The sequence below is a fragment of the Pseudomonas sp. GW823-FHT02F05 genome (assembly GCF_058797315.1).
This window is the reverse complement of sequence record NZ_JBXAJM010000006.1, coordinates 55,274-112,496: the sequence shown is the minus strand read 5'-3', so window position 1 is coordinate 112,496 and position 57,223 is coordinate 55,274. Positions and strand designations below refer to the sequence as shown.

Sequence of the window (57,223 nt, the reverse complement as noted above, 5' to 3'; positions counted from 1 at the left end):
CGGCCCTGACTGTCGTAGTCGAGGAAAATCCGCCCCTCATTGCGATCACCCAGCAGATGCAAGCGCATCCGCGAGTTATTCAGCGGGTCGGGCTCGAACAGGCGATACAGGCCGTCGATGCTCTCGATCAATACCGCGCCGTCGCCACTGCGCCTGACTGCAAGGCCTTGGCCCGGATCGAACGCTCCGCCGGACAACGGGATGTAACCGATCTCCAGGCGGCGTCCTTGCTCGTCGATGTAGATTAGGTTTTCGTCCGCTTCTATCTCGATCGACACCTCATACGCGACGCTCCAGCCAGCGCCAAATAGGCCGTCCCGGCGTGTGTCGAGGCTGCTGTAAAAGCGCTGCCAATCTATCGGGAGCAATCCCTGCAATGTGAAGTCCAGTTCCTCATCCCCGCCCAGGATCTTGGCGCCCGTCGCGCTGTGCACTGGATTGGGCGAGCCATTCATGGCGCTCTTGAGCGCGGAGGTGACCTTGCTGGTTGCGTAAGAGACGGCGCCCCCCACCAGCAAACCACCGACCAGACACGGCAGCTTGGTCCAGAAACACTTCACATTGCCCCGTAACGCCATCACCACGGCAATGGCAAGCCCCACCCCCGGCGTTTTCCCGCTACGAATCTCCTGTACCACAATGGTCTCGCCACCAATGCGCACGTCCGGCGAAATCAAGCCCTTGGCCGTGCCAATCTTGGCGTCACAGGTACTGCGATCCCCGCTGCGTGCCGCAGGCTGCCCATTGATGAACACTGAGCTGGAACCCTCGGCAATGAATTGCAGGGGCATGGGCGGGTGCTTGTTGCACGCCACGGTATCCAGCGGGCAAGGCTCGGTGCCGGGGGTAGGCGAGGCGACGGTCGGGCGCCACATCTGCGAGAAAAACTCCCCGGCCATATCCAGGAAGCTTGGTGCCGGCGGCTCGCTGGGCGCGACCGGTACAGCGGTCATCTTACCGGCTGCGCGGGCGGCCTTTTTGCCATTGATAAACACATTGTGCGAGCCGCTGGTGATGAACGCATCGATTACTGGCGGGAACACCCAGTTGGCGGCGGACTCGCACCAACTGGATATTTTCAAGTCAGCCCCCGTGAGCCCAGCGGTGATGCCGACGACCGCGCCCACCACCAACACCAGGGCCACACCGCCGGTGGCGATGGTCGCACCGGTCGCGAGGAACACTGCCCCGGCAACGGCCAGGCAGCCCACGGTAGTGATCGCCGCATAGGCGGCCACTTCCAGCACACCGCCGAGAATGTCGGCCATCACCGAGGTGTGCAGCAGTGCGTCGCCTTCGCGGGCGGCCCAAAGGTCCTCACTCATTGCTCAGGCTCGACTCAAGGCGTGGCAAGGAAGTTGAGTGTGCTTTTCAGCGTTGCCCAGTGCGCCGCCTCGGCCGGGCCCAGGGGCTGGGCCTTGACGTAACTGAGGGCGATCAAGCGACGTGTGCCCGGTATCTGCATGGCCAGCTGATATTGGTAAATGTTGTCGCTGCCTTTGCTGAAGTGGTTCTGCACTTCAAACGCGTCGATGTCCTGCGCTGGACCGACCTTGACCGCTTGCGCCGGGGAATAGCGAAGGTCCTGGACCTGCTGTTCGAGTTTTTTCAACTGGCCTTCGAAATTGCTTTGCAGGCTCTCGCCATCGGCCAAGGGGCTGCGGCTCACCACCAGGGTAGTGCTCAGCTTGGCGAACTTGAGGATATTGATCGAGGTGTCCTGTACCTCGGCATCGGGCAGGGTGAATTGGGCTTCGTTGATCAGGTAGTTCATGGTGGCGAAATCTCGTTATTGACCAGCACCGGGCTTACCGGGGAATTTTGACTCGACGGCGGACTTGATCGTGCTTTGCACGCCTTGGGCACCGGGCGATGTGCCCTTGTCACTGCCCAGGTTGATGTCCAATTTGCCCTTTGTCTGGATCTTGCTGCTGCCGCTGGAAAACAGGTTGAACGAGCCGCAGGTCAGGTTGATGTCCCCGCCTGCCTTGAGCTCGATCACGCTGTCGCCGCACACCAGGCGAAGACTCTCGCCGGCCTCGATGGTGTAGTGCGTGGCGGCGCTGTCGGACTTGGCACCGCCCACGATCACCGTGTCGTTGTTGCGCACAACCCGCAGGCGATTGCTGCCGATGGTCACCGTCTCGTTATGCCCAATGCTCTTATTCCGGTCATGCCCCACCGAGTGGCTTTCATCCACCTCCACCACGATGTCCTGGTTACGCTCGGCATGGATATACAACTGCTCCAACCCCTTCTTGTCCTCCATGCGGATTTCATTGAAGTTGGCCGGCGTTCCGCCCTTGCTGGAGCGGCTTTTCATGCCGCTTTGGGTGGCGTTCTCCGGCAAGTCGTAGGGCACCGTCTGCTCAGCGTTGTACACCCGCCCGGTGATGATCGGTCGGTCGGGGTCGCCTTCGAGGAAGCTGACGATCACCTCTTGGCCGATGCGTGGAATCTGCATCGAGCCCCAGTTCTTGCCGGCCCAGGATTGCGACACACGAATCCAGCACGAGCTGTTCTCGTTGGATTGGTCGTGGCGGTCCCAGTAGAAATGCACCTTCACGCGGCCGTACTGGTCGGTCCAGATTTCCTCGCCCTTGGGGCCTACCACCAGCGCGGTCTGCGGGCCTTTGACGATAGGACGGTGGGTGTTGGCCAGCGGGCGGAAACTCTGTTGGGCGTCGATGCAGGTCAGGCTGCTTTCGAACTGCGCGGAGCCTGAACCGCCACCGCTTTCCAGGCTTTCTTGCACGACGAAGTAACGGCAACCGACGATCAGGTACTCGCGGTTCTGGTCCTGGCGGCTGAAGCCGGTGAGGCTGAACAGATGGCCCGAGCCCAGGCCGCGCGCATTGCCGCTGAACTCGATCTGTTCATGCAGGGTTTGCAGGGCCTCGATGCGGGTGCGCGCATAGTGTTCGCCGTCGGCGCTTTGCACGTAGGTGCCGGGGTAGTCGTACAGTGGGTAGTCGCCGGCGGTGTGCGGGCGCGGCATGGCCGAGCGCACGTCGATGCTCGCGCTGGGGCGCTGGAAGTCGTAGTCGTTGAGCTCCAGCGAGCCCGGCTGCACCTCCTGCGCCAAGTGCCAATTGTGCATATGGTCGCGTTCGCGCTGCTGCTCGTCCTTGGGGTAGTAGGGGATCGACGCGTAGCCGGGCACGCTGGTGTGGGCGCCATAGGCGTCGGCCAGCACCAGCACATGGCGGTCCTGTTCATGGCGGAAGAAGTAGTAGATGCCTTCCTGTTCCATCAGCCGGCTGACGAAATCGAAGCTGGTCTCGCGGTACTGCACGCAGTACTCCCACTCGCGATACGGCCGGCTCAGGGCGTCTTCGAAGTCGGAAAAACCCAGGTCGCGGAACACCTGCTTGATGATCTGCGGGATGCTCAGGTTCTGGAAAATCCGGCAGTCGGAGGTACGGCTGAGCAACCACAGCCATGGGCGCAGGGTAGCCTGATAACTGGCGAACTGGCCCTGGTCGATGTTCTGGCTGTAACGGGCGACGATGCCGTGAAAGTACCGCTCGCCACCGTCCGCCAGTTGCAGGCCGACGCTCATCGGTTTGCCCAGCAACTGGTTCAGGTCGATGTTGGCGTCCAGGGACGTCAGTTGCAGCTCATAGTTGAACAGCCGGCCCAGCTCTTCACCGCCGCCCATTTCGTTGAGCAGCAGCACATCCGGCCCCAGGGGGCTGGTGATCTTGGCCAGGCGTGAGGCTTGGTTGAATAGCATCGGTAGTCCCGTAAATACCGTCATCACTGACCGTATTCCAACAATAGTTATTCGGTGTCGCTGAAGTCGTAGTGCAATTCATTATCCCGACTGCTGATCCGCACCCCCGCCAGTGCCTTGCCTTCCAACATGCGCGTGAGGAATTCGCGGCTCATGTCCGGCAGCAGGCTGTTGGTGAGGATGGTATCGATCATGCGCCCGCCACTTTCGGTTTCGGTGCAGCGCGAGACGATCAGGTCGACCACTGCGTCGTCATACTCGAACGCGACTTTATGGGTGTTCTCCACACGCTTCTTGATGCGGTTCAGTTGCAGGCGTGTGATCGCCTTGAGCATCTCGTCGCTCAGCGGGTAGTACGGGATGGTCACCAGGCGACCGAGCAAGGCCGGTGGGAAAATCTCCAGCAACGGCTGGCGCAGGGCCTTGGCGATTTCCTCGGGCTCGGGGGTGTTCGCCGGGTCCTTGCAGACGTGGGAAATCAGTTCGGTACCGGCATTGGTGGTCAGCAGGATCAGGGTGTTCTTGAAGTCGATCACCCGGCCTTCGCCGTCTTCCATCACGCCCTTGTCGAACACCTGGAAGAAAATCTCGTGCACGTCCGGGTGAGCTTTCTCCACCTCATCGAGCAGCACCACGCTGTAGGGTTTGCGCCGTACCGCTTCGGTCAGCACACCGCCTTCGCCGTAGCCGATATAGCCCGGTGGCGCGCCCTTGAGTGTGGACACGGTGTGGGCTTCCTGGAACTCGCTCATGTTGATGGTGATGACGTTCTGCTCGCCGCCGTACATGGCTTCGGCCAGGGCCAGGGCAGTTTCGGTCTTGCCCACACCCGAGGTACCGGCCAGCATGAACACGCCAATCGGCTTGCTCGGGTTGTCGAGACCGGCGCGGGAGGTCTGGATGCGCTTGGCGATCATTTGCAGGGCATGGTCCTGGCCGATGATGCGTTTCTTCAGGTGCTGGTCGAGGTTGAGCACGGTTTCCAGTTCGTTGCGGGCCATGCGGCCCACCGGGATGCCGGTCCAGTCGGCGACCACCGAGGCCACGGCCTGGTAATCCACGGTCGGCAGGATCAACGGGGTCTCGCCTTGCAGGGCGGTGAGGCGCTGTTGCAGATCGACCAGTTTTGCACGCAGTTCATCGTTGCCGCTGTCCACAACCCCGGCCTTCTCGCGCAGGGTTGCGCGGGTGGCGAGCAGCTCATCCACCAGGGTTTTCTCTTCGGCCCAACGGCTTTCCAGCGTGGTCAGACGCTCACGTTCGGCGGTCAGCAGCGCTTCGCTATGGGTTTGACGCGCTCCAATGGCAATGCCGATCGCATGCTCACGGGCGATGATTTGCAGCTCGGTTTCCAGGGCTTCGATACGGCGACGGCTGTCGTCCACTTCCGCGGGGACCGCGTGCAGGCTGATGGCGACGCGGGCGCAGGCGGTGTCCAGCAGGCTCACGGACTTGTCCGGCAACTGGCGCGCCGGAATGTAGCGGTGGGAGAGCTTCACCGAGGCTTCCAGAGCTTCGTCGAGGATCTGCACCTGGTGGTGTTTTTCCATTGTGGAAGCCACGCCGCGCATCATCAGCAGGGCCTTGTCTTCCGACGGCTCGGCAACCTGTACCACCTGGAAACGGCGGGTCAGGGCCGGGTCTTTCTCTATGTGCTTTTTGTACTCGGCCCAGGTGGTGGCAGCCACGGTACGCAAGGTGCCACGGGCCAGGGCAGGCTTGAGCAGGTTGGCCGCGTCACCGGTGCCGGCGGCGCCACCGGCACCTACCAGGGTATGGGCTTCGTCGATAAACAGGATGATCGGCTTGGGTGAAGCCTGCACGTCTTCGATGACCTGGCGCAGGCGCTGTTCGAACTCGCCTTTCATGCTGGCGCCGGCTTGCAACAGGCCCACGTCGAGGCTGCGCAGTTCCACGTCCTTGAGCGCAGGCGGTACGTCACCGGCGACGATACGCAGGGCGAAACCTTCGACCACGGCGGTCTTGCCCACCCCGGCCTCACCAGTGAGGATCGGGTTGTTCTGGCGCCGACGCATGAGGATATCCACCAGTTGGCGAATCTCCTCGTCACGGCCCACGATTGGGTCGAGCTTGCCGCTGCGGGCCTGTTCGGTCAGGTCCACAGTGAAGCGCTTGAGCGCTTCCTGCTTGCCCATCGCGCTGGGCGCCATGGCACCGCTGGCCTCGCCAGGGACGCCGGCATTGAAGCCATCGCTGGCGCTCAAGGCATTTTCCGGCGAGTCACCGACGTATTCATCAAAGCGCTCGCTCAGGGCCTCGGCCTTGATCTTGTCGAACTCGCCGGACAAACCCAGCAGCGCATGGCGCAGGCTCGGTGTCTTCAAGATGCCCAGCACCAGATAACCGGTGCGCACCTGGCTTTCGCCGAACATCAGGCTGCCATACACCCAGCCGCGTTCTACGGCTTCTTCCACGTGGGACGACAGGTCGGTGATCGACGTCGAGCCACGCGGCAGGCGATCCAGGGCTTCGGTGAGGTCACGGGCCAGGCGCGCCGGCTCCACGTTGAACTGGCGGATGATGCGGTGCAGGTCCGAGTCCTGCAGTTGCAGCAACTGGTGAAACCAGTGGGCCAGTTCCACATACGGATTGCCCCGCAACTTGCAGAACACGGTGGCGGCTTCGATGGCTTTGTAGGCCACGCTGTTGAGTTTGCCGAACAGTGCGGCGCGACTGATTTCACCCATGCTCTGGATTCCTTGAGGTGGTGGCGTGGTCGGCGTAATGCCGGGCCAGGATTAGGTCGTTGGCGTCATGCGCAGGTTGGCCGAGCCAGGTGTTGAAGCCCAGGCGGAACTGGCCGTTGAGTTGCAGCGCCGGAACTTCGGGTTGTTGCAAAACCAGGTTCAAGTCCCAGTCCATTTCATGGCCCAGGTACTCGGCCACCCACGCCACCAGCTCGTTGAACGGCTGTTGGCCGGGCAGCATGCCCATGTAGTCATCCAGCGTGAGCGGGCCCAGGCGGATGCGGAATTTGTGCTGGCGGTCCCACACGTGGCTACCCAGGCAGAAGTCCACGCCCAACTGGTTGGCGCTGACCCCCACGCGGCTGCGTTCGGGCAGTTCCAGCCATTGGCCGACGTATTCCTCGATCTCTACCGGCAGGCCGAAGTACTCGCTGAGGATCGCTTTCAAGCCATCCGGGTAACGGGTTTGCGCCGACAGATGGCCGCTGTAATGCAGCTTCGCGGTATCGGGGATCAGCCCTTGATTGAGCAGGCTCGGCATCCCGCGGCCACTCAGGGCGGCGAGGCGGGCGGACCAGTAGTCATCGTCCGGGCGGTCATGGCTGACCGTTGGCCGCGCCTCGGCCCAGGCCCGATAGAACAGGGTCAGCAAGCGATGGTGGAACACATCCAGGAACTGCTTGCTGGTGCTGTCGGCGTTGTTGCGTTGGCGCTCGCGCACGTACTCGGTGATGTGCAGCGGCAGCGGCCCGTTGGGGCCGCCGAGGCCGAAAAAGAACTGCTCCAACCGCGCCGGCTTGCCGTCGCCACCGGGGTCGACCGAGGCGAGGGTGGCGGGTGCGAAGGTGCAATCGGCCTGCTGCCCCAGGCGCAGCGGGTCATCGGCCAGGCGTAGGGAATGGCCCAGGCGTGGCAGCTCGGGCGTTTCGCACTCGATGCGCCGCAATGCCTGGAAGAAGTCATATTCCCAGGGCTCCTGGTGCATCGCGTCCAGGGTTCTCACAGGGTCGGACGCCGTCCGGGCTTGGCTTTCCATCGCATGATCTCGCCGCGTTCGGTGGTACGGATTACCGTCTCGGTAAAGCTGTTGATCGACACGTAGCGTGCCAGGAAGCGCTCCAGCACTGCACCGAGCAGGAACACGCCGGTGCCGCGAAACGCGTTTTCATCGAACTCCAAGGTGATTTCCAGGCCGCGGCCAAACACAATCGGGCCAGGCATCGGCAGGCGTCGAGTCACCGCCTTGCTGCTGACTTCGCGCAGGCCTTCGATCTGCAATTGCAGGGCGGCGTCATTGCTGTCGCCGTACAGGCGCAGCAGTTCGCGCAAGGCGCCGGCGCCCTGGCCCTCTTCGCTCAAGGACAGGTAGTTGAGCGACAACTGGCTGATCAGGCGCCAGGCCTTGGCGTCATGCGCATGGCTGGCACGCGGGCGGCTTGGCCCGGCGACGCACCGCACGGCCAGTACCGGTGCACTGTCGGCCAGGGTGAAGTCGGTCTTGCCGTTGCCCACGCTCATGAACAGCGGCAGGTCCCGGTTGGTGCACAGTGCCGTCACGCCCAACTGGCGCAGGTCATGGCGATACGGCGCCTGGCGGCTGTCCACCAGGCTGACGAAGGTTTCACTGCCCACATAAGTGGAGCGCGGGCCATTGCGGCGCTGATCGCTGGACAGCACACGCGGCTCGCGGCGCACGCTGTAATACGCTTGGTCGCGGCCATAGCGCGACGGATCGCGCACCGCATAGAACGGCAAGAACGGCTGCTCCGGTCCGGTGCCATGGCCAGTAATGCCGCTCAAGGAGTGAATCTCGAAATCCATCGGCCGCGTACGGTCGGCGATCACGTGGTGTTCATTGACCCGGTCGGACAAATGGATGCGGTCCACGCGCTTGGGGAACAGGTTGATGGCGGGCGTGCAGAACGGCAAGAACTGCGCCGCGCCGACACTGCCTTCCAGGCTCGGTTCGTGGCGGTCGAACAGCACGATCAGTTCCAGCTCCTGGCCGTCACACCGTTTGACCGCACGGCTCAACTCGGCGAACTCAACGAACAGGAAGCGATGGGGCAGGGCGAAGTACTCCTGCAACAGGCGATAGCCCTGGAACGCCCGCGCTACCACCGGCATGGCCGCATCGGCATCATCGAACCCCCGCGAGCGCAACGCGCCCTGGGGCAGGCGCTCGACCCAATCGCCACCGGGCTCGCGCGCAAACACCGCGCAGGCGTTGCCCAGTAGTTGTTCGTAAAGGCGAAACGGTTGTTCATCAGCGCCGCTCAGGTACAGCGGCAAGGTATCCAGGTCGAGGCTGTTGAACGGCAGCTCGGCACCGGTGCGCAGGGTCAGGCGCAGGCCGGCCTTGGCTTTCGGTTCGCTGGCGGCCAGGCGCCCGAGCACGGCGGCGGGGTTGCCGAAATATTCGGCGTTGCTGACCTGCAACGGCCACAGTGTCACCGGGTGCGCGGTGCGGTACTCGCAGCAGGTCTGGGTTTCACGGCCCAGGGCGGCACGCAGCACCGTGTCACGGGGTAGCGGGAAACCGCCGGCCAGGGAGCCTTCATCGGGGTCGGTCTGCAGTTGCACTACGGTCATCGACGGCGTCGGTGCCAGGTAGTGCGGGTAGGCGATTTCCAGCAAGTTGTGGGTGAAGGTTGGGTACTCGGCGTCGAGCTTGAGCTGCACGCGGGCCGTGAGATAGGCGAAGCCTTCAAGCAAACGTTCGACGTACGGGTCGGCGCAGTCCATACCGGACAGGGTCAGCCGACTGGCGATCTTCGGGTATTCCTTGGCGAACTCGGCGGCGCTTTCGCGCACGTGGTGCAGTTCCTGGTTGTACAGCTCCAGCAGGCGCGGGTTCATGGGCGTCTCCGCTGGTCGGCATTCAGCACGCGCACATGGCCGGACTCCAGGTCCACGTCGGTCTGCAACAGCAAACGCAACGGCACCGGCTGTGCCCACAGGTCGCCTTCAATCTCGAAACTCAGGGCGTTGTGATTCATCTCGCCATGGCCCATGCGCGCCTTGACTCGCAATGTGTGGCGCAAAATACGCGGCTCGAAAGTGGCGATGGCCTGGTAAATCAGGGCTTCCAGGGCTTTGATATCGACGCTCGAAGCGCTGTTGCCCGCCAGTGCCGGCAGGCCGTAATTGACCACCGAAGTGCCGGCCGGGGTGTGCAGCGTGGCATCGGTATCGAGTAACGAGGTGGTGTTAAGCAACCACGCCAGGTCACGCAGCACCGAGGCCTTCAATTGGGTCAGGGACAGCACGCGTTTGTCGGCGCTTTCCTTGGGGTTGGTCGGGTCGTCGTCGGTCAACCGGTCCAGCAGGGACGGTTGCAGACGGTCGCGGGAAGCGATTTCAGTTACCACCAAAGCAGCTCCACGGACGGGTTGCGAGAGGGACACAATGGCCGTGGCACCGGGCCACGGCCACAAGGGCTATCAGCGTTTGGTGTTGGAACGGATGTTCCAGCCAAACTTGATGGCGCCGCCGTCTTTGGTGCCGTCGGCTTTCTGCGGCTGGTAGTCGACCATCACTTGGGCAAAGTTCAGGGTGACGTTTTCGGTCAGGCGATCATCGCTGCCCGAACCGCCGGTGCTCAAGGAGGTGACCAGCACTTCTTCCAGGTTGATCACCATGTACTCGACCTGGCTCTCGCCACCGGCCTTGCGCACGGTCAGCTTGACCTTGTCGATGTGCTTGCCGCTGGCGCAGTGCATCATCAGGTTGGGCGAAGCCTTGTCGACGTACTTGGTCAGCGACAGGTCCTGGATATTCACCTTGCCCGCGCCACCGCCACCGCCGACGTGCATGTTGCCGGACTGGGACATGCCCCAGCTCCAGTTCAACACATCGATTTCGTCCTTGTGGGCCTTGTCCATGGACTCGCCCTTGATGTCGCCGATCTTGATGAAAATATCAACAGCCATGTTTTCTCCCTGTGTGGCCCATGCCACTTGATTGGGTGATCGTTCCCACGCTCTGCGTGGTAACGCATCCTGTGACGCTACGCGTCACCGGGACGCAGAGCGTCCCGGGCGGCATTCCCACGCGGAGCGTGGGAACGAGCTAGCTCAATCGTTACTTATGCGCTTTTTGCCGAAGGCAGTTTCGATACCAGGCGCAACGACACCGTCAGCCCTTCAAGCTGATAGTGCGGGCGCAGGTAGAACTTGGAGTTGTAATACCCCGGGTTGCCTTCGACTTCTTCCACGATCACTTCGGCCGCCGCCAACGGGTGCTGGGCCTTGGTGGTTTCGGTGGAGTGCGCCGGGTCGCCGTCGACGTAGTTGAGGATCCAGTCCTGCAACCAGCGCTGCATTTCGTCCTTCTCTTTGAAGGAACCGACCTTGTCGCGCACGATGCACTTCAAGTAGTGGGCGAAACGGCAGGTGGCGAACAGGTACGGCAGGCGTGCGGCCAGGTTGGCGTTGGCGGTAGCGTCCGGGTCGTCGTATTCGGCAGGTTTCTGCAGCGACTGGGCGCCGATGAACGCGGCGAAGTCGGTGTTTTTCTTGTGCAGCAGCGGCATGAAACCGTTCTTCGCCAGTTCCGCTTCACGGCGGTCACTGATGGCGATTTCGGTCGGGCACTTCATGTCCACGCCACCGTCATCGGTAGGGAACGTGTGGGCCGGCAGGTTTTCCACTTCACCACCAGACTCGATGCCGCGGATGCGCGAGCACCAGCCGTAGTGCTTGAACGAACGGTTGATGTTCACTGCCATGGCGTAGGCGGCGTTGGCCCAGGTGTACTTGGAGCTGTCGGCGCCGTCGGTGTTTTCTTCGAAAGCGAAGGCTTCCACCGGGTCGGTCTTGGCGCCGTACGGCAGGCGTGCCAGGAAGCGCGGCATGGTCAGGCCGATGTAGCGCGAGTCTTCCGATTCACGCAGCGAGCGCCAGCCGGCGTATTCCGGGGTGGTGAAGATCTTGGTCAGGTCGCGTGGGTTCGACAGTTCCTGCCACGAACCCATGCCCATCACGGTCGGCGAGGCCGCAGCGATGAAAGGCGAGTGCATGGCGGCGCAGACTTTCGACAGCTCGCCCAGCAGTTCCACGTCGGGCGGCGACTGGTCGAAGTAGTAGTCACCCACCAGGCAGCCGTAAGGTTCGCCACCGAACTGGCCGTATTCTTCTTCGTACATCTTCTTGAAGATCGGGCTCTGGTCCCACGCAGTGCCCTTGAATTTCTTCAGGGTCTTGTGCAGGTCTGGCTTGGAGATGTTGAGCACGCGAATCTTCAGTTGCTCATCGCTCTCGGTGTTATTGACCAGGTAATGCAGGCCACGCCAGGCGCTTTCCAGTTGTTGGAAATCCTGGTGGTGGATGATTTGGTTGACCTGGGCGGTGAGCTTGGCGTCGATGGCGGCGATGATCGATTCGATCGACTTGATCGCGTCGTTGGACACCAGGTCGGTTTGCGCCAGGGCCTGTTCAGCCAGGGTGCGCACCGCGGTTTCAACGGCTTCGCGGGCACGCTCGGTCTTGGGCTTGAATTCTTGCAGCAGCAGGTTCGCGAACTCGCTGGCTTCTTCGGTGGTACCCAGGATCTGGCTGCCTTCGCGGGCGGTATTGTCCGTCATGATTACTGCTCCCCTGCAGGCTTGGGCGCGCTGGCAAGTGCCTGAAGCAATGCCGGGTCCTTGATCGCCTTCATGATGATTTCTTCAGCGCCAGTCTTGCCGTCCATGTAGGTCAGCAGGTTGGCCAATTGGGTGCGGGCTTCGAGCAGCTGGTTCAGGGAGTCGACCTTGCGGGCCACGGCGGCCGGGCTGAAGTCGTCCATGCTTTCGAAGGTGATGTCCAGGCTCAGGTTGCCTTCGCCTGTCAGCTCATTGGGTACGTGGAACGCGACGCGTGGCTGCATGGCCTTGAGGCGTGAGTCGAAGTTGTCGACGTCCACCTCAAGGAACTTGCGGTCGGCCACGGGTGCCAGCGGCTCGGCAGGCTTGCCGGCGAGGTCGGCCATCACGCCCATCACGAAGGGCAGCTGGACCTTTTTCTCGGCGCCGTAAAGCTCGACGTCGTACTCGATCTGCACTCGAGGCGCACGGTTGCGCGCGATGAATTTCTGAGAACTTTGCTTCGCCACGTTGCTGCTCCTGGTCGCTTGAGCGACGGTGTTGTTACTGCACGGTCCGGCGGCTTACTCGCTGTCGGGGCCGCGCAGGTTTTCAAATTGGGACATGCCATCGGGAATCAGATTGCGAACGATGGCCGCAAAGTCGGCATGTACCAGATTCTTGGCTCGGTTCAACAGCACCGGCAGCGGGCTTGAAGGCTCGTGGCGGGTGTAGTACGCAAGGATTTTGTCGAGGCTGCGCAGCACATCGTCGCGGGTGGCGATGTCGCCCGTCGGGCGAGGGGCTGCGGGCGCGGCGGCGTCGACCGAGGGGGCATTGTCTTCACTGACGGCCTCGGGATCGCTGCTGCTGTCGGTGCCTGGCACCGCTTGATTGAGAAGTTGCAGGGCCTGTTTGAGCGGCTGCTTCAAGGCGCTGAGGTCCACGCCCTGGGCGGAACCGACTTGGTCATTGACCTGTTGCTCAATGGCCTCGCACGCCGTGCGCGCCGCGCTCAAGGCGTCGCGGGTGGCTTGCAGTTGTTCGGGGTCGCTGTCCAGGAACGCGGCGTTGAGTTGCTGGTTGCCCAACTGCTCATCGGCAAAACTCTGCAGGCCGCTGGCGTTGAGCGCGGCGCGCAGGCTCACGGGCCCGAAGGTGCGCGAGCGTGTCAGGATGCTTTCGCGCAGCAGCCGAATATTGGTTTCGCAGGTCAGGCCGGTAAGGGCGTTGATGCGCACGGTGGGGTCGTTGTCATCGTCGGCATCCAGGCGCGGGTGCAGATCGGCCCAGTATTGGCGCAGCAAGGCGTTGATCAGCGTGAGGACTTCGGCCAGCCCGGCCACACCCTGGAGGGCGAGGGTGCTTTGCAGCAGAAAGTGGGTGATGCGCAGGTCTTTGCTGCGCTGCAACAGGTCGAGGCTTTGCTGCTGGATGCTGCGCCACTCGGGCGGCTCAGCGGGCAGGATCGAGTCGCCCATGCTGCGTTCGGGTTGGCCCTTGGCATCACGTTCCAATTGCAGAAATTGCGCGTCATATTCCATGTCCTCGCCACAAGGCGACGTCGCGGAAACGGCGGTGAGCAGCAACGGCACATCCACTGAATTCGATCTCCTTATCGGCCCGCTGGATGGCGGGCAATTCATGCACTAGTTGCGTAATGAACTTTGCATGTTTTCTTGGTCATACACTCAGCGCGCCACTACTGTGCCATCACTGATGTTCAAGAAGTTGTGCATTTTTGGTGTAGTACTTATGGCTTGTCAAGGTAAGCTATTCGCCCTCTGTGACAGATGTGCGGTGTTTAACAACCTGCGCGACTGGCGAGTCGAAAGGCGCGCCCAGAGCGGATTTTTGTCATGGAAGCCAGTTAAGATCAGCGATCATGCTGGTAAAAGCAGATTTTGGCGGTCGTTTGTACGACAGGACGGGACTCTCCAGGGCGGTGCTGCCTCCTGGGTAGACTGCGCGCGATGTATCAGCAAGGAGGCAAGATGTCGCTGTGTTTGACTATCACTAGTTATCACAAGATCACCCCTGGGCAATGCCCCGAAAAGTCCATGGGTCAGGGCGTGATGGCTATTGGCCGCAGTTCTGACAATGACTGGGTATTGCCCGACCCTGAGCGTCTCGTCTCTTCGCAACATTGCGTTATTCAATACAAAGATGGCCGTTATTACTTGACCGATAACAGCACCAATGGTGTGGAGTTGGTCAAGGCGGGTATTCGTATGCGTCGGGGTAACAGCGAGCCGTTGCAAGACGGTGAGTTGATCCGCATCGGCGATTACGAAATCCAGGCGCGTATCGACTTCAACGTGCAGGCCATCGACAGCCAGCCATTTGCCGGTGACTCACCCAACAGCTTTGAAGCGCTGATGGGCGCCGTGGCGAGCCAACCTGCGCCCACACCGATGATCGCGCCGCAGTTCCAGGGTGCCTCGGCCATGGAAACCTTGCCAGACCTGTTCGACTTCCTCAGCCCCACCGCCGTGCCGCCGCCCACCGTGGCGGACCATGTGCCGTCCGTGCAACACGATTTTCGCCCCCCGGCTCCAGTGGCCGTACCGGCGCCCGAAAAGCCATTGGTGCAAGGCTCGGTGATTCCCGAAGACTGGGACCTGTTCAGCGACGCGCCCGCCCCCGTCGTCAATGCTGCGCCCGCCCCAGCACCGATCATCCCGCCGCCGCCCGTGGTCGAGCCTGTTGCGCTCCCCGTGGCCAATGCCGAGCCACCACCGGACCTCCTGCAAGCCTTCCTGCGCGGTGCGGGCCTGGACCAGTTGCGCCTGGACAAAGCCGACGCCTGCGCGCAGATGGAAAGCATCGGCCGCAGCTACCGGCTGATGGTCGAGGGCCTGATCGACGTATTGCGCGCCCGTGCCAGCCTCAAGGGCGAGTTCCGCATGCAGCAGACAATGATCCGCCCCGCCGAAAACAACCCATTGAAATTCGCCCCGAATGCCGATGAAGCGTTACTGCTGTTGCTGCGTCATGGCAACCAGGCGTTCATGGCGCCGGACCTTGCCGTACGTGACAGTTTCGACGACCTGCGCGCCCACCAGTTGGCCGTGATGGCTGGCGTGGAAGCGGCGATCAAGCACTTGCTCACGCGCTTTGAACCGGCGCAGTTGGAGGAGCGCATGGGCAAGCCCGGCGGCCTCTCCAGTCTCTTCAATGGTTCGCGCCAGGCCCAGTACTGGCAGCAGTTCACCGAGCTCTACAGCAACATTTCCCGCGAGGCCCAGGACGATTTCCAGGACTTGTTCGGTCGTGAATTCAGCCGGGCCTACGAAGAACACAGTGCACGACAGCGACGCTGAAAACGCCTCGCACCAATGGATAAAACGGATAGCTAAATACGTCATTGAGGACGCAGGATGATTCCCAGGTTTTTACTCGCAGCCGCCACCGTGCTGCTGCTGACGGCGTGTGCCAACGACACTGCCAAACCCCAGGCGGCTGCCGAGGCCGAAGCTGACACGGCCGCCGTTGAGCTGCATTTTCACGCGATTGCCGGGCTTAACCCCGGTGCCAACGGCCAGGCCGCGCCGGTGCGGGTGCGCATTTTCGAATTGAAAAACGCCGCGACCTTTTCACGCTCCGATTACTTCGCCCTGGCTGACCGTGCGCAATCCACCCTCGGCCTCGACCTGCTGGACCAGGACGAAGTGATGGTGCAGCCCGGCCAACAACTGAGCCTGCAGCGCGATCTCGACCCGTCCACGCGCCAGATCGGCTTGCTGGTGGGCTACCGCGAGTTGGACCGTGCGCAATGGCGCACGGTCATCAACGTGCCGCCGCGCCAATACAGCGAATACCAGATCAGCCTCGACGTGCATGCCGTGCGCGCCGACGTCGTGGTTTCCCCATCCAGCCCAGCCCAATAACAAGCAATCGGAGCCCCCATGTCCTGGAACAATCGCGTGGTCTGGTCGGAAGGCATGTTCATCGGAACGCAGCACTTCCAGCAGCATGACCGTTACCTGGAAAACCTGATCGATGCCCGCAGCCGCCCGTTGTCGGCGGGTGCCTGGGGGTTCTCCGAGCTGCTGATCGACCAGGGCCTGCTGGCCCAGGGCAAGCTGGCGATCGTGTCGGCCCGCGGCCTGTTGCCCGATGGCACGCCGTTCAATATTCCCCAGGACGACCTGGCGCCGAGCCCGTTGAATATCGACGACAACCTGCGCGACGGCCTGGTTTACCTGGCCCTGCCGCTCAAGCGTGCCGGCGCCCGTGACACGGTGGACGAGGGCGAGGCCCTGGAAGCCGCGCGCTACGTGAGCCAGGTGCGTGAAGTGCGCGACGACAACGCCCCGTTCGAAAACCGTGTACCGGTGGCCGTGGGGTCGCGGGCGTTGCGCCTGCTGACGGCGCAGGACGGCATCAGCGACTACGCGGCCGTCGGCCTGGTACGCATCAAGGAAAAGCGTGCCGACCGTGCGTTGGTGCTCGATGACACTTACATCCCGCCCGTGCTGGACGTGGCCGCGAGCAAACCGCTGACGGCCTTTCGCAGTGAACTGCTGGGCCTGTTGCACCAGCGTGGCGAAGCCCTGGCCGGCCGCGTGGTGGCCTCGGGTGCCGGTGGTGCCTCGGAGATCGCCGACTTCATGCTGCTGCAACTGGTCAACCGCGCCCAGCCGCTGATCCAGCACTTCAGCCAGTTGAGCCCGTTGCACCCGGAGCGCTTCTTCAGCGAACTGGTCAGCCTGGCTGGTGAGTTTTCCACCTTTTCAACCTCCAGCCGTCGCCCCCAGGAATACCCGCAGTACCAGCACGACGACCTGGCCCTGAGCTTCATGCCGGTGATGGCGGCCCTGCGTGAGGCGCTGTCGATGCTGATCGACAGCAAGGCCACGCCGATCCCGATTGTGGAGAAAGCCTACGGCATCCATGTGGCGATGCTGGCCGACAAGACCCTGCTCGACAACGCCAGTTTCATCCTTGTGGTACGCGCCGATGTGCCCGGCGAAACCCTGCGTGCGCGTTTCGGCCAGCAGAGCAAGGTCGGCTCGGTGGAGCACATTCGCGACATGGTCAACCTGCAACTGCCGGGCATCGGCCTGCTGCCGTTGCCGGTGGCGCCGCGCCAATTGCCTTACCACGCCGGCAGCACCTACTACGAGCTGGACCGTGGCAGCGAGCACTGGCAGCAGCTGAATAATTCCGGCGGTTTCGCCTTCCATATCGCCGGGCAGTTCCCGGGCTTGAACCTGGCCTTCTGGGCGATCCGAGGATAATTGGCGATGCATCCCAATGATGATGACCGCACCCAGTTCATGCCGCGCCCGGGTGGCCGAGAACCTGCACCCGCGCGTGCCGAACCTGCGCCGCTGTCGATGCCGGCTGCGCCGATCCTCACCGGCAAGAGCCAGGGCCTCAACCCGCTGGAAAGTGCCGCCGGCCCGTTGCTGGCGTTGTTGACGCGGTTGCGCAACACCATCGCCCATCCCGCGCCGGCCAGCCTGCGCGCGCAGTTGCTGGCGTACCTGCGCCAGTTCGAAGAACGCGCCGAAGCCGCCGGTGTGGCACGCAATGAAGTGCTGTTGGCCCGTTACGCGCTGTGCACTGCCTTGGATGAAGCGGTGCTGAGCACGCCGTGGGGCAGCACCAGTGACTGGGGTAAGCAGAGCCTGCTGATCACCGTGCACAACGAAGCCTGGGGGGGCGAAAAGGTTTTCCAGTTGCTTGACCACTGTCTGCAAAGCCCACGGGAACGCCTGTACCTGCTGGAGCTGTTGTACCTGTGCATGTGCCTGGGTTTTGAAGGGCGTTACCGGGTGATGACCGACGGGCGCAGCCAGTTGGAAGCCTTGCGCGAACGCACCGCCGCAGCGATACGCAGCGCCCGTGGCGAGCACGAGCGTGAGCTGTCGCCGCACTGGCGCGGTGTGACCGTGGCCCGTGATCGCCTGGCGCAATTCATGCCGCCATGGATTGCCGTGGCGATTGGCTTGGCGCTGCTGTTGGCGTTGCTGTTCGGCCTGCGCCTGAAGCTGGCCTCGGACGCCGAGCCGGTGTTCAAGAATATTCATGCCCTGGGCGAGATCCCGGTGCAGGCCATCGACCGTCCGGTGGCGCAGCCCAAAGTGATTGAGCGCCCGCGCCTGGCCGGGTTCCTGGCCGATGACATCAAGGCCGGCCGCGTGGCGGTGGAAGACAAGGTTGACCGCTCTGTGGTGACCATTCGTGGCGATGAGCTGTTCGCCTCGGCCAGCTCCAGCATCGTCGATGACTACCAGCCGCTGATGCTGCGCATCGCTGACGCCATTCGCAAGGTCAAGGGCCAGGTGCGTGTCACCGGGCACAGCGACAACCGCCCGATTGCCACGTTGCGCTTCCCGTCCAACTGGGCGTTGTCCGAAGCCCGGGCCAAGTCGGTGCTGGAGATTCTCGCGGCCAAGACCGGCCAGGCCGAACGCTTCAGCGCCGAAGGCCGCAGCGACACCGAGCCATTGGCCACCAACAGTACTGCCGAAGGCCGTGCCCGCAATCGTCGGGTTGAAATCACCGTATTGGCGGAGGGCGTCGAGTGAAGGCGTTTTTCAGTTTCATGATTCGCTGGGTGATCCCCGTGCTGGGCCTGATTGCCCTGAGCCTGATCATCTGGTTTGTTGGCCCGCTGCTGGACGTGCTGGTGCCCGAAGGGCGCCGTTGGGCGCTGATCGTGCTGGTGTTTGCGCTGTGGGTGGCCTACCGCGTGTTCCGCATCATCCAGGCCCGTCGCCAGGCCGCCGAAGTGATGCGCAGCCTGGCCGCAGAAACCCCGGTCGACCCCAACAGCGTTGCGACCGCCGAAGAGCTGTCCACGCTGCGCCAGCGCATGGACGAAGCCCTGGCACTGCTGAAAAAGGCCAAGCTGGGCGGCGATGAGCGCCGCAACCTCTACGAGTTGCCGTGGTACGTGATCATCGGCCCGCCGGGCTCGGGCAAGACGACCGCGCTGGTCAATTCCGGGCTGCATTTCCCGCTGGCGGCGCAATTGGGCGCCGGTGCGGTGCGGGGCGTGGGTGGTACGCGCAACTGCGACTGGTGGTTTACCGACCAGGCCGTATTGCTCGACACCGCTGGCCGCTATACCACCCAGGACAGCAACTCCACGGTGGACAAAGCCGCCTGGCTGGGCTTTCTCGACTTGCTGAAAAAGCAGCGTTCCCGCCGGCCGATCGACGGGGCGTTTATCGCCATCAGCCTCTCGGATCTGCTGCTGGGCACCGACGCCGAGCGCGCAGCCCATGCCGCCGCGATTCGCCTGCGCATCCAGGAGCTGTATACGCAGCTGGGCGTGCGTTTCCCCATCTACCTGATGCTCACCAAGCTCGACCTGGTGCCGGGCTTCATGGAGTTCTTCGACAACCTGAGCAAGGAAGAGCGCGCCCAGGTGTGGGGCATGACCTTTGCCCTGGACGACGGCAAAAACAGCGACAGCCCGCTGGCGCACCTGCAAAGCGAGTTCGCGGGCTTGGAGCAGCGTCTCAACGAACGCCTGGTCGAGCGCTTGCAGCAGGAACGCGACCCGGCACGACGCGACCTGATCTACGGCTTCCCGCAGCAGTTCGGCGCGCTGAAAGATTGCCTGCAAAGCTTCCTCGAAGGCGTGTTCAAACCCAACGCTTTTGAAGAGCGCGTGTTGCTGCGTGGCGTGTACTTCACCAGCGGCACCCAGGAAGGCAGCCCGATTGACCGCCTGATCGGTGCCATGGCCCAGAGTATGAACCTGGACCGCCAGCACCTGGCGCGCCAGAGCGGCACCGGGCGCAGTTACTTCATCGAAAAACTCTTCACCGCCGTGGCCTTTGCCGAGCGTGGTTTGGTGGGTGTGAACCCGAAGGTCGAACGGCGTCGCAAGTGGATTGCGCGTGGAGTGCTGGCGGCCACCGTCGCGCTGGTGGTGGTGGTCAGCAGCCTGTGGTGGGTGAGCTATCGCGCCAACCAGGCGTATATCGCCCAGGTCGATCAGAAGGTCGCGCCACTGGGCCAGACCGTACAGAACCTGAGCCCGGCACAACGGGAAGTGCTCGCCGTGCTGCCGTTGCTCAACGCGGTGAAGAACCTGGCGGGGGATTCACCGAGCTGGTCCGAAGGGCTGGGGCTGTACCAAGGCGATATGCTCGAAGCCGAGTCCGCCAGCGTGTACCGCAAACTCTTGATCGCCGTGTTCGCGCCACGCCTGGTGACGCGTATCGAAGAGCAACTGCACGGCGGCGGCAACTCGGACTTTCTCTATGAGGGCCTCAAGGCTTACCTGATGCTCGCCGACACCGAGCATTACGACCCGGACTTCATCAAGGCCTGGATCGCCTTGGACTGGGACCGCAACCTGCCCCGCGACCTGCCGGCCGACCAGCGTCAGGCCCTGGCCGGGCACTTGCAAGCGCTGTTCGAACGCCATCCGCCGAGCGCGCGCCTGGACCCACGCCTGATCGACGACCTGCGTCGCCAATTGCAGCAATTGCCGGTAGCCCAGCGCGTGTACGACCGCGTCAAGCGCCAGAAACTGCCCGAAGGTATCCCGGACTTTCGTCTCAATGAGGCCGCCGGTCGCGATGCCGCACTGGTGTTCAGCCGCAAGAGCGGCAAGCCGTTGGGCGAGCCGTTGAGCGGTTTCTTTACTGCCAAGGGCTATCGCCAGGCGTTTTTGCTCAGCAGCCTGAACCAGACCGGCACCCTGGCCGAAGAGCAATGGGTGCTGGGCCATGAACAGGCCGACCAGCAGAACGTGGTGAGCCTGGCCGCCGACGTGCGCCGTTTGTACTTCCAGGATTACCAGCGCCAGTGGGACGCGTTGCTCGCCGACATCGACTTTGTGCCGATCACCAGCGTGGCACAGGCCGCCGATGTGCTGCGGGTGATTTCCGGGCCCACCTCGCCGCTGAAAAAGCTGTTGGTGGCGGTCGCCAGGGAAACCGACCTGCAAGCCGAAGAACGCCAACTGGCCGCCAAAGGCGTGCCGGTGGAAGGCGGCGTGGACAAGCTCAAGGAGCGCCTCGGCAGTTTGCTGGGCGAGGCACAACCGACGGCGAATGCCCCGGCACCGGCGGATGATCCGGTGACCGCGCACTTTGCAGAACTCAACAGCATCGTCAGCAAAAACGAAGGCGAACCGGCGGCCATCGACGGCCTGCTGTCGGACATGAATGCGCTGTATGTGCAGGTCAGCGCCATGGTCGGTGCCAGCGGCGATGCCTTGCTCGGCGAGGCCAAGAACCAGGCGGCGGCTGCCGCCACGCGGGTCAGCCTGAACGCCGAGCGCCAGCCGCCGCTGGTGCAGGGCATGGTCAAGTCGGTGGTCAATTCCACCACCAACAGCATGATGGGCGGGGTGCGTAACCAGCTGAACGCGGCCTGGGTCAGTGAAGTGGTCAACGTATATCGCCAGTCGTTGGCCGGGCGTTACCCGATGTCGCCGGGCAGTGCGCGGGACGCCACCCTGGATGACTTCGGCCAGTTTTTCGGGGTGGGCGGGGTGATGGACAACTACTTCCGCAAATACCTGCAGCCCTATGTGGACACGTCGGCACAGACCTGGCGCTGGCAACCGGGGGCGGCGCAGAAGCTGGGGATTGCGCCTGGCGTGCTGCAAACCTTCCAGCGTGCGGCGACGATTCGGGACGCGTTCTTCCGCTCCGGTGGCACCCAACCCATCGTGCGTTTCGAACTCAAGCCGGTGTCGATGGACCCTACCATCACCCAGTTCCTGCTTGACCTGGACGGCCAGCAATTGAGCTACGACCACGGCCCGAGCCGCCCGGTAGCGATGCAATGGCCGAACCCCGGCAGCATTGGCGTGGTGCGTATATCTATCATGCCGCCGTCGGCCAGTGGTCGCTCCGGTATCACCCTGGACGGCCCGTGGGCCTGGTTCCGTCTGCTGGAGCAATCAGACCTCACGGCAGGCAACTCGCCGGACCGTTTCAACCTGCGCCTGCGGGTCGATGGCGCGAGCATCGCCTACGAGTTGCGCGCCAACAGTGCGTTCAACCCGTTCAAGAGCCGCGTGCTCAGCGGCTTCAGCCTGCCGGAGCGGCTATGACGGCCCTGGGTTTCTACGGCAAGTTGGCCAGCCGCGGGGACTTCGTCAGCCGCGCCTTGCCCCAGAGCTTTATAGGCCCGTGGGACAGCTGGCTGGCAGCGGGTTTGCTCGCCAGCCAGAACAGCCTCGGCGCTGACTGGCTGAATGCGTACCTGGTCAGCCCGTTGTGGCGCTTTGTGCTGGCGCCGGGCGTGTGCGGGCCGGATGCGGCGGCGGGCGTGGTGATGCCGAGCATTGACCGGGTCGGGCGGTATTTTCCGCTGGCGGTGGTGACCTTGCTGGATCACGACACCAACCCGGCGTCGCTGGTGGGCGGTTCTGACGCCTGGTTCGAGCAGGCTGAAACCTTGTTGCTCAGCACCCTCGACAGCGGCGCGACCTTCGAAAGCTTCAACGCCGGGCTCGACGAGTTGGGCGTGCCGGCCAGCGAGCCGCGGGCGGTGGACAGCCGTTTCGCCGGCCTGCAAAGGGTGGCAGCCACCGTGCCGCACCAGCGTATGACCGCACTGGCCGAACAGGCGTGCGAGGGCGCAAGCCTGTGGTGGGGGCGAGGTTCGCAGCGTATCTCCCCCGGTTTATTACGGTGCCAGGGCCTGCCTGCCGCCAGCGATTTTGCGCAGTTTTTGCTCGGACAAGAAGGTGTGGTGTAGATGGGCGTGACGTACGAATCCGCGAGCAAAAGCCATGTGGGCATGGTTCGCCAAGTCAACGAAGATGCCTTTCTGGACCTGCCGGAAAACCGCTTGTGGGTGGTGGCCGATGGTATGGGCGGGCACGCGGCGGGGGACTATGTCAGCAGCCTGATCGTCGATAGCCTGCGCCATGTGCCGCTGGGCCGCTCCCTGGACGAATACTCGGCGGCGCTGCGCAATGACCTGCTGCGCATCAACGCGGCCGTGCGCGAAGAAACCGCCAACCGTGGCGTGACCATGATGGGCAGCACCGTGGTGGTGTTCGCCGCGCGCGGCTTGCGCGGGGTGTGCCTGTGGGCCGGCGACAGTCGCCTGTATCGCTTGCGCGACGGCGTGCTGGAAAGCATTTCCCGCGACCACAGCTACGTGCAAGACCTGCAAGACAGCGGCCTGCTCAGCGAAGCCGACGCCCGCACCCACCCGCGCTCCAATATCGTCACCCGCGCCATTGGCGTTGAGGCCCAGTTGAACGTCGCCTCGGTGGACCTGTTAATCGCTCCCGGCGACAGCTATTTGCTGTGCAGTGATGGCCTCAACAAGACCGTCGAAGACCATGAAATCCGCGACGTGCTCAGCCATGACGCGCCGGATGAAATCGTGCGCAGCCTGGTGCACTTGGGGCTCAATCGCGGCGCACCAGACAACATCACCACCCTCGTCGTGAAGGTCTCGTCATGAACATCGTCATCCCGGGTTATGACATCGAAGGCGAGATTGGCGAAGGCGCCATGGCCAGCGTGTACCTGGCGACCCAGCGCTCGCTGGAGCGCAAGGTGGCGTTGAAGGTGATGGCGGCAGCGCTGGCGGCCGACCCGAGTTTCTGCGAACGCTTCCTGCGCGAGGGCAAGACGCTGGCGCGTTTGTCACACCCGCACACGGTGACCATCCATGACATCGGCAACGTCGGTGAGCTGTATTACATGGCCATGGAATACCTGCCCAATGGCACGCTCAAGGAGCGCATTGCTGCTGGGCTGACCCCGGAGCAGGGCGTGACGCTCATCCGCCAGATTGCCTCGGCCCTGGGCTATGCCCATGCCCAAGGGCTGGTGCACCGTGACGTCAAGCCGGCGAACATTCTGTTTCGCGCCGATGGCACGGCAGTGCTGTCGGACTTCGGGATTGCCAAGTCGCTGGACGATCGCACCCAATTCACCCAGGCCGGGTTTGCCGTGGGCACGCCGAGCTACATGAGCCCCGAGCAGGCGCGGGGCCAGGAGATCGATGGCCGCGCCGACCTCTACGCGTTGGGCGTGGTGCTGTATGAAATCCTCGTCGGCAAGCTGCCTTACAACGGCACAGATGCGCTCTCCACCGCGCTGGCGCACTTGACCGAACCCTTGCCGGAATTGCCGGTGCACCATGGGCGCTATCAGGGCGTGCTGCGCAAGTTGTTGGCCAAGGACCCGGCGGAACGTTATCCGGATGCGGCAGCGTTGTTGTTGGCGCTGGATCAACTGCCGGCTGATGAATCGGATGCCACGCTGGTGCGGCCGCTGCCGATTCCATTGAGCTTTGAGCTGGCGGGCATGACCCCTGTCACCATCGACATTCCGACGGATAAACCGCAGCCGCAGCCAATAGTGCGTCAACCGGTGGTGACGCCGACGCAGCACAATGCCCCGTCCGAGCAGCGCCGTGGGCCGGTATTGGCTTTAGCCGCCGTGGCAGTCGCCGTCGCGTTGGCCATTGGTGGCGCCAGCTACTGGTGGTTGAGCGGCGGCGATGAACCGGCCAAGCCGCCAGCCGCCGTGGTGCCCAAGGTGACGTCGCCCGTGGCTGTCGCTGAAGTGGATGGCGGTCAGCGCCCGTTGCTGATGGCAGGCAAGAAAACCTTGTTCCAGCGTGTACTCAGCAAACCCGGCGCCCAGCTTTCAGCGGACGCCGGGAGTACGCCGGGTAAAGCGCTGCCGGCGTTTTCCGTGCTCTACGTGTACCAGCGCAAAGAGGTCGATGGCAGCCAGTGGGTACGCGTCGGCGCGGCCACTGATGGTCGCAGCGACGGTTGGCTGCCAGCCTCCCAGGTCAGCGACTGGAAACAAAGCCTGGTGCTCAAGTTCACCGAGCGCTCCGGCCGGGCTCCCGTGATGTTCCTGCGCCAGCCCGGTGAGGTGGAAAAACTGCTGGCCGACCCTGCCGCAGCGAAAAGCGCCTTGGCCAAGGCGCAGAACTACCGTGAAGACAACCAGCAAGTCCTGGCCCTGGAACCCACCGCCAGCGCGGTGCCGCAGAACCAGTTCTACCTGTTGCCGATCTTCGATTCAAAGGAGAGCTTCGACGACAACGGCCAGCCGGTGCAGTTGCTCAACGTGGCCTCCATCGACCCAGGCAGCCGCGCCGCTGCCAGACCCGCCAGCCCGACGCTCAGCGCCAATGCCGACGCATTCCGCACGGCGGTGGTGCTGGTGGTGGACACCACCGTGTCGATGCAGCCCTACATCGACCAGATTCGCGACGTGGTGCATGAGCTACAAACCCGCATTGCCGAGCGCGGCGAGTTGGACAGCGTCAGCTTCGGCATGGTCGGCTTTCGCAGCAGCATCCAGAAAACCCCGGGCCTTGAGTATGTCGCCAAGACCCTGATCAGCCTCGACCAAGGTCGCGACCCGCAGCGCTTTCTGGATATGGCGCGCCAGGTCAAAGCGTCGACGGTGTCCAGCCACTCGTTCAACGAAGATGCGTTTGCCGGGGTGATGCAGGCAGTGGACGGCATGGATTGGTCCGGCTACGGCGGGCGCATCATCCTGCTGGTTTCCGATGCCGGCGCGCTGCGCAAGAACGACCCGTTCGCCGCCACCCAGATGAACGAAGCCGAAGTGCGCCAGGCGGCCCTGGGTAAGCAGATCAAGATCTATGCGCTGCACCTGCGCACTGATGCCGGCAAGAAAACCCATGCCGGCGCCGAGAGCCAGTATCGCGTTCTCACCGCCGACGCCAACCCGCAGATCGGCGACCTGTATACGCCAGTGCCAGGGGGCGATGTGCGCAAGCTGGGTGAGCGCGTCGATGAGATCGGCACGGTGTTCGCCAACCTGGTGCATCAGGTGCGCAGCAACACGCCGCAGCCCGTGCCGTTGCTCAGTGCCGCGCCGAGCCTGGCGGACAAGTCCGCCGCCGTCGGTTATGCCATGCACATGGACTTTCTCGGGCGCAAGACCGCGAGCCAGGCACCGCAGTTGGTCAGCGCCTGGACGGCGGACCGCGACCTGACCAACCCGGCGCTGCCAGCGTTCCAGGTGTGCGTGATGTTGACCAAGCTGCAACTCAACGACCTGCAACAATCGTTGAAGTTGATCGTGGATGCGGCGCGCAAGACCCAAAGCTCGCCCAAGGATTTCTTCCAGGAAATCGCCAGCGCCTCGGCCTATATGAGCCGCGACCCGCAGGCCCTGCGCAAGGGCGGCAACCTGGCTGACGGCGGCCTGCTCGGTGAATACCTGGAGGGCCTGCCGTACCGCAGCAAGTCGCTGAACATGACCCAGGACCTGTGGTTGTCATTGAGCGTGGCCGAGCAGGAAGACTTTATCGACGAGCTGGATTCGAAAATCCGTCTGTATGAAACCTTCCATAACGACGTGGCCAACTGGGTCCGTTTCGGCGATGCCGAACCGGGCGATGCGTTGTACCGCGTGCCGCTGTCGACGCTGCCGTAATGTTGAACCTGAGCGCGGTGCACAAGAGCCGGGGCGTCGGTAGCCAGCGCTACAGCCTGGTGATCCCTGCGTTGCAGCTGGGCGCGGGTGAGCAACTGGCAATTGTCGGCCCCAGTGGTTGCGGCAAGAGCACCTTGCTCGACCTGCTGGCGCTGGTGTTGGCGCCGGATCAGGTGGGGCAGTTTGCATTCAACCAACACGACATCGGCGCGCTGTGGCGTGCCGACCGGCAATCGGCGCTGGCCGCGTTGCGCAGCCAGCACTTGGGCTATGTGCCGCAGACCGGGGGGTTGCTGGGGTTTCTGGATGTGCGCGGCAATATCGCGCTGTCGCGCCAACTGCTGGGCTTGCAGGACGACGGCCGCGTGGCGCGCCTGGCTGAGCAGTTGCAGATCAGCGATCAGTTGGCCAAGCGCCCGGCGGCGTTGTCGGTGGGCCAACGCCAGCGGGTCAGCTGTGCGCGGGCTCTGGCCCACGGGCCGCAACTGGTGCTGGCCGATGAGCCGACGGCGTCCCTGGACCCGCTCAACGCCGAGCGCGTGATGCAGGCGCTGCTGGCCCAGGCCCGCGAACACCGTACGGCCTGTGTGATCGCCACCCATGACGAACCGCTGGCCCGCGCCAGTGGCTTGCAGGTGCGGCGTATCAGTTGCCAGCGCGACCCAGACGGCGGCGTCACCGCAACCCTCGGGGAGGCGTGCTGATGCGCATCGGCCTGGTTGCTTCGCTTGCGTGGCAGGACTACCGCAACGATGGGTGGCTGTCGGCCTGTTCGGTGTTGGCATTGGTGGCGGTTATCGCGCCATTGCTGGTGTTATTCGGGCTGAAATTTGGACTGGTTAGCAGTTTGACCGAACGCTTGGAGACCGACCCCGCCAGCCGTGAAATCATCCCGTTGGGCGGTGGTCGATTCAGCGCGGCGTTTATCGCGCAGCTGGGTGAGCGCAGCGATGTCGCGTTTGCTGTGCCGCGCACACGGCAGATTGCGGCCACGGCGCAGGTGGGCACCTTGACCCTGGAAATGCTGCCGACTGCCGCAGGCGACCCGTTGTTGGCAGGCTTGCCGATGCCCCACGGCCTGGACCAGATCGTGCTCAGCCATACCGCCGCCGAAAAGCTCGCGGCAAGGCCCGGTGATTGGCTGGACACCAGCTTTGCGCGGCAAGTGGCGGGGCGCGTCGAGGCCCAGCGCACGCGGTTGCAGGTGCTGGCGGTGTTGCCGCTGGAGGCCTTCGCTCGCGAGGGCCTGTTTGCCGATCTGGCGTTGCTGGAGGCAGCGGAAGATTACCGCGATGGCCGTGCGGTGCCGGCGTTGGGTTGGGCCGGTGAAGCGGCGAGCGTGAGTGAACAGCGCATCTACCCGGCGTTTCGCCTGTATGCGCGCAGCCTCAGTGATGTGGAACCGTTGCGGGTGTATTTCGCCGAGCAGAACCTGTTGGTTTCAACCCAGGCGCACACCATCGCTCAAGTGCAATCGTTGAGCCGCAACCTGTCGATTGTGTTCTGGATCATCGCCGGGTTGGCGTTGGCCGGGGCGTTTGCGGCGATTTTCGCGGGGACCCTGGCGGCGGTGGCGCGTAAGCACCGTGAACTCTCGGTGTTGCGCCTGCTGGGGTTTTCCACCGCCGCCTTGTTGCTGTTTGTGCTGCTGCAAGCGCTATACAGCGCGGGTTTTGCCGCTGTGCTCAGCGTTGGGCTGTATGGCCTGGCTGAGGCGGCGTTGAACAAGCTTTTTGTGCAGGTGCCAGGCGAGTACGCCAGCCATCTGTTGGCGCGCCATTACGGCCTGGCCCTAGTGGCGGTGCTCGGCGTCAGTGCCGTGGCGGCCGCCTGTGGTGGTTGGCGGGTGGCCCGTATCCAGGCTTCTGAAGGAATCAGAGATGTATAAATTACTGGGCGCCTGCGTGGCGCTGAGCCTGGCCTCGCTGGCCTGGGCTGATGAAGCAAGTGACAAGCTCGACAACCCCAAGCCGTTGCCGGACGACGTGAGCCTGCCGCTGCCCTGCGAAGGTAACATGGTATTCCGCTACGCCTACATTCTGGCCCAGGGCACCCTGGATGACCGTGAAATCAGCCTGGGCTACCCCTTTGCCGAAGGCGAGGCGGGTTATCAGCAGTCGTTTATTTCCGGTTACCGCCGCGACTTCATCAACGGCCAGTTCACCCTCAAGGACTTGCCCAAGGACTGGAGCAAGGTCATCGCGCCGCAGATGCCGAAGACCGACGCCAAGACCCCGCTCAAGCCCATGCTGTACTTCATTGGCAAATACGAAGTGACTGCTCGCCAATACGCCCAGGTGATGGCCCAGGCGCAGTCCCTGGCCAGCGGCGAACCGGCGCCGGCGTGTGATGCGCCCACGGGCATGGCCGGGCGTTTGCCCAAGGTGAAACTGTCGCGCTTTGAAGCCGAGCGTTTCTCGGCGGTGTACAGCGCCTGGCTGATGAAATACCACCGCGAACTGCTGCCGGTGAGCGGGCGCGGTGCGTCGACCGAAGACGGTGGCCTGGGATTTGTGCGCCTGCCCACCGAAGTGGAATGGGAGTACGCCGCGCGCGGCGGCCAGGCGGTGAGCCGCCAGGACCTGGAAGGCCGGCTGTATCCACGGCGCGTCGAGGGCAGTGAAAGCGATGGCCCGCTGGCCGATTACGCGGTGTTCAACCAAGTGGCCGGCGGCACCGGCCAGGCAGCGCGGTTGATGCCCATCGGCACCAAATTACCTAACCCCATCGGCATGTTCGACGTGATCGGCAACGCCGCGGAAATGGTCCAGGAATCCTTCCAACTGGTACACGCTGGCCGCCGCCAGGGCACCTACGGCGGCTTTGTGGTCAAGGGCGGCAACTACCTGGAAGGCGAGGGCACGTTGTTCACCGGCATGCGCCGCGAATACCCGCTGTTTGCCGCTGATGGCACCGAGCAAAGCAACGAGACCACCGGTTTTCGCGTGGCGATTGGCGCGTTGTCGGCGCCGCGCTCGCGCTACAAGGAGCTGTTCGCCCAGTGGCAGAAGGAAGGCCGCCTGGCCGCGCTGACCGATGCCATCGACGACGCCCAGGACCCGACCAAACGCCTGGACAGCATCATCGCCGCCAGTGTCGATCCCAAGCTGCAAGCCGAACTGGGCCTGGTCAACGAAGAGCTCAAGCGCAACGTGTCGCTGATCGCCCAGCAACGCGAAGAAGCGGCGGGCAATTTGATCCAGTCGGCGGCGTTGGTGGCCGAGACCATCAGCAACTACAACATCCGCCTGGCCAACCTGCAGAAGAGTCGCCAGCAGGCGGTGGACAGCAAGGACGAGGCCAGCACGCAGCTGTTCGACATGGCCATCACCAATGGACGCAGCGCGTTGGACGGCGCGGTGGCGATTTACATCGACAACCTGGCCACCGGCACGCGCTACACCGATGCGGTGATCCAGGCGCAGTTTCAACGGATCAAGGAAGAGTTGGATCGCAAGCCAGTGCTCGGCAAGAGCCTGGTGACGCGCGCGACACTGTTCGTTCGCCATGTCGGCAACTACCGCAAGCAACAGCGGGCCGACCCGGCAACGATCTTGAAGGAATTGCTCGCAGCGAGCGGTCAGCGGTCTTGATCGTTGGCTGTCTAGCGAGCTTGGAAGGGACTCAGGCGGCGGTGGGCCGTGCTGGGCAAGTCAAACTTAACAGAGATCACATCTATGCTTTTTTCCCGTAAGGCGGTTTCCAAGCGTCACCTGCTGCTGATCGCAGCTGGTTTCAGCACCGTGTTGACTGGTTGCGCTACGTCGCCTGCGTCCAAGGTGGCGTCGAGCACCAAGGTCGAGTACTACCCCAACTGCTACGAGCCGGTGCAGCACCTGCGCGCCACCGATTCGGACATGACCAAGTCGGTCGTCACCGGTGCCGCGATCGGCGCGGCCGGCGGTGCCCTGCTGGGCGCGCTGACCGGCGACAAGGACAGCCGTGGCCGCAATGCCGCGATCGGTGCCGCAGGCGGCGCCCTGGCTGGCGGTGCGGCGGGTTACTACACCGAGCGCCAGAAACAGATCACCGATGACAACCAGCGCATCGCGTCCTACTCCACCGACTTCAACAAAAGCGCCTCGGACATCGACCGCAGCACCGCCTATGCCAAGGCGTCGCAGCAGTGCTACCAGAGCGCATTCACCAAGCTGGTGGCTGATCGCAAGGCCAAGACCGTCAACGACACCGAAGGCCGCAAGCGCCTGGCGGAAATCGTCGCGGGCCTGAAGGAGTCCAATGACCTGATCGTGACGGTCAACGGCAAAGCCAGCGAAGACCTGAACAACTACACCCAGGCCTACGAGAAAGACCTGCAACAGGTCGGCGTACAGCGCAGCGATGTGGTAACCGTGGCCACCGCCGATACCACGCCAGTGGTCGCTCCGGCCAAGGGCAAGAAAGCCGTCAAGCCAGCCAAGAAGCCGGTGCTGCCGACAGTGCCGAAAGAAGCGGTCACCACCGAACGTAGCATCCAGACCGTGCAGGCCAAGCAAGCTGAAAGCAAGCAGGTCGCCAGTGCGGGCAAGACCCAGATCGAAGCAACCTGCCGCAATCCAAACCTGGCCGACTGGGCGCCAGTACCTTGCCCTAACGTTTAAGTACTTGTTGCTATAAGCGTTAAACGCCAACCGATCTGCGCCTAAAGCGCGAGATCGGTGGCGTTCTTTTTGCAAATCGTTACACTGCTGCGGCCACTCCAATAAATACACCGAGGCCGTGTGCATGAAATTTCGTCTTCTCCTGTGGGTGCTGGGCCTGATGATGGGCAAAGCCAGCCGCACCAACCCCGCCTTCCAGCAGCAACTGGGTGACAAAGACCTGGCCTTCCAGCTGCAGACCCTCGACGGCAAGGTTGCCCGTCACTTCATCGTGAAAGACCAGCGCATCACCAGCCGCTCAGGTGTCCACCCGGCGCCGGCCTTCGCGATTGCCTTCAAGGATGCCGCCTACGGCTTCGCCACGATGCAGGCGAAGAACAAGCAACTGGCGTTCATGACGGGGATTCAGGACAAGTCGATCCAGATCAAGGGCAACCCGGCACTGGTGATCTGGTTCCAGGGCCTGACCAAGTATTTGAAGCCGAAGAAAAAGAAGTAGGTGGTCAGGTAGACCGAGTTGACTTCATCGCAGGCAAGCCAGCTCCCCCAGTGACCGCGTTCCAACTTGGAAATACGGTCAACTGTGGGAGCTGGCTTGCCTGCGATAGCGGTTTAACAGGCAGTGGGCTTACCCCTGGCTGAACTGCGAAGCCAATTCGCGCAACAGCACTTCGGCATCCAGCACTTTACCCACCACGTCCTCGGCCTTCTCGCGGCTCAGGCCCAGGCGCTCAAGCAACGCGTCGGGAATGGATTCATCCGGCCCGGAGCCAATCCCCCGGCTGCGCAACAGGCGCACCGCCAGGCACACCAGGTTCGGATACTCGGCATATTGCCCGTCATACGTGGGGTCGTGCTGGAAGCGCAGGGCGGTGCACAGTTCGTCCGGCATGTCCCAGTAGCGCATCAGCCAGGCGCCGATCTGTTCGCGGCTGATGCCCAGCAAATGTTGCTCGACGTAGCTGTGGCACAGGTGCGGGTTGACCTCCAGGTGCCGGCAGATCAGCGAGAAGTGCGGCGGAAACACGTGGGCCAGCAGCAGGTAGCCGAAGTTGTGCAGCAAACCTGCCAGGTAGGTCAGGCCGGCTTCCGGGCGCTGGGCGCGGGGCATGGCGCGGGTCAGGCCCTCGATCACGGCGGCGGTGTAGATCGACTGGTGCCAGTACGGCGTGGACAGGTGCGGGCGGTCCTTGGGCAGGCTCAGGGTTTTGCCCAGGGCCAGGCCCAGCGCCAGGTTGATCACAAGATCAAAGCCCAGCACGCGCACGATGGCGTCTTCGACTGAGCGGATCTTGCCCGGCGAGGCGTAGTAGGGCGACGCGGCCCAGCTTACGACCTGGGCGGCAAGGGCCGGGTCGGTTTCCACCACGCCAGTAATGTCGTCGATGGTGGCGTTGGGATCCACGCGCAGCTTGATGATCTTCTGCGCCGTGTCGGCCAGCGGCGGAATTTCGATGGTCGCTTCCAGGCGTTGCTGGATACGGCGAGCGGTGAAGGCTTGCATCGCCTGGGTGATTTCCTCGCGGTCATCATTGGGGCGGTCGAGGTTCGGACGGATGTTGCTCAAGGGCTCACCGAACTGCGCGGCGCTGGCCTTGGTGAGCAGGCTCTTGAAAGCGTCGGTGGGGATTTCCAGCAACAGCCCGGCTTCGCCCGAATGCACCAGCAGGCTCGGCTCATTGAGCAAGCGGCCTTCGTACAGGCACGGCGAACTGGTCAGTGGCGGCAAGCCCGGCAGCAGGCTCAGGTCATGCTTGCCCAGCATGCGCTCGACCCGCTCGGGGGCGACAGCCGTGAGGCGGCGACCGGTGAGTTCGGCGAGGCGGTTGAGGTCCAGCAACTGGCTTTGGGGGAACAGCACCATGAGCGCGCCAACCGCATCTTCAAGCAACACCGCCTGGACCTTTCGGGCAGGGTTCAGGCCAGGCTGTTCGATGACTTCCGTGTAGGGGATGGCGAGCTTTGCGAGCAGCGCCCGAATGACCGGCGGGGCGGTCAGTGGGGCTGTGGCGAGGGCAACTTCTGACATGGCCTGATCCAATTTCTTACATTCATTGGAGTATAACCAGCTTGATACGGGTGTTGGTCGGATAAGTGGCGTTTGTGATGAGGTTGGCGGTGTGCTGATTACCCTGTAGGAGCGAGCTTGCTCGCGAAGACCTTCCTGGCGGCGCCATCATCCAGAGCGTCCGCGTCATCGTTAGCGTTTTTCGCGAGCAAGCTCGCTCCTACAGGGAAGAGGTCAAACCTGGCCGTACTGTTGGCCGTGGCGTAGCCAGCGGTTGAGCAACGGGCTGACGTGGTCGGGCCAGCGCTCAAGCAGGGCCTGGGCGGCGTCGCGGACTGCGGGCAACAAGTCAGCATCGCGCATCAGGTCGGCAACCTTGAATTGCAGCAGGCCGGTCTGGCGCGTGCCGAGCATTTCACCGGGGCCGCGCAGTTCGAGGTCTTTTTCGGCAATGACAAAACCGTCGTTGGTTTCGCGCATGATGCCCAGGCGCTGACGACCGATCTGCGACAGTGGCGGATGATAGAGCAGCACGCAGTGGCTGGCGGCACTGCCCCGGCCAACCCGCCCGCGCAACTGGTGCAGTTGCGCCAGGCCCAGGCGTTCGGGGTTTTCGATGATCATCAGACTGGCGTTGGGGACGTCCACGCCCACTTCAATCACGGTGGTAGCCACCAGTAATTGCAGGTTGCCGGCCTTGAACTCGGCCATTACCGCGGCTTTTTCCGCCGGTTTCATACGGCCATGGATCAACCCCACCTTGAGCTCACCCAAGGCACTGGTGAGGTCTTCATAAGTGGTTTCGGCGGCCTGGCAGGTCAGTTCTTCGGACTCTTCGATCAGGGTGCATACCCAGTACGCCTGGCGGCCTTCGGCGCAAGCGCCGCGCACGCGCTCGATCACTTCGACGCGCCGGGTGTCGGTGACCAGCACGGTATTGACCGGGGTACGCCCCGGCGGCAGTTCGTCGAGGATCGAGGTGTCGAGGTCGGCGTAGGCGCTCATGGCCAGGGTGCGTGGGATCGGCGTGGCGGTCATGATCAACTGGTGCGGGTTCATGCGCCCGCCCACGCCTTTCTGGCGCAGGGCCAGGCGCTGTTGCACGCCAAAGCGGTGCTGTTCGTCGATGATCACTAGCGCAAGGTTCTTGAACTGCACTTCGTCCTGGAACAGCGCATGGGTGCCCACCACCATCGGTGCGCCGGCGGCGATCTGCTCCAGGGCGGCCACGCGGTTCTTGCCTTTGAGCTTGCCAGCCAGCCACGCCACCTCCAGGCCCAGCGGTTCGAGCCAGCGCTTGAAGGTGATGAAGTGTTGTTCGGCGAGAATTTCCGTCGGTGCCATCAGCGCCACTTGATAGCCAGCTTCCAGGGCTTGCAGGGCGGCCAGGGCAGCGACCACGGTTTTGCCTGCCCCTACGTCACCCTGGATGAGCCGCAGCATCGGTTCTTGCTGGCTGAGGTCGTAGGCGATTTCATTGCCCACGCGCTGTTGCGCGCCGGTGGGCGCAAAGCCGAGGTTGGCCAGGTATTGTGCGGGCAGCCGCGTGGCCTTGGGCATCGCCGGGGCGCGCAGGGAACGCATGCTTTCGCGCAGGCGTTGCTGGGACAGCTGGTGCGTGAGCAGTTCTTCAAAGGCCAGGCGATGTTGGGCCCAATGATGACCGAGGGCGAGTTCGTCCACATCGGCATCGGCGGGCGGGTGATGCAAATACCGAATCGCATCGGCCAGGGGCGCCAACTGATAATCGCGGGCCAGCTCCAGGGGCAGCCAATCGGGCAGGCTTTGCGGGCCAAGCATCGTCAGGGTTTGCATGCACAACTGGCGCAGGCGTTGCTGGGTCAGGCCCTCGGTCAGCGGGTAGATCGGCGTGAGCGTGGTGTCCACCGGTGGCGGCTCATCGCCGGTAATGGCGCGGTATTCCGGGTGGTAGATTTCCAGGCCCGATGCGCCAGGGCGTGCCTCGCCGTAGCAGCGCACGCGGGTGCCACGCTTGAGGCCTTCCTTCTGCGCGTTGCTGAAGTGGTAGAAGCGCAGGCTCAAGCCGCCGGTACCGTCCTGCAGGCGCACCACCAGGCTGCGGCGCTTGCCCATCACCACGTCGGCGCCACTGACGGTGCCTTCGATGACCGCGTCCTGCCCAGGGCGCAAATGGCCGATGGGCACCACGCGGGTGCGGTCCTGGTAGCGCAGGGGCAGGTGGAACAGCACGTCCTGAAGGTTCTCCAGGCCGACCTTGGCCAGCTTCTCGGCCATGGCCTCACCGACACCCTTGAGTGCCGTCACCGACACCTGCGACAGCTCAGTCATACCGTGGCTTAGCTCGCAACGGGCGGCTTGGCCACCGAACACAGACGGATCGAGTCCGCGAGAATCTCAATCGCTTTGGGGCGCGGGAAGCTGGCGCGCCAGGCAATCGCTACGGTACGGAACGGCACCGGCGGCGTGAGTGGGCGCACTTCGATCACGCCCTGGGCGTAGTGATGGCTGTCTACCGCAGACAGCGGCAGGATCGAGATACCCAGGCCGGAAGCGACCATATGGCGAATGGTTTCCAGGGAGCTGGATTCCACCGTGGTGTGCTTGGCGCCGTCGTTGCCCTTGGTCAGGGTCGGGCAGGCTTCCAGCACCTGATCGCGGAAGCAGTGGCCTTCACCGAGCAGCAGCAGGCTCTTGTCGTTGAGCAGGCCGGCGTCGATGGTGTCCTTCTTGGTCCACGGGTGGGAGGCCGGCATCAGCACGTAGAACGGCTCGTCGTAGAGCGGCAGGGTCAGCACGTCCGCTTCGTTGAAGGGCAGGGCGATGATGATCGCGTCCAGCTCGCCGTTGCGCAGTTTGTCGCGCAGCACGTGGGTGAAGTTTTCTTCGATATACAGCGGCATCTGCGGTGCGACGCGATGCAGTTGCGGGATCAGGTGCGGGAACAGGTAGGGGCCGACCGTGTAGATCGCGCCGACCTTGAGCGGCGCGGTCAGCTGGTTCTTGCCGGCCTGGGCCAGTTCGCGAATGCTTTGCGCCTGCTCCAGGACCTTCTGGGCCTGGGCAACGATGCCTTCGCCCACCGGGGTGAGGCGCACGGCGCTCTTGCTGCGCTCGAAAATCAGCACACCGAGTTCGTCTTCAAGCTTTTTCACACCCACCGACAGCGTCGGCTGGCTGACGTGGCAACGCTCGGCGGCATGGCCGAAGTGCTGTTCTTGGGCGAGGGTCACGATGTAGCGTAATTCTGTGAGAGTCATAGCGGGCGTCCATGAGGTTGCGGGCCAAGCATACCGGCTGCAATCGATAGACGCACGTTATCAGAACTTTGCTGGGGATTGAGTGGGGAATATCGGAATTTTACTGAGGTATTAAAGCGAATGTGGGAGGGAGCAAGCCCCTCCCACAGTGCTCTCTCAGCGGCGACGCTTGTCGATGTTGTAGACGAACGGCGCGACCAGTTCGACGCTGCCGTTTTTCAACAGGTCTGCCGGTGGCTTGGGTAGCGGCTGAGCCTTGCGGATCATCTCAAGGGTTGCACGGTCCAGGTCGGCGTTGCCGGAGCGGCCTTCCAGTTCGTAGGACAGCACATTGCCTTCGCCATCGACCACGAAGCGCAAGCGGTTCATACCTTCCTTGCCACTGCGTTGGGCGCCGGGCGGGTACTTCTTGTACTTCTGCAGATGCGCCAGCAACGTGCTTTGCCAGGATGCCTGGGCGGCCAGCTGCTGTGCCGACGGGCCCGGTGTAGGCTGGGCGGACTTCTGCGCAGGTGCGTTGCTCGGCGGCGTTTCGCTCGGCGGCTCCTCGGAAGGTTTCTCCTTGGGCGGCTCGGGCTTCTTCTCCACCGGTTTTGGCGGTTGTGGCTTGGGCTTGGGCTTGACCGGCTTGGGCACCTGGATCGTTGGCTTGGGCGCCTCGGCCAGCTTCGGCAGGGGCAGCTCTTCGACCGGTGGTGGCGGCGGCGCAACGACCTTGGGCGGCGCTGGAGGCGGCGGCGGTGCTGGCAGCGGCGCCAGGTCGATGACCATGGCGGCGGGTGGCAGATGGATCGCCTGCGGCGCGGACCATTGGAGCGCGATGATGATCGCGACGGCGTGCACGCCCAGCACGACGGCGAGGCTGGTGCCATAACGCGTCAGTTTGTGGCGCGTCGTGATCATTTCTTGGCTGCCGTCTCAAGTCCGACCAGGCCTACCTTGAGGTAGCCGGCTGCCCGCAGGGCATCCATCACGCTCATCAGGTCGCCGTAGTCCACGCCTTTGTCGGCCTGGAAGAAGATGGTCGTGTCTTTCTTGCCTTGGGTCTTGGCATCCAGCACCGGCCCCAGGGTTTCGGCTTTGACCTCTTCTTCGCCCAGGAACAGGCGTTGGTCCGCCTTGACGCTGAGGAATATCGGTTTCTCTGGCCGCGGCGCCGGCTTGGCGCTGGACGCGGGCAGGTCCACCTTGATGTCCACGGTTGCCAGCGGTGCCGCCACCATGAAGATGATCAGAAGCACCAGCATCACGTCGATAAACGGCGTGACGTTGATTTCGTGGTTCTCGACGAGTTCGTCGTCGCCTTGATTCAAATGCAGGCCCATGGCCGATTACCCCACTTTCACCATGTGCGGTTGCGAGCTGCGCTCGGTAGGCAGGTGATCGAGGTCACGGCTGACGAGCAACAGGACTTCTGCCGACGCATCCGATACCTGAGCCTTGTAGCCGGCGATCGAACGGGCGAAGACGTTGTAGATGACCACCGCAGGAATTGCGGCAACCAGGCCCAGGGCGGTAGCCAGCAGGGCTTCGGCGATGCCGGGGGCAACGACGGCGAGGTTGGTGGTCTGGGTTTTGGCGATACCGATGAAGCTGTTCATGATGCCCCACACGGTACCGAACAGGCCGACGAAGGGTGCGGTGGAACCGATGGTAGCGAGTACGCCGGTGCCGCTGCTCATATTACGGCCGCAGGCGGCCACCAGGCGCTCAAGGCGGAAGCTGACGCGCTCCTTGATGCCTTCTTTTTCACGGGTGTTGGCCGACAGGCGCATTTCTTCCAGTGCGTCGTGCACCAGCAGGTTGGCCAGGGTGCCCTTCTTGGTCGCGGTTTCGCTCGCTTCCTTGAGGGTGGTGGCTTTTTTCAGGTGGACGATTTCAGCGCGCAGACGACGCTTGGCGCCCAACAGCTCGAAGCCTTTGGCAATCCAGATGGTCCAGGTGATGATCGAGGCAATGGCCAGGCCGATCATTACGGCTTTCACCACCACGTCAGCATTCTGGTACATGCCCCATGGGGACAAGTCGTGGGCCATCCCCAGGGTGTTGTCTTCTTCCAGCACCACGCCGGTTTCGTCGGCAGGTGCGGCGGCGCCGGCGGCCTGGGCCGGGTCGGTGGCCACTGGCGCGACGGCAGGCGTTGCCGCAGTAGCGGCATTTTGCTCGGCAGCTGCCGGAGCGGCTGGGGCAGTGGCGTCAGCGAATGCGGCGGTCGGTGCCAGCAATACGCTGAACAGCATCGCAGCAATCGCACGCCAGGCGCGGGAGGGGCTGTGAAGCTTGGTTGGCGAAGCGGGGGTTGTATGACGTGTCATGCTGGCCGGACCTGAGAGAAAAAATGGGTGATCGTCCTTCCAGACCATTTAGGGTCGAGGACAAATGGGCGGTTATTATTGCAAGTAATTCTTGTTAACTAAAGTGGCACTGTTACTTTATTTCGCTTTTTACTGGCCGTTGATCCACTCGCGCGGCTAATCTGCGCCTTTGAGAATGGAGTTTTATGATGTCTGCGCCTTCTGTTGTGATTGCCGGTTGCGGTGATGTGGGTAGTCGGCTGGCTAGTCAATTGCTGGCCTTGGAATGGGAGGTCCACGGCCTGCGCCGCGATATTTCACGCTTGCCCGACGGTGTGATCGGCATTGCCGGCGATCTGTTCAAAAAGGACTGCCCGGACACCTGGCCGATCGGCGGGGTGGATTATCTGGTGTACTGCGCCGCTGCCACCGACCACGACGAGGCCGGCTATCGCGCCGCCTACGTGCAAGGGTTGCAGCATGTGTTGGAGTGGTTGGAAGACTACGGCCAGACGCCCAAGCATTTGCTGTTTGTCTCCAGCAGCAGTGTGTATGGGCAGCAAAACGGCGAGTGGGTCGACGAAACGTCCGAGACGCAAGCGAAGGGCTATTCCGGGCAGGTGATGCTGGAAGCTGAACAGGTGGCGCTCAACAGCGGTATTCCAGCGACCATCGTGCGACTGACCGGGATTTACGGCCCGGGTCGGGAATGGCTGCTCACTCAGGTTCGCCAAGGCTATCGCGTAGCGGTTGACCCGCCGTTGTATGGCAACCGTATCCACGCCGATGACGCCGCGGGCCTGCTCGCCTTTTTGCTGCGGCATGTGGAGAAGGGCGGTTCGCTGGACAAGGTCTATATCGGCGTTGACGATGCGCCGGCACCACTGGCCGAGGTGGTGGCGTGGTTGCGCGAGTACCTGGGTGTGACCGAATGGGCCGAGGACGCCAGTGTGCGGCGTGCGGGGAGCAAGCAGTGCAGTAATGCACGTATCAAGGCGCTTGGCTGGACGCCGACATACCCGACTTACCGGGAAGGCTATGCGGCGATTCTGAAAGGCTGAAGCGCGGCAAAAAATGTGGGAGCTGGCTTGCCTGCGATAGCGGTATATCAATCACATCTTTGTTGGATGTAATACCGTCATCGCAGGCAAGCCAGCTCCCACATTTGGATTTGGGCGAGGCTTTAATTACTTCTCAAGCAACCATTGGCGAGTGCCTGGCGTAAACGAAGGCACTTCATCGGCCTGCGCGGTATTGATCGCCTGGAAGATCTCCAGTTGCTTACCCTTGCGCGTGAAGATCCATGGGTTGCCCTGGCCGTCCAGTTGCAGCCAGATGCTGTCGTAGCCGCCGCTCATGGAGGCGCAATCGCCTGCCAGGCAGAGTGAATAGCGATCAACCCCCGGCAGGCCGGCGACCTTGCCGTCTGCCTGGAACTGCACCGTGGCACCGCTGCCGGTGCCGTCGCTGATCTTCCAGTCGCCGCCCATATAGGCCGCATACAACGCGCGCTCGAAGGTGGCGCCCAGTGGCGCGCCTTCCGGTGCGGGTTCTTTGGCGCGGGCAAACAGCTGTTCGGGCTCATTGTCGTTGGCCACTTGCAGCAGTTGCTTGCCTTTGCGCTTGAGTTCGGTGGCTGAGCTGCCATAGAAGTCCACGCTCCACGCGCCGGGCTTTTCACCCGACAACTTGCCTTCCGCCACTTCAAAACCGTTGTAGTAGCGCGCCTGCAAAGCCTTGGTGTTGACCTCCCACTCGAGGTTGGGGCCATAGGACTGCAGGGCTTCACGCAAAGGGCCGCCCTTGGCTGCCGCGTCGATGGCGGCCTGGTTGATCCAGGTACCGCTTACATCCAGGTCGGCGGGGTTGCTGGCACAGCCGCCGAGCAACAGGGCGAGCAACGAGGAGGCTACAAGCGCTTTGCGCATTACGAAATCCTTCTGAAACGAAGTCGGCGCAGCCTGTTTGGGCTGCGCCGGGTGTTTTACTCGATGACCAGAATGGCGTCCATCTCAACCTGTGCACCCTTTGGCAGGGCGGCAACGCCGATGGCGGCGCGGGCTGGGTAAGGTTGTTCGAAGTACTTGCCCATGATCTCGTTGACCTTGGCAAAGTGGCTGAGGTCGGTGAGGAAGATGTTCAGCTTGACGATGTCCTTGAACGAACCACCGGCAGCTTCAGCCACGGACTTGAGGTTTTCAAAGACCTGCACGGTCTGGGCTTCGAAGCCTTCAACCAGTTCCATGGTCTTTGGGTCCAGCGGGATCTGGCCGGACATGTAGACGGTGTTGCCCGCCTTGATCGCCTGGGAATAAGTGCCGATGGCGGCTGGAGCTTTATCGCTGGTGATAACTGTCTTGGTCATGAATGACTCCTTGTAATGGATCGGTTATGCACGCATGCGGGTGATGCGGATCACACCGGTCAAGGCGCGCAACTTTTTGATCACGCGGGCCAGGTGCACGCGGTCGTGCACGCTGACCACCAGTTGGACCACGCTGATGCGACCATCGCGTTCGTCCATGCTGATTTTCTCGATATTGCCGTCGGCTGCGTTGACACTGCTGGCCAGCAGGGCGATGAGGCCGCGCTGGTGTTCCAGCTCAACTCGCAGTTCGACGTTGAATTCGCCGGTGACATCTTTGGCCCACGAGAGCTGGATGCATTTTTCCGGGTTGTGGCGGATTTCGGTGATGTTGCGGCAGTTGTCCAGGTGCACCACCATGCCTTTGCCGGCGGACAAGTGGCCGACAATCGGGTCGCCCGGGATCGGCGTGCAACATTTGGCGTAGCTGAGCACCAGGCCCTCGGTGCCGCGAATCGCCAGTGGGCCTTCAGGGCTCGGCAACTGTTCGCCTTCGCCCAGCAGGCGGCGCGCAACCACGTAGGCCATGCGGTTGCCCAGGCCGATGTCTTCCAGCAGGTCTTCGATGGTTTCCTGTCGGTACTCGTGGAGCATCGCTTGCACGCGCTCTTGCGGAATCTTGTCCAGGGCGCTGTCGAAGCCGTTGAGCACCTTGTTCAGCAGGCGTTCGCCCAGGCTGATGGATTCGGAGCGGCGCTGCAATTTCAGCGCGTGGCGAATATGCGTACGGGCCTTGCCGGTGACCACAAAGTTGAGCCAGGCCGGGTTCGGGCGAGCGCCCGGTGCGCTGACGATCTCCACCGTGGAACCGCTTTGCAGCGGTTCGGACAACGGGGCAAGGCGCCGGTTGATGCGACAGGCGATGCAGCTGTTGCCGACATCGGTGTGCACCGCGTAGGCAAAGTCGACCGCCGTGGAGCCTTTGGGCAGCTCCATGATCCGGCCTTTGGGCGTGAACACGTAGACCTCGTCCGGGAACAGGTCGATCTTCACGCTTTCGATAAATTCTAGGGAGTTGCCGGCACGTTGCTGCATTTCCAGCACGCCCTTGACCCATTGGCGCGCACGGGCATGGGTGCCTTTGGGCTGCTCGTCGCCGCTGGACTTGTACAGCCAGTGGGCGGCAATGCCGTTGTTGGCCATTTCTTCCATTTCGCGGGTGCGGATCTGGATCTCGATCGGCACGCCGTGCATGCCAAACAGGGTGGTATGCAGCGACTGGTAGCCGTTGGCCTTGGGAATTGCGATGTAGTCCTTGAAGCGGCCCGGCAGGGGCTTGTACAAATTATGTACAGCTCCCAGTACGCGGTAGCAGGTATCGACCTTGTCGACGATGATCCGGAACGCATAGACGTCCATGATCTCGTTGAAGGCCCGACGCTTGCCGCGCATCTTTTTGTAGATGCCGTAGATGTGCTTCTGCCGGCCGCTGACCTCGCCCTCGATTTCGTCAATCGCCAGGCAATGGCTCAGGGACTCTTCGATCTTGTTGACGATTTCCTTGCGGTTGCCCCGTGCGCGCTTGACCGCCTGGTAGATGCGCGCCGAACGCATGGGGTGCATGGCTTTAAAGCCCAGGTCTTCGAATTCGATACGAATGGCGTGCATGCCCAGCCGGTTGGCGATGGGCGCATAGATTTCCAGGGTTTCCTTGGCGATGCGCCGGCGCTTTTCGCCGGACAGCACTTCCAGCGTGCGCATGTTGTGCAGCCGGTCGGCCAGCTTGACCAGAATCACCCGAATGTCTCGGGCCATGGCCATGGCCATCTTCTGGAAGTTTTCCGCCTGGGCTTCGGCCTTGGTCTCGAAGTTCATCTGGGTCAGCTTGCTGACCCCGTCGACCAGTTCGGCCACGGTTTCGCCAAATTGCGCACTGAGCGCTTCCTTGGCAATGCCGGTGTCTTCGATCACGTCATGCAGCATCGCGGCCATCAGGCTCTGATGGTCCATGTGCATGTCGGCAAGAATATTGGCCACCGCAAGAGGATGGGTGACATACGCCTCGCCGCTACGTCGGCGTTGGCCGTCGTGGGCTTGTTCGGCGTAGAAATACGCTCGGCGAACCAGGTTGACCTGGTCTGCGCCGAGGTAGGCCGATAAGCGATCGGCGAGGGCGTCTATGCTCGGCAAAGTGTGAACTCCTGCCGATGGCTGTGACCCCGCGCCGTGCTACGTCGACCAGGCATAGGCTTAGACGTCCTCGTTGGACTCGCCTTCGAACGCTGCAAACAGCGGTTCGTCTTCAACGATTTCGGCGTTGGCGATGAACTCGTAGCTCATCAGGCCTTCAGCGATTTCACGCAGGGCTACAACGGTAGGCTTGTCGTTTTCCCACTGGACCAGAGGCTCTTTGCCGCCAGTGGCCAGTTGACGGGCACGCTTGGTAGAGAGCATGACCAGCTCAAAGCGGTTATCCACGTGTTCTAGGCAGTCTTCAACGGTTACGCGGGCCATGGTATTCCTCGGAGCGAATGCAAGATGCGCGCTGCCCGGTTGGGCGAGCGGACTGAGCAGTTTAAAAAATCACCAGCGTTTAGGGAAGCGCTGATTTTTCGCAGGCCTTCGCAAAACCGCTACAAGTGCCAATGTAAGGCCCTTGCAGCTGTTTTGGGAAGAGTCAATCAGCCGAGCAATTCGGCGAGTAATTTGCCGAAACGCTGCTGTTGGCGCTTTTGCTGCAGTTGGTTGGCGCGGAAAATCGCCTTCAAATCATCCAGGGCGTGGGTAAAGTCGTCATTGATGACCAGGTAGTCATAGTCGACGTAATGGCTCATCTCGCTGACGGCTTCACGCATGCGGCCCTCGATGATCTCATCGCTGTCCTGGCCGCGGTTGGTCAGGCGTTGGTGCAGTGCTTGGAGCGATGGCGGCAGGATGAAGATGGAGCGCGCCTTGGGCATCAGCTGGCGCACTTGCTCGGCGCCCTGCCAGTCGATCTCCAGGATCAGGTCGTGGCCTTCGTCCAGGGTCTGCTGCAGGTGGCTCTGCGAGGTGCCGTAGAGGTTGCCGAACACTTCGGCGCGCTCCAGGAAGTCACCGTGTTCGATCATCTTGACGAACTCGGTACGCTCGACGAAGTGATAGTGCACGCCGTCCACTTCGCCCGGGCGCATGGCGCGGGTGGTGTGCGAGACCGAAATGCGGATCTGCTCGTCAGCGTCGGTCAAGGCCTTGACCAGGCTGCTCTTGCCCGCGCCCGAAGGGGCGGAAATGATGTAAAGGGTGCCGGTGCTGTGGGTCATGGAGGGTGCCTTACTCAATATTCTGTACTTGTTCGCGCATTTGCTCGATCAACACTTTGAGGTTGACCGCCGCCGTGGTGCTGCGCGGGTCGAACGCTTTGGAGCCCAGTGTATTGGCTTCGCGGTTGAGTTCCTGCATCAGGAAGTCCAGGCGCCGACCGGCGGCACCGCCGGACTTGAGTACGCGGCGCACTTCAAGGATATGGGTGCTCAGGCGGTCGAGTTCTTCGGCCACGTCGCTCTTCTGCGCGAGCAGGACCATTTCCTGTTCCAGGCGCGTCGGATCGAGGTCGGCCTTCATGTCGGTGAAGCGGTCGAGGACCTTCTGGCGCTGGGTGGCGAGCATCTGCGGTACCAATTCGCGCAGGGTCACTACGTCGGCTTCGATCGATGTCAGCCGCTCGTTGATCAGGCGCGCCAGTTCGGCGCCTTCGCGTTCACGGCCGGCCTTGAGCTCCTTCAGGCCCTGGTTGAACAGGGAGAGGGCTTCGGCATTCAAGGCCTGTGGGTCTGCCGCGTCGGCCACCAGCACGCCGGGCCAGGCCAATACTTCCAGAGGGTTCAATGCGGCTGGCTGTTTGATCAGGCCGGCGATGGTTTCGGCCGCGGCCACCAGTTGGGCGGCGCGGTCTCGGTCGACCTGCAGCGGCTTGCCGGTGGTTTCTTCGGTAAAGCGCAGGGTGCATTCCAGCTTGCCGCGGGAGATGCCCTGGCGCAGCGCTTCACGCACGGCACCTTCAAGGTCGCGGAATGACTCTGGCAGGCGCAGGTGCGGCTCCAGGTAACGGCTGTTGACCGAGCGCAGTTCCCAGCTGAGGGTGCCTTGGACCCCGGCTTTTTCGACACGGGCGAAGGCGGTCATGCTGTGCACCATGGAGGTACCTCGCGATGCAGTCCCGCAAATACGGGCTGATGGGTAAATTGAAGCCGACAGGCTGCGAAGGCGCAGGAGTGTAGCGCAGTGGGGCGGGTGCGCCAAAACAATGGCCGATCGCCTGACCATTCGTAACCGAATTTTTTAGAAGTGCCTCGAACCGGCTTGCGGCTCTATAATGCTCGGCAGTTTTTCGTCCTCAGTACAGGTATCCCCTATGAAACGTCCAAGTGGTCGCGCTGCCGATCAGCTCCGCTCGATCCGCATCACCCGCAACTACACCAAACACGCCGAGGGATCCGTACTGGTCGAGTTTGGCGATACCAAGGTCATCTGCACTGTCAGCGTCGAAAACGGCGTGCCGCGCTTCCTCAAGGGCCAGGGCCAGGGTTGGTTGACCGCTGAATACGGCATGCTGCCGCGCGCCACTGGCGAGCGTAACCAGCGTGAAGCCAGCCGTGGCAAGCAAGGCGGGCGTACCCTGGAAATCCAGCGCCTGATCGGCCGCTCCCTGCGTGCCGCCCTGGATATGTCCAAGCTGGGTGACGTCACCCTCTACGTCGACTGCGACGTGATCCAGGCTGACGGCGGTACCCGCACGGCGTCCATCACCGGCGCCATGGTGGCCCTGGTCGACGCTTTGAAAGTCATCAAGAAGCGTGGCGGCCTGAAAGCGGGTGACCCGCTCAAGCAGATGATCGCCGCTGTGTCTGTTGGCATGTACCAGGGCGAGCCTGTGCTGGACCTGGACTACCTGGAAGACTCGGCCGCCGAGACCGACCTCAACGTGGTCATGACCAGCACCGGTGGTTTCATCGAAGTGCAGGGCACTGCCGAAGGCGCGCCATTCCAGCCGGCTGAGCTGAACGCCATGCTGGCCTTGGCCCAGAAAGGCATGACCGAAATCTTTGAATTGCAGAACGCCGCGCTGGCTGACTGAGCCGGCCCAAGGAGAAACGCCATGAATGACAGCCAGTTGCCGGTTCCGGCACCGTCCAAGGAAGTACGCCAGTGGGCAATGTTGTGTCATTTTGCGGCATTCCTGGGGTTGGTATTCCCCTTCGGCAGCTTGCTGGGGCCGTTGATCCTGTGGCAGTTCAAGAAGGACATGGACCCGCTCATCGATGACCAGGGCAAGGAGGCGCTGAATTTCCAGATCACCGTGGCGATCGCCTGGCTGGTGTGCCTGTTGCTGGGCTTCGTGGTCGTTGGCTTCTTGCTGATGACCGTGCTGGTGATTGGTGCGTTGATACTGACGATCATCGCCGGTATCAAGGCCAACAAAGGCATTGCCTATCGCTATCCGTGGACCTGGCGCCTGGTCAAGTAACCGGGCGGCCACAAAAAAACCGACATCACTGTCGGTTTTTTTGTGCCTGAAAAAAGACCTCAGATGGTCAATGTCCAGTCGTAGTCCACGATCAGCGGCGCGTGCTGCGAGAAGCGCGGCTGGCGCGGCAGGCGTGCACTGCGTACGAACCGGCGCAGACCTGGGGTCAGCAGCTGGTAGTCGAAACGCCAGCCCAGGTTGAGCATCTCAGCCTGTTCGTTATCTGGCCACCAGCTGTACTGGTCGCCTTCGCGGCTGACTTCACGCAGGGCATCGACATAGCCCATGTTGCCGACAATCTCGTCCATCCAGGCGCGTTCTGGCGCCAGGAAGCCCGGGGATTGCTGGCTGTCGCGCCAGTTCTTGATATCCAGTTTCTGTTGCGCCACGTACAGCGAGCCACAATAAATGTACTCGCGACGTTTGCGTCGCTGCTTATCCAGGTAACGGGCGAAATCGTCCATTAGCTTGAATTTCTGGTTCAAGTCTTCATCGCCGTTCTGCCCGGAAGGAAGCAGCAAGGTCGCGATGCTGACCTTGTCGAAATCGGCTTGCAGGTAACGCCCGTAGCGGTCGGCTGTCTCGAAGCCGAGGCCGCTGATGACCGCCTTGGGTTGCAACCGCGAGTACAAAGCCACGCCACCTTGGGTGGGCACTTCGGCATCGCAGGCATAAAGGAAGTAGCCATCCAGTTGGAAGGCTGGGTCGTCCAGTTCAAAGGCGGAGGCACGGGTGTCCTGCAGGCAGATGACGTCGGCATTCTGTGCTTGCAGCCAACTGAGCAAACCACGCTCGACTGCAGCCTGAATACCATTAACGTTCACACTGATGATCCGCATAAATGGCCCCAAAAATCGCGTGCGTGTATGATACACGCCGTCCACCCAATTAGCTAAATCCGTGGTATCTGAGGCTTTTTTCATGCAGGCGTATCAGCGCGATTTCATTCGTTTTGCCATCGATCGCGGCGTTTTACGCTTCGGTGAGTTCACCCTCAAGTCCGGGCGCACCAGCCCGTACTTCTTCAATGCGGGCCTGTTCAACTCAGGTTCGGCCCTGGCTCAGCTGGGCCGTTTCTATGCGGCAGCCATCGTTGAGAGCGGTATTTCCTTCGACGTACTCTTTGGCCCGGCCTACAAGGGTATTCCCCTGGCAGCGGCGACGGCGATAGCCCTGGCGGAGCATCACGGGCAGGACTTGCCGTGGTGTTTCAACCGTAAGGAAGCCAAGGCCCATGGTGAAGGTGGCAGCCTGGTCGGCGCGCCATTGACCGGCGATGTGCTGATCATCGATGACGTGATCACCGCGGGTACTGCTATCCGTGAAGTGATGCAGATCATCGCTTCCCAGGACGGCGCCAAGGCTGCCGGTGTGCTGATCGCCTTGAACCGCCAGGAGCGTGGCAACGGTGAATTGTCGGCGATCCAGGAAGTGGAGCGTGACTTCGGCATTCCGGTGGTGAGCATCGTGTCGTTGAACCAGGTATTGCAGTTCCTGGAAGACGACCCGCAGCTCAAGCAACATTTGCCGGCTGTGCGTGCATACCGCGAGCAGTTCGGCGTCTGACACTGAATCCTGTGGGAGCGGGCTTGCCCGCGATAGCGGTGTGTCAGGCGGTGCATTTTTGCATGTACTGTCGTCATCGCAGGCAAGCCAGCTCCCACATTTGAACTGTGTACAAACAAAGGCCCCGCTCAATTCAATTGAGCGGGGCCTTTTGCTTTGCAGCGATCAAGGGCGCTTGCGGTTACTGATCAACGTACCGACACCGGTATCGGTGAAGATTTCCAACAGTATTGCATTTGGCACGCGGCCATCCAGGATCAGCGAGCTGCCGACGCCGCCCTGCACGGCTTCCAGTGCGCAACGGATCTTCGGCAACATGCCGCCGTAGATGGTGCCGTCGGCGATCAGGTCGTCTACCTGCTGGGTAGTCAAGCCGGTCAGTACCTTGCCTTCCTTGTCCATCAAGCCGGCGATGTTGGTCAGCAGCATCAGTTTTTCAGCCTTCAGTGCTTCCGCCACCTTACCGGCTACCAGATCGGCGTTGATGTTATAGGACTCGCCATTAGCACCCACGCCGATCGGCGCAATTACCGGGATGAAGTCGCCCTTGACCAGCAGGTTGAGCAAATCGGTATTGATGCCGATGACTTCGCCCACCTGGCCGATGTCGATGATTTCCGGCTGGGTCATCTCCGGCGTCTTGCGGGTCACGGTCAGTTTCTTGGCGCGGATCAGTTCCGCATCCTTGCCGGTCAGGCCGATGGCGCTGCCGCCGTGGCGGTTGATCAGGTTGACGATGTCTTTGTTGACCTGGCCACCGAGGACCATTTCCACCACGTCCATGGTTTGCGCGTCAGTGACACGCATGCCATCGATGAAGTGACTCTCGATCGACAAACGCTTGAGCAGGTCGCCAATTTGCGGGCCGCCGCCGTGGACGACCACGGGGTTGATCCCCACAGCCTTCATCAGCACGATGTCGCGGGCAAAGCCGGTTTTCAGCTCATCGCTTTCCATGGCATTGCCGCCGTACTTGATCACCAGCGTCTTGCCGACGTAGCGTCGAATATAAGGCAACGCTTCGGACAGGACCTTGGCGGTGTTGGCAGCGGCTTCGCGTTCGAGGGTCATTCAGGGCTCCGGGCAAAAATCAGAACGGTAATTGGAGATCAGGGGCAACACGTTTCAACTGGGCGTGGAACACGTCCTTGATGCGCTGCAACTCCGCTTCGGTATCCGCCTCGAAACGCAGGACCAGCACCGGTGTGGTGTTGGACGCGCGAACCAGGCCCCAGCCTTTGGCGTAATCGACTCGCACACCATCAATGGTGGTCAGGTTGGCGCCTTCACCCCATTGCGCATCGTGCAATGCGTCAATGATGCTGAATTTGCTCTCCTCGGTCACATGGATATTGATCTCAGGCGTAGAAATATCATTCGGGAAGGTCTGAAACAGCTCTTGCGCCGTGGATTTCTCCTTGCTGAGGATCTCCAGCAGACGAGCGGCGCTGTAAATACCGTCGTCAAACCCGAACCAGCGCTCCTTGAAGAAGACGTGGCCGCTCATTTCACCGGCCAACAGCGCGCCGGTTTCCTTCATTTTCTTTTTGATCAACGAGTGACCGGTCTTCCACATTAGCGGGCGACCACCGTATTCCTTGATCAATGGCGTCAGGCGACGAGTGCATTTCACATCGAAGATGATCTCGGCGTTGGCATTGCGCGCAACCACGTCTCTAGCAAACAGCATCAACAGGCGGTCCGGGAACACGATCTCGCCGGTTTCGGTCACCACGCCCACACGGTCGCCGTCGCCATCGAAGGCCAAGCCGACGTCGGCGCCCACTTCCTTGACCTTGGCAATCAGGTCTACCAGGTTTTCCGGCTTGCCTGGGTCCGGGTGATGGTTGGGGAAGTTGCCGTCTACTTCGCAGAACAGTGGGATCACTTCGCAGTTCAGGGCTTCGAGCAATTGCGGGGCAATCACACCCGCTGCGCCGTTGCCGCAGTCCACCACGACTTTCAAGCGGCGGGCGAGCTTGACGTCGCGAGTGATTTCATCGGAGTAGCGCTGGAGGATATCGACCTTGGTGATGCTGCCGGTGCCGCTGGTCAAGTCGTTGGTCTTCAGGCGGGTGTGCAGGGCCTGGATCTGTTCATTGGCGAGGGTGTCGCCAGCGATGACGATCTTGAAGCCGTTGTAATCCGACGGATTGTGGCTGCCGGTGAGCATGACCCCGGATTTGCCCGCCAGTACGTTGGCGGCGTAGTACAGCGCGGGGGTTGGCACCAGGCCGACGTCGCTGACATGGCAGCCGCTGTCAGCCAGGCCCTGGATGAGTTGCTCGACCAACTCCGGGCCGGACAAGCGGCCGTCACGGCCTACCGAGACGTTGGGTTCGCCTTGGGCCAGGCTCTGGGAGCCTATGGCGCGGCCGATCCAGTAGGCGGTTTCGGCGGTCAGGGTCTTGGGGACCACACCACGGATGTCATAGGCGCGAAAAATGCTGTCGGGAAAGGTCGGGGCTACGCGGGCTGCGGTACTCATCGCGGGGGAAACTCCATCTGAAAGGGGGCAAGGCGGGCCTGATGTGGCTGGCCGGCAGGCTCAAACTGAAGGGTATGACGGCGTTTTCGGCAGAGAGTTCGTGGTGTAAAAATGCCATCGGCGCTTCGGCCTCGGCATTATTTTTACCTAATCCTTTGATTTCATTATAGAAATCTCGATGATCATTTCCGTGCATTCTTTATCCTGAAAGGCCGGGCGGCGGTGTGTGGCCGGTCGATTGCGCCCGGCCACGTTCAGCTTAGTCAGTGACTGCCGGAATGCCCAAAACCGCCTGCACCACGTTGGGTTTCGTCGAATTCCTGCACCAATTCGAAATGCGCCTGCACCACCGGCACCAGTACCAGTTGGGCGATGCGCTCGCCGACGGCGATGTTGAAAGCAGTCTGGCCACGGTTCCAGCACGACACCATCAACTCGCCCTGGTAGTCGGAATCGATCAGGCCGACCAGGTTGCCTAGCACGATGCCATGTTTATGGCCCAAGCCGGAGCGCGGCAGGATCAGCGCCGCCAGGCCAGGATCGCCGACATAGATCGACAAGCCCGTGGGAATCAGGATGGTCTGGCCCGGCTCAAGGACGGTGTCTTGCTTGAGCATGGCGCGCAGGTCCAGGCCGGCGGAGCCCGGTGTGGCGTAGGCCGGCAGGGGAAAGTCGTTGCCGAGGCGTGGGTCGAGGATCTTGGCTTGTAAAGCATGCATGGACATTAAACCTGGTTCAGCCGTTGGGCGATAAAAGAGATCAGTTGGCGGGCAATCTTGCCCTTGCTGGTCTGGGCGAAAAGGGTGGCGTGCAATTCACGGTCGATCACGCTGCACGCATTTTCCTCGCTGTTGAAGCCGATGCTCGGGTTGGCGACATCATTGGCAACGATCAGGTCGAGGTTTTTGTCTTTCAGTTTGCGTGCGGCGTAGTCCAGCAGGTGCTCGGTCTCGGCTGCGAAGCCGACGCTGAACGGACGGTCCGGACGGGTAGCGATGGTGGCCAGGATGTCCGGGTTACGCACCATTTGCAGGAGCAGGCCGTCGCCGCTCGTAGGGTCTTTCTTGAGCTTCTGCGGGGCCACGACCTCGGGTCGGTAATCCGCAACCGCTGCCGAGGCGATAAACAGGTCGCAGGGAATGGCGGCTTCGCAGGCCGCCAACATGTCCCGGGCGCTGACTACGTCGATACGCGTAACGCGATCAGGGGTCGGCAAATGTACCGGGCCGGTTATCAGTGTGACCCGTGCGCCTGCCTCGACCGCAGCTTCTGCCAACGCGAAGCCCATTTTTCCTGAGCTATGGTTGGTGATGTAGCGCACCGGGTCGATGTTTTCCTGGGTCGGGCCGGCGGTGATCAGCACGTGCTTGCCGGTCAGGGCCAGATGCTGGAAGCACTCGGCGGCGCACTGCGCCAGGTCGGTGGCTTCGAGCATGCGGCCCAGGCCGACGTCGCCGCAGGCCTGGCTGCCGGAAGCCGGGCCGAACACCTTGAGGCCGCGGGTTTGCAGGAGTTGGGTATTGGCCTGGGTGGCCGGATCGCGCCACATGGCCTGGTTCATGGCCGGTGCGATAGCGACGGTGGCGTCGGTGGCCAATACCAGGGTGGTGAGCAGGTCATCGGCAATGCCCTGGGCCAGGCGGGCGATCAGGTCGGCAGTGGCCGGGGCTATCAGCACCAGGTCGGCCCATTTGGCCAGTTCGATATGGCCCATGGCGGCTTCTGCGGCCGGGTCCAGCAGGTCGAGGTGAACCGGGTGGCCGGACAACGCTTGCATGGTCAGCGGGGTGATGAACTCACTGCCACCACGGGTCATGACCACGCGCACTTCGGCGCCCTGGTCCAGGAGCCTGCGAACCAACTCTGCGCTCTTGTAGGCGGCAATGCCGCCGCCGACGCCGAGAACGATGCGTTTCCGATACAGACGCTGCATTGGTTTGCCTTTCCAGTTCAGTGATGCCAGTTCAATGACACCTGCGATGACCCCTCCCCAGGTGAAATCGCAGGCAAAAAAGAGGGCCCTACGATAACACAGCGCCCGCCGGGCAACAGCGGAGCAGATACAGGGAGGTGGGATGAGTATTCGTGATTGGCCCGTGGCAGAGCGTCCACGGGAGAAGTTATTGGAAGGCGGCGCGGCGAGCCTGTCCGATGCCGAGCTGTTGGCGATCTTCCTGCGTACGGGGGTGGCCGGCCGAAGTGCGGTGGATCTGGCGCGCCATCTGTTGGCGCAATTCGGTGGCCTGCGCCCGTTACTGGAGGCCAGCCAGACGCTGTTCAGCCAGCATCTGGGGCTGGGGCCGGCGAAGTTTGCCCAGTTGCAGGCGGTGCTTGAGATGTCCCGGCGCCACCTGGCCGAGCGCTTGCGGACTGACTCTGTGCTGGAAAGCCCGCTGGCAGTGCGCGAGTACCTCAAGGCACTGCTGCGCCATGAGCCCCATGAGATCTTCGGCTGCCTGTTCCTGGACTCCAAGCATCGGGTGCTAGGGTTCGAGGTCATGTCCCAAGGCACGATCGACGCTGCGATTGTCTACCCGCGACAGGTGGTCAAGCGCGCCTTGGCGTACAACTCGGCGGCATTGATCCTGTGTCATAACCATCCGTCGGGAAGCACGGAGCCCAGCGCGGCTGATCGAAAATTGACCAAGCTGCTGCAAAAGGCGCTGGACGTGGTGGATGTGCGGGTGCTGGACCACATCATCGTGGGCGATGGTGACCCGCTGTCGATGGCTGAATACGGTTGGCTGTAACGGCCCTGCCTCTGTAGGAGCGAGCTTGCTCGCGAAAAACCAGAGGGCCCCGCGGGGTGTCAGGTTTTTCCGCGTCATCGTTGACGATTTTCGCGAGCAAGCTCGCTCCTACAGGTGGGGGGTTGTGCCTTAGGGCTTGAGGCTGACTTTCGAATAGTCCTGGCGCCCGAACGGGCTTACCTGGTACCCCTGGATGTTCTTGCGGGTCAAGGCAAACGCCGTCGGATGCGCCAGTGGCAGCCACAGCGCCTGTTGCTGGATCTGCGCCTGGGCCTGCTGATACAGCTTGCTGCGCACACCTTGCTCACTGGTGGTTTTGCCCGCGCTGATCAACTTATCCAGGGTGGGGTCGCAATAGCGGGCAAAGTTGGTGCCGGACTTCACCGCTGCGCATGAGAACTGCGGCGTCAGGAAGTTATCCGGGTCGCCGTTGTCGCCGGCCCAGCCCATGAACAGCAAGTCGTGCTCGCCGGCCTTGGCGCGGCGGATCAACTCGCCCCATTCGATCACGCGAATCTCTGCCTGGATGCCAACCTTGGCCAGGTCGGCCTGCAACAGTTGGGCGCCGAGGTTCGGGTTGGGGTTCAGCAGGCTGCCCGTAGGGCGGGTCCATATTGTGGTCTTGAAGCCGTCCTTGAGCCCGGCGCGGCCCAGCAGCGCCTTGGCTTTGGCGAGGTCCTGCGGGTAGCCTGGCAACTCCTTGGCATAGCTCCAAGTGTTCGGCGGGTAGACACCGTTGGCTGCTTCGGCGGTGCCTTCGAACACGGCCTTGAGGTAGCTGCCCTTATCAAAGGCCAGGTTGATCGCCTGGCGCACTTCGGGCTTGTCCAGCGGTGGGTGCTGGCTGTTGATGGCGACGAACGCGGTCATGAAGGCGGCGGTTTTTTCCACCTTCAGCGCCGCGTCTTTTTCGGCCTCGCCCACATCCAGGGGCTTGGGTGACAGGGCGATCTGGCATTCATCGCGGTGCAGCTTCTGCAGGCGTACGTTGGCGTCCGGGGTGATGGCGAAAATCAGGTTGTCCACCGCCGGTTTGCCGGCGAAGTAGTCCGGGTTGGCCTTGTAACGCACCACGGCATCTTTCTGGAAACGCACGAACACAAACGGGCCGGTGCCGATTGGCTGGCTGTTGAGCTTCTCGGGTGTGCCGGTCTTGAGCAATTTATCGGCATATTCAGCCGGATAGATCGACGCAAAGCCCATGCTCAGTGCTGGGAGGAAGGTGGAATCGGCATGGTCGAGGGTGAAGCGTACGGTCAGTGGGTCAAGGGCGTCGATTTTCTTGACCAGTGCCGGCAATTGCAGGGATTGGGCGTGAGGAAAGCCGCTCTGGGCGATCTTGTGCCACGGGTTGGCCGGGTCGAGCATGCGCTCGAAGCTGAAGCGTACATCTTCGGCCGTCAGGGTGCGGCTTGGGCTGAAATAGCTGGTGCGATGGAATTTCACATCGGGGTGCAGTTTGAAGGTGTACGTCAGCCCATCGGGCGACACTTCCCAGCTATCTGCAAGGCTCGGTACCAACTTGCCACTGGCCGCGTCGAATTCCACCAAACGGTTCATCAGCACGTCGGCCGAGGCGTTGGTGGTGGTCAGTGAGTTGTACTGCACCACATCGAACCCTTCGGGGCTGGCCTCGGTGCATACGCCCAAGTTGGTGGCCGCAACGGCCATCGGCGCAATAAAGAGAGGGGCAAGCAATAGCGGTAGGGCAGCGAGGCGCATATTCGGTTTCCTGTGCAGATCGAAGGCCCATCTGCGAGTGCAGTCTGGAAAAAGCCTACCGTAGAGGTCTGATTGATAAATGACTAGCCCATTTTTGCCTGTGCTTTTGGCCAAAATGCTGTTTTGATGGCGCCTCAGCGTGTTTCGCCGTGCACTTCCCTGTGACCGCAGACGTTGTAAATCATTCTGTGCGACGAGCGGTCGGCTGTTACAGCGGCCCCTCCTGGCAGCGGTTCAGGCACTTGTGGCCAAGATTTACGCTGCTAAAAGTACACAGGTTGTTGTTGCACTGGGGTCTTTCTGGTATAAAGCAGCGCTCTTTTCTAGGGGCCCGGTTCCTTCACTGTAGGTGTAGCCGGTAAGACCCTAAAGAAACGCGGCGCCTGGCGCCAAATGACTGAGAGATTAAGCGGCCAACCCATGCCGGGTTGGGCATGTGGTTTTAGAGGGCTGAGGCATGTCGAGAGTCTGTCAAGTTACCGGTAAGGGTCCGGTGACTGGGAATAACATTTCCCACGCAAATAACAAAACCCGTCGTCGTTTCCTGCCGAACCTGCAGCATCACCGCTTCTGGGTTGAAGAAGAGAAACGTTTTGTTCGCCTGCGTGTATCTGCTAAAGGCATGCGTATTATCGACAAGCGTGGCATCACTGTCGTGCTGGCCGAAATCCGCGCCGCTGGCAAGATCTAAGGAGCTCTATCATGCGTGAATTGATTCGAATGATCTCTAGCGCCGGTACTGGTCACTTCTACACTACCGACAAGAACAAGCGTACTACCCCGGACAAGCTCGAAAAGAAAATGTTCGACCCGCGCGTTCGCAAGCACGTGATCTACAAAGAAGGCAAAATCAAGTAATTGATTTTCTTCCTTGTGAAAAAAAGCCCGTATCTCACGATACGGGCTTTTTTTTGCCTGATCGTTCCCACGCTCTGCTGATCGTTCCCACGCTCGCGTGGGAATGCCGTCTCGGACGCTCAGCGTCCCGTTGTCGATCAACCAATGATCAGGCTTTCTCTTCAAACACCACGTAGATCTTGCGGCACGCTTCCAGCACTTCCCAGGTACCACTGAAACCGGCAGGGATCACAAAGCGGTCGCCGGCCCGCAGTGTCTTGGCATTCCCCTCGGCATCGCGCAACACCGACACGCCTTGTACGATCTCGCAGTACTCATGCTCGGTGTAATTGACCTTCCACTGGCCCACTTCACCTTCCCAGACGCCCGCGTTCATCTGGCCGCATGGGCTGTTGTAGTGGTTGTAGAGTGTCTGTTCGGGGTCGCCCTTGAGGATTTTCTCGGCGGCAGGGCGGTAGCGTTCGGGGGCGGTGTTGGCTTGGCTGAAATCGACGATGTCCTGGATGCTCATGTGCATTTCCCGTCTGGCCTGCAGTTGGAGAGCCCAAAGTCTATGTTTATTAAAATGAACATCGCAAGGGCGTTTGCCGCCGTTCTGTCAAATATATTGAAACATCCCCAGCCGCTGGTTTAGGGTGGCAGCTGCCTTGAGCCGAACAGCAGGCTGGCCGGGCAAGCATTCGTGATGGCGCCGGGATAAACCTCCCAGGCCCTTGTATTCAATAAGAGGAGGACACTCGCATGACCACCCTGACCCGTGCCGACTGGGAACAACGCGCCAAGGCTCTGAAAATCGAAGGCCGCGCCTATATCAATGGCGAATACACCGCCGCCGTTTCCGGTGACACCTTCGAATGCATCAGCCCGGTGGATGGGCGCTTGCTAGCCACTGTCGCCAGCTGTGATGCCAGCGACGCCCAGCGCGCCGTGGAAAATGCGCGTGCCACCTTCAATTCCGGTGTGTGGTCGCGCCTGGCACCAGCCAAGCGCAAGTCCGTCATGATCCGTTTCGCCGCGCTGCTCAAGGCTAACGCCGAAGAGCTGGCGCTGCTTGAAACCCTGGATATGGGCAAGCCCATCAGCGATTCCCTGAACATCGACGTCCCCGGCGCGGCGCAAGCCCTGAGCTGGAGCGGCGAGGCGATCGACAAGATCTACGACGAAGTCGCCGCCACGCCCCACGATCAACTGGGCCTGGTGACCCGCGAGCCCGTCGGTGTTGTTGGCGCCATCGTGCCGTGGAACTTCCCGTTGATGATGGCGTGCTGGAAACTCGGCCCGGCGCTGTCCACCGGCAACTCTGTCATCCTGAAGCCGTCCGAAAAATCCCCGCTCACCGCCATCCGCATCGCCGCGTTGGCCGTTGAGGCTGGTATTCCAAAGGGCGTGTTCAACGTGCTGCCTGGCTATGGTCACACCGTCGGTAATGCCCTGGCGGTGCATATGGACGTCGATACCCTGGTGTTCACGGGCTCCACCAAGATCGCCAAGCAACTGT

50 protein-coding genes and 1 pseudogene (2 of these 51 cut by a window edge) are annotated in these 57,223 nt (G+C 62.2%); 21 read left to right on the top strand and 30 right to left on the bottom strand.

Annotated features, from left to right (window positions below; all coding sequences use genetic code 11):
• From AC1RAC_RS09715 to tssA, 11 genes are all read right to left on the bottom strand, one after another.
• Positions 1-1,325: the 5' end (the start) of an RHS repeat-associated core domain-containing protein gene (locus AC1RAC_RS09715; protein ID WP_082423351.1), read on the bottom strand. The gene continues 3,046 nt to the left of window position 1, outside the view; only the first 1,325 of its 4,371 coding nucleotides appear in the window; it begins with the start codon at positions 1,323-1,325; its stop codon lies beyond the left edge, outside the window.
• A gap of 14 nt (positions 1,326-1,339) precedes the next feature.
• Positions 1,340-1,774: a DcrB-related protein gene (locus AC1RAC_RS09710; RefSeq protein WP_054896056.1), complete on the bottom strand. Its 435-nt coding sequence runs from the start codon at positions 1,772-1,774 to the stop codon at positions 1,340-1,342.
• 15 nt (positions 1,775-1,789) lie between these two features.
• Complete coding sequence (locus AC1RAC_RS09705) at positions 1,790-3,736, bottom strand: type VI secretion system Vgr family protein (RefSeq protein ID WP_492616525.1); 1,947 nt, start codon at positions 3,734-3,736, stop codon at positions 1,790-1,792.
• 47 nt (positions 3,737-3,783) lie between these two features.
• Positions 3,784-6,444, bottom strand: a complete 2,661-nt coding sequence (gene tssH / locus AC1RAC_RS09700; protein WP_072445651.1) for a type VI secretion system ATPase TssH — start codon at positions 6,442-6,444, stop codon at positions 3,784-3,786.
• On the bottom strand, positions 6,437-7,480 hold the full coding sequence (gene tssG / locus AC1RAC_RS09695; RefSeq protein ID WP_054919762.1) for a type VI secretion system baseplate subunit TssG: 1,044 nt from the start codon (positions 7,478-7,480) through the stop codon (positions 6,437-6,439). Before tssG ends, tssH begins: the two co-directional genes overlap by 8 nt.
• Positions 7,444-9,303 (bottom strand): type VI secretion system baseplate subunit TssF, encoded by a 1,860-nt coding sequence (tssF, locus tag AC1RAC_RS09690; RefSeq protein ID WP_072445649.1) that lies wholly within the window; start codon positions 9,301-9,303, stop codon positions 7,444-7,446. The genes tssG and tssF overlap by 37 nt, the downstream gene beginning before the upstream one ends.
• Positions 9,300-9,815, bottom strand: a complete 516-nt coding sequence (tssE, locus tag AC1RAC_RS09685; RefSeq protein ID WP_003195563.1) for a type VI secretion system baseplate subunit TssE — start codon at positions 9,813-9,815, stop codon at positions 9,300-9,302. Before tssE ends, tssF begins: the two co-directional genes overlap by 4 nt.
• A gap of 72 nt (positions 9,816-9,887) precedes the next feature.
• Positions 9,888-10,376 (bottom strand): Hcp family type VI secretion system effector, encoded by a 489-nt coding sequence (locus AC1RAC_RS09680; protein ID WP_003195562.1) that lies wholly within the window; start codon positions 10,374-10,376, stop codon positions 9,888-9,890.
• 155 nt (positions 10,377-10,531) lie between these two features.
• The gene (tssC, locus tag AC1RAC_RS09675; protein ID WP_003195559.1) at positions 10,532-12,028 is read right to left on the bottom strand and encodes a type VI secretion system contractile sheath large subunit; all 1,497 of its coding nucleotides are present in this window, start codon (positions 12,026-12,028) and stop codon (positions 10,532-10,534) included.
• Between the two features lie 2 nt (positions 12,029-12,030).
• Positions 12,031-12,537, bottom strand: a complete 507-nt coding sequence (gene tssB / locus AC1RAC_RS09670) for a type VI secretion system contractile sheath small subunit (protein ID WP_003195557.1) — start codon at positions 12,535-12,537, stop codon at positions 12,031-12,033.
• Between the two features lie 54 nt (positions 12,538-12,591).
• Positions 12,592-13,608, bottom strand: coding sequence for a type VI secretion system protein TssA (gene tssA / locus AC1RAC_RS09665; protein ID WP_034129111.1), 1,017 nt, complete (start codon positions 13,606-13,608; stop codon positions 12,592-12,594).
• Positions 13,609-14,001: 393 nt separating this feature from the next.
• Here tssA and tagH point away from each other — a divergent pair, with 393 nt between their 5' ends.
• The 13 genes from tagH (at position 14,002) to AC1RAC_RS09600 (ending at position 31,488) form a co-directional block, all read left to right on the top strand.
• The gene (tagH, locus tag AC1RAC_RS09660; RefSeq protein ID WP_492616524.1) at positions 14,002-15,330 is read left to right on the top strand and encodes a type VI secretion system-associated FHA domain protein TagH; all 1,329 of its coding nucleotides are present in this window, start codon (positions 14,002-14,004) and stop codon (positions 15,328-15,330) included.
• A gap of 57 nt (positions 15,331-15,387) precedes the next feature.
• Positions 15,388-15,897, top strand: a complete 510-nt coding sequence (gene tssJ / locus AC1RAC_RS09655) for a type VI secretion system lipoprotein TssJ (protein ID WP_200647420.1) — start codon at positions 15,388-15,390, stop codon at positions 15,895-15,897.
• A gap of 18 nt (positions 15,898-15,915) precedes the next feature.
• On the top strand, positions 15,916-17,250 hold the full coding sequence (gene tssK, locus AC1RAC_RS09650) for a type VI secretion system baseplate subunit TssK (protein ID WP_492616523.1): 1,335 nt from the start codon (positions 15,916-15,918) through the stop codon (positions 17,248-17,250).
• Positions 17,251-17,256: 6 nt separating this feature from the next.
• The gene (locus tag AC1RAC_RS09645) at positions 17,257-18,546 is read left to right on the top strand and encodes a DotU family type VI secretion system protein (RefSeq protein ID WP_056790884.1); all 1,290 of its coding nucleotides are present in this window, start codon (positions 17,257-17,259) and stop codon (positions 18,544-18,546) included.
• On the top strand, positions 18,543-22,043 hold the full coding sequence (tssM, locus tag AC1RAC_RS09640; protein ID WP_034129106.1) for a type VI secretion system membrane subunit TssM: 3,501 nt from the start codon (positions 18,543-18,545) through the stop codon (positions 22,041-22,043). The genes AC1RAC_RS09645 and tssM overlap by 4 nt, the downstream gene beginning before the upstream one ends.
• Positions 22,040-22,693: a type VI secretion system-associated protein TagF gene (gene tagF, locus AC1RAC_RS09635; protein WP_014720494.1), complete on the top strand. Its 654-nt coding sequence runs from the start codon at positions 22,040-22,042 to the stop codon at positions 22,691-22,693. The genes tssM and tagF overlap by 4 nt, the downstream gene beginning before the upstream one ends.
• Entirely contained in the window at positions 22,694-23,413 is a 720-nt protein-coding gene (locus AC1RAC_RS09630) for a PP2C family protein-serine/threonine phosphatase (protein WP_054919746.1), read from the top strand.
• Positions 23,410-26,388 (top strand): serine/threonine-protein kinase, encoded by a 2,979-nt coding sequence (locus AC1RAC_RS09625; protein WP_492616522.1) that lies wholly within the window; start codon positions 23,410-23,412, stop codon positions 26,386-26,388. The genes AC1RAC_RS09630 and AC1RAC_RS09625 overlap by 4 nt, the downstream gene beginning before the upstream one ends.
• Positions 26,388-27,092 (top strand): ABC transporter ATP-binding protein, encoded by a 705-nt coding sequence (locus AC1RAC_RS09620; protein ID WP_161903627.1) that lies wholly within the window; start codon positions 26,388-26,390, stop codon positions 27,090-27,092. Before AC1RAC_RS09625 ends, AC1RAC_RS09620 begins: the two co-directional genes overlap by 1 nt.
• Entirely contained in the window at positions 27,092-28,276 is a 1,185-nt protein-coding gene (locus AC1RAC_RS09615) for an FtsX-like permease family protein (protein ID WP_096144021.1), read from the top strand. Before AC1RAC_RS09620 ends, AC1RAC_RS09615 begins: the two co-directional genes overlap by 1 nt.
• The gene (locus tag AC1RAC_RS09610; RefSeq protein WP_054919735.1) at positions 28,269-29,981 is read left to right on the top strand and encodes a formylglycine-generating enzyme family protein; all 1,713 of its coding nucleotides are present in this window, start codon (positions 28,269-28,271) and stop codon (positions 29,979-29,981) included. Before AC1RAC_RS09615 ends, AC1RAC_RS09610 begins: the two co-directional genes overlap by 8 nt.
• A gap of 84 nt (positions 29,982-30,065) precedes the next feature.
• Positions 30,066-30,989, top strand: a complete 924-nt coding sequence (gene tagQ / locus AC1RAC_RS09605; protein WP_003195532.1) for a type VI secretion system-associated lipoprotein TagQ — start codon at positions 30,066-30,068, stop codon at positions 30,987-30,989.
• A 124-nt stretch (positions 30,990-31,113) separates the two neighbouring features.
• Entirely contained in the window at positions 31,114-31,488 is a 375-nt protein-coding gene (locus AC1RAC_RS09600) for a hypothetical protein (RefSeq protein WP_003195530.1), read from the top strand.
• Positions 31,489-31,617: 129 nt separating this feature from the next.
• On the opposite strand, the gene AC1RAC_RS09595 is transcribed toward AC1RAC_RS09600, so the two are convergent.
• From AC1RAC_RS09595 to exbB, 6 genes are all read right to left on the bottom strand, one after another.
• Positions 31,618-33,018 (bottom strand): aminoacyl-tRNA deacylase and HDOD domain-containing protein, encoded by a 1,401-nt coding sequence (locus AC1RAC_RS09595; protein ID WP_032894530.1) that lies wholly within the window; start codon positions 33,016-33,018, stop codon positions 31,618-31,620.
• A 213-nt stretch (positions 33,019-33,231) separates the two neighbouring features.
• Positions 33,232-35,307 (bottom strand): ATP-dependent DNA helicase RecG, encoded by a 2,076-nt coding sequence (gene recG / locus AC1RAC_RS09590; protein ID WP_003195525.1) that lies wholly within the window; start codon positions 35,305-35,307, stop codon positions 33,232-33,234.
• Positions 35,308-35,315: 8 nt separating this feature from the next.
• A complete protein-coding gene (locus AC1RAC_RS09585) occupies positions 35,316-36,236 on the bottom strand; it encodes a hydrogen peroxide-inducible genes activator (protein WP_003195523.1) in 921 nt (306 codons plus the stop codon).
• 156 nt (positions 36,237-36,392) lie between these two features.
• A complete protein-coding gene (locus tag AC1RAC_RS09580) occupies positions 36,393-37,139 on the bottom strand; it encodes an energy transducer TonB family protein (protein WP_492616521.1) in 747 nt (248 codons plus the stop codon).
• Positions 37,136-37,561: a TonB system transport protein ExbD gene (gene exbD / locus AC1RAC_RS09575; RefSeq protein ID WP_003195519.1), complete on the bottom strand. Its 426-nt coding sequence runs from the start codon at positions 37,559-37,561 to the stop codon at positions 37,136-37,138. The genes AC1RAC_RS09580 and exbD overlap by 4 nt, the downstream gene beginning before the upstream one ends.
• Positions 37,562-37,567: 6 nt before the next feature.
• A complete protein-coding gene (exbB, locus tag AC1RAC_RS09570; RefSeq protein ID WP_034129097.1) occupies positions 37,568-38,551 on the bottom strand; it encodes a tonB-system energizer ExbB in 984 nt (327 codons plus the stop codon).
• Positions 38,552-38,739: 188 nt separating this feature from the next.
• Between exbB and AC1RAC_RS09565 the strand changes: the two genes are divergently transcribed.
• Positions 38,740-39,591 (top strand): SDR family oxidoreductase, encoded by an 852-nt coding sequence (locus AC1RAC_RS09565; RefSeq protein ID WP_492616520.1) that lies wholly within the window; start codon positions 38,740-38,742, stop codon positions 39,589-39,591.
• Positions 39,592-39,717: 126 nt separating this feature from the next.
• Here AC1RAC_RS09565 and AC1RAC_RS09560 read toward each other — a convergent pair whose 3' ends face one another.
• The 6 genes from AC1RAC_RS09560 to AC1RAC_RS09535 all read right to left on the bottom strand — a co-directional run bounded on the left by AC1RAC_RS09560 (position 39,718) and on the right by AC1RAC_RS09535 (position 45,011).
• Complete coding sequence (locus AC1RAC_RS09560) at positions 39,718-40,458, bottom strand: hypothetical protein (protein WP_057975250.1); 741 nt, start codon at positions 40,456-40,458, stop codon at positions 39,718-39,720.
• A 56-nt stretch (positions 40,459-40,514) separates the two neighbouring features.
• On the bottom strand, positions 40,515-40,895 hold the full coding sequence (locus AC1RAC_RS09555; RefSeq protein ID WP_003176922.1) for a RidA family protein: 381 nt from the start codon (positions 40,893-40,895) through the stop codon (positions 40,515-40,517).
• Between the two features lie 24 nt (positions 40,896-40,919).
• Positions 40,920-43,025 carry a bifunctional GTP diphosphokinase/guanosine-3',5'-bis pyrophosphate 3'-pyrophosphohydrolase gene (gene spoT, locus AC1RAC_RS09550; RefSeq protein ID WP_003195510.1) on the bottom strand — a complete coding sequence of 702 codons (2,106 nt, stop codon included), beginning with the start codon at positions 43,023-43,025 and terminating at the stop codon, positions 40,920-40,922.
• A gap of 60 nt (positions 43,026-43,085) precedes the next feature.
• On the bottom strand, positions 43,086-43,349 hold the full coding sequence (gene rpoZ, locus AC1RAC_RS09545) for a DNA-directed RNA polymerase subunit omega (protein ID WP_003195508.1): 264 nt from the start codon (positions 43,347-43,349) through the stop codon (positions 43,086-43,088).
• 167 nt (positions 43,350-43,516) lie between these two features.
• On the bottom strand, positions 43,517-44,137 hold the full coding sequence (gmk, locus tag AC1RAC_RS09540) for a guanylate kinase (RefSeq protein WP_198861857.1): 621 nt from the start codon (positions 44,135-44,137) through the stop codon (positions 43,517-43,519).
• 10 nt (positions 44,138-44,147) lie between these two features.
• Positions 44,148-45,011: a YicC/YloC family endoribonuclease gene (locus AC1RAC_RS09535; protein WP_492616519.1), complete on the bottom strand. Its 864-nt coding sequence runs from the start codon at positions 45,009-45,011 to the stop codon at positions 44,148-44,150.
• Positions 45,012-45,228: 217 nt separating this feature from the next.
• On the opposite strand from AC1RAC_RS09535, the gene rph reads away from it, so the two are divergent.
• Together rph and AC1RAC_RS09525 are read left to right on the top strand one after the other, a co-directional pair.
• Positions 45,229-45,951 (top strand): ribonuclease PH, encoded by a 723-nt coding sequence (gene rph, locus AC1RAC_RS09530; RefSeq protein WP_003195497.1) that lies wholly within the window; start codon positions 45,229-45,231, stop codon positions 45,949-45,951.
• A 21-nt stretch (positions 45,952-45,972) separates the two neighbouring features.
• Positions 45,973-46,341, top strand: coding sequence for a DUF4870 domain-containing protein (locus AC1RAC_RS09525; RefSeq protein WP_003195495.1), 369 nt, complete (start codon positions 45,973-45,975; stop codon positions 46,339-46,341).
• Positions 46,342-46,400: 59 nt separating this feature from the next.
• Here AC1RAC_RS09525 and crc read toward each other — a convergent pair whose 3' ends face one another.
• Entirely contained in the window at positions 46,401-47,180 is a 780-nt protein-coding gene (gene crc, locus AC1RAC_RS09520; RefSeq protein ID WP_003195493.1) for a catabolite repression control protein Crc, read from the bottom strand.
• An 82-nt stretch (positions 47,181-47,262) separates the two neighbouring features.
• Here crc and pyrE point away from each other — a divergent pair, with 82 nt between their 5' ends.
• On the top strand, positions 47,263-47,907 hold the full coding sequence (pyrE, locus tag AC1RAC_RS09515; protein ID WP_034129093.1) for an orotate phosphoribosyltransferase: 645 nt from the start codon (positions 47,263-47,265) through the stop codon (positions 47,905-47,907).
• Between the two features lie 165 nt (positions 47,908-48,072).
• Here the strand turns inward: pyrE and argB are convergent, their stop codons facing one another.
• From argB to coaBC, 4 genes and pseudogenes are all read right to left on the bottom strand, one after another.
• Complete coding sequence (gene argB / locus AC1RAC_RS09510) at positions 48,073-48,978, bottom strand: acetylglutamate kinase (RefSeq protein WP_003213275.1); 906 nt, start codon at positions 48,976-48,978, stop codon at positions 48,073-48,075.
• Between the two features lie 19 nt (positions 48,979-48,997).
• Positions 48,998-50,404 (bottom strand): annotated as a pseudogene (locus tag AC1RAC_RS09505) (phosphomannomutase/phosphoglucomutase); the annotation flags it as partial.
• A gap of 254 nt (positions 50,405-50,658) precedes the next feature.
• Positions 50,659-51,114, bottom strand: a complete 456-nt coding sequence (dut, locus tag AC1RAC_RS09500; protein ID WP_054919777.1) for a dUTP diphosphatase — start codon at positions 51,112-51,114, stop codon at positions 50,659-50,661.
• Positions 51,115-51,119: 5 nt separating this feature from the next.
• Positions 51,120-52,328 (bottom strand): bifunctional phosphopantothenoylcysteine decarboxylase/phosphopantothenate--cysteine ligase CoaBC, encoded by a 1,209-nt coding sequence (coaBC, locus tag AC1RAC_RS09495; RefSeq protein ID WP_003195481.1) that lies wholly within the window; start codon positions 52,326-52,328, stop codon positions 51,120-51,122.
• A gap of 142 nt (positions 52,329-52,470) precedes the next feature.
• Here coaBC and radC point away from each other — a divergent pair, with 142 nt between their 5' ends.
• A complete protein-coding gene (gene radC, locus AC1RAC_RS09490; protein ID WP_034129091.1) occupies positions 52,471-53,145 on the top strand; it encodes a RadC family protein in 675 nt (224 codons plus the stop codon).
• Between the two features lie 129 nt (positions 53,146-53,274).
• Here radC and AC1RAC_RS09485 read toward each other — a convergent pair whose 3' ends face one another.
• Entirely contained in the window at positions 53,275-54,867 is a 1,593-nt protein-coding gene (locus AC1RAC_RS09485; RefSeq protein WP_492616518.1) for an ABC transporter substrate-binding protein, read from the bottom strand.
• 457 nt (positions 54,868-55,324) lie between these two features.
• Between AC1RAC_RS09485 and rpmB the strand changes: the two genes are divergently transcribed.
• Positions 55,325-55,558 carry a 50S ribosomal protein L28 gene (gene rpmB, locus AC1RAC_RS09480; protein WP_003176907.1) on the top strand — a complete coding sequence of 78 codons (234 nt, stop codon included), beginning with the start codon at positions 55,325-55,327 and terminating at the stop codon, positions 55,556-55,558.
• 11 nt (positions 55,559-55,569) lie between these two features.
• Positions 55,570-55,725 (top strand): 50S ribosomal protein L33, encoded by a 156-nt coding sequence (gene rpmG, locus AC1RAC_RS09475; RefSeq protein WP_003176906.1) that lies wholly within the window; start codon positions 55,570-55,572, stop codon positions 55,723-55,725.
• A 148-nt stretch (positions 55,726-55,873) separates the two neighbouring features.
• Here the strand turns inward: rpmG and AC1RAC_RS09470 are convergent, their stop codons facing one another.
• A complete protein-coding gene (locus tag AC1RAC_RS09470) occupies positions 55,874-56,236 on the bottom strand; it encodes a cupin domain-containing protein (RefSeq protein WP_014720478.1) in 363 nt (120 codons plus the stop codon).
• Positions 56,237-56,466: 230 nt separating this feature from the next.
• Between AC1RAC_RS09470 and AC1RAC_RS09465 the strand changes: the two genes are divergently transcribed.
• A protein-coding gene (locus tag AC1RAC_RS09465) for an aldehyde dehydrogenase (protein WP_003195472.1) crosses the window boundary here: on the top strand, positions 56,467-57,223 show its 5' portion. Its footprint extends 737 nt past the window's final position; only the first 757 of its 1,494 coding nucleotides appear in the window; it begins with the start codon at positions 56,467-56,469; its stop codon lies beyond the right edge, outside the window.

Bases quoted from the DNA above. Each gene is read 5' to 3' on its own strand.
- rpmB (WP_003176907.1), top strand. From the start codon at position 55,325: ATGTCGAGAGTCTGTCAAGTTACCGGTAAGGGTCCGGTGACTGGGAAT.
- AC1RAC_RS09625 (WP_492616522.1), top strand. From the start codon at position 23,410: ATGAACATCGTCATCCCGGGTTATGACATCGAAGGCGAGATTGGCGAA.
- tssC (WP_003195559.1), bottom strand. From the start codon at position 12,028: ATGACGGACAATACCGCCCGCGAAGGCAGCCAGATCCTGGGTACCACC.
- AC1RAC_RS09485 (WP_492616518.1), bottom strand. From the start codon at position 54,867: ATGCGCCTCGCTGCCCTACCGCTATTGCTTGCCCCTCTCTTTATTGCG.
- dut (WP_054919777.1), bottom strand. From the start codon at position 51,114: ATGCATGCTTTACAAGCCAAGATCCTCGACCCACGCCTCGGCAACGAC.
- AC1RAC_RS09610 (WP_054919735.1), top strand. From the start codon at position 28,269: ATGTATAAATTACTGGGCGCCTGCGTGGCGCTGAGCCTGGCCTCGCTG.
- rpmG (WP_003176906.1), top strand. From the start codon at position 55,570: ATGCGTGAATTGATTCGAATGATCTCTAGCGCCGGTACTGGTCACTTC.
- crc (WP_003195493.1), bottom strand. From the start codon at position 47,180: ATGCGGATCATCAGTGTGAACGTTAATGGTATTCAGGCTGCAGTCGAG.
- tagH (WP_492616524.1), top strand. From the start codon at position 14,002: ATGTCGCTGTGTTTGACTATCACTAGTTATCACAAGATCACCCCTGGG.
- AC1RAC_RS09470 (WP_014720478.1), bottom strand. From the start codon at position 56,236: ATGAGCATCCAGGACATCGTCGATTTCAGCCAAGCCAACACCGCCCCC.
- tssH (WP_072445651.1), bottom strand. From the start codon at position 6,444: ATGGGTGAAATCAGTCGCGCCGCACTGTTCGGCAAACTCAACAGCGTG.
- AC1RAC_RS09525 (WP_003195495.1), top strand. From the start codon at position 45,973: ATGAATGACAGCCAGTTGCCGGTTCCGGCACCGTCCAAGGAAGTACGC.
- AC1RAC_RS09565 (WP_492616520.1), top strand. From the start codon at position 38,740: ATGTCTGCGCCTTCTGTTGTGATTGCCGGTTGCGGTGATGTGGGTAGT.
- pyrE (WP_034129093.1), top strand. From the start codon at position 47,263: ATGCAGGCGTATCAGCGCGATTTCATTCGTTTTGCCATCGATCGCGGC.
- AC1RAC_RS09620 (WP_161903627.1), top strand. From the start codon at position 26,388: ATGTTGAACCTGAGCGCGGTGCACAAGAGCCGGGGCGTCGGTAGCCAG.
- AC1RAC_RS09705 (WP_492616525.1), bottom strand. From the start codon at position 3,736: ATGCTATTCAACCAAGCCTCACGCCTGGCCAAGATCACCAGCCCCCTG.
- tagF (WP_014720494.1), top strand. From the start codon at position 22,040: ATGACGGCCCTGGGTTTCTACGGCAAGTTGGCCAGCCGCGGGGACTTC.
- AC1RAC_RS09585 (WP_003195523.1), bottom strand. From the start codon at position 36,236: ATGACTCTCACAGAATTACGCTACATCGTGACCCTCGCCCAAGAACAG.
- AC1RAC_RS09580 (WP_492616521.1), bottom strand. From the start codon at position 37,139: ATGATCACGACGCGCCACAAACTGACGCGTTATGGCACCAGCCTCGCC.
- AC1RAC_RS09535 (WP_492616519.1), bottom strand. From the start codon at position 45,011: ATGGTGCACAGCATGACCGCCTTCGCCCGTGTCGAAAAAGCCGGGGTC.
- AC1RAC_RS09630 (WP_054919746.1), top strand. From the start codon at position 22,694: ATGGGCGTGACGTACGAATCCGCGAGCAAAAGCCATGTGGGCATGGTT.
- recG (WP_003195525.1), bottom strand. From the start codon at position 35,307: ATGACTGAGCTGTCGCAGGTGTCGGTGACGGCACTCAAGGGTGTCGGT.
- tssF (WP_072445649.1), bottom strand. From the start codon at position 9,303: ATGAACCCGCGCCTGCTGGAGCTGTACAACCAGGAACTGCACCACGTG.
- tssG (WP_054919762.1), bottom strand. From the start codon at position 7,480: ATGGAAAGCCAAGCCCGGACGGCGTCCGACCCTGTGAGAACCCTGGAC.
- argB (WP_003213275.1), bottom strand. From the start codon at position 48,978: ATGACCCTCGAACGCGAAGCCGCTGCCAACACCGCCAAGGTCCTGTCC.
- coaBC (WP_003195481.1), bottom strand. From the start codon at position 52,328: ATGCAGCGTCTGTATCGGAAACGCATCGTTCTCGGCGTCGGCGGCGGC.
- exbB (WP_034129097.1), bottom strand. From the start codon at position 38,551: ATGACACGTCATACAACCCCCGCTTCGCCAACCAAGCTTCACAGCCCC.
- AC1RAC_RS09645 (WP_056790884.1), top strand. From the start codon at position 17,257: ATGCATCCCAATGATGATGACCGCACCCAGTTCATGCCGCGCCCGGGT.
- rph (WP_003195497.1), top strand. From the start codon at position 45,229: ATGAAACGTCCAAGTGGTCGCGCTGCCGATCAGCTCCGCTCGATCCGC.
- AC1RAC_RS09595 (WP_032894530.1), bottom strand. From the start codon at position 33,018: ATGTCAGAAGTTGCCCTCGCCACAGCCCCACTGACCGCCCCGCCGGTC.
- AC1RAC_RS09555 (WP_003176922.1), bottom strand. From the start codon at position 40,895: ATGACCAAGACAGTTATCACCAGCGATAAAGCTCCAGCCGCCATCGGC.
- AC1RAC_RS09615 (WP_096144021.1), top strand. From the start codon at position 27,092: ATGCGCATCGGCCTGGTTGCTTCGCTTGCGTGGCAGGACTACCGCAAC.
- exbD (WP_003195519.1), bottom strand. From the start codon at position 37,561: ATGGGCCTGCATTTGAATCAAGGCGACGACGAACTCGTCGAGAACCAC.
- AC1RAC_RS09560 (WP_057975250.1), bottom strand. From the start codon at position 40,458: ATGCGCAAAGCGCTTGTAGCCTCCTCGTTGCTCGCCCTGTTGCTCGGC.
- AC1RAC_RS09600 (WP_003195530.1), top strand. From the start codon at position 31,114: ATGAAATTTCGTCTTCTCCTGTGGGTGCTGGGCCTGATGATGGGCAAA.
- tssJ (WP_200647420.1), top strand. From the start codon at position 15,388: ATGATTCCCAGGTTTTTACTCGCAGCCGCCACCGTGCTGCTGCTGACG.
- gmk (WP_198861857.1), bottom strand. From the start codon at position 44,137: ATGACCCACAGCACCGGCACCCTTTACATCATTTCCGCCCCTTCGGGC.
- tssK (WP_492616523.1), top strand. From the start codon at position 15,916: ATGTCCTGGAACAATCGCGTGGTCTGGTCGGAAGGCATGTTCATCGGA.
- tagQ (WP_003195532.1), top strand. From the start codon at position 30,066: ATGCTTTTTTCCCGTAAGGCGGTTTCCAAGCGTCACCTGCTGCTGATC.
- AC1RAC_RS09710 (WP_054896056.1), bottom strand. From the start codon at position 1,774: ATGAACTACCTGATCAACGAAGCCCAATTCACCCTGCCCGATGCCGAG.
- rpoZ (WP_003195508.1), bottom strand. From the start codon at position 43,349: ATGGCCCGCGTAACCGTTGAAGACTGCCTAGAACACGTGGATAACCGC.
- radC (WP_034129091.1), top strand. From the start codon at position 52,471: ATGAGTATTCGTGATTGGCCCGTGGCAGAGCGTCCACGGGAGAAGTTA.
- AC1RAC_RS09680 (WP_003195562.1), bottom strand. From the start codon at position 10,376: ATGGCTGTTGATATTTTCATCAAGATCGGCGACATCAAGGGCGAGTCC.